The 57,671-nt window shown below is 60.1% G+C and carries 53 protein-coding genes and 1 riboswitch (2 of these 54 cut by a window edge); of the genes, 21 read left to right on the forward strand and 32 right to left on the reverse strand.

Going from position 1 to position 57,671, the window contains the following annotated elements:
• A protein-coding gene (locus FS804_RS10775) for a sugar ABC transporter ATP-binding protein (RefSeq protein WP_144576584.1) crosses the window boundary here: on the reverse strand, positions 1-1,259 show its 5' portion. Its footprint begins 283 nt before the window's first position; 1,259 of the gene's 1,542 nt are visible here — the first part of the coding sequence; it begins with the start codon at positions 1,257-1,259; its stop codon lies beyond the left edge, outside the window.
• 224 nt (positions 1,260-1,483) lie between these two features.
• The gene (locus FS804_RS10780; RefSeq protein WP_063949162.1) at positions 1,484-2,413 is read right to left on the reverse strand and encodes a sugar ABC transporter substrate-binding protein; all 930 of its coding nucleotides are present in this window, start codon (positions 2,411-2,413) and stop codon (positions 1,484-1,486) included.
• On the opposite strand from FS804_RS10780, the gene FS804_RS24940 reads away from it, so the two are divergent.
• Positions 2,397-2,756 (forward strand): hypothetical protein, encoded by a 360-nt coding sequence (locus tag FS804_RS24940; protein WP_186376765.1) that lies wholly within the window; start codon positions 2,397-2,399, stop codon positions 2,754-2,756. The two genes, FS804_RS10780 and FS804_RS24940, sit on opposite strands and share 17 nt — an antisense overlap.
• A gap of 4 nt (positions 2,757-2,760) precedes the next feature.
• On the opposite strand, the gene FS804_RS10790 is transcribed toward FS804_RS24940, so the two are convergent.
• The 10 genes from FS804_RS10790 to FS804_RS10835 are packed head-to-tail and all read right to left on the reverse strand — an operon-like array spanning position 2,761 to position 13,665.
• Complete coding sequence (locus FS804_RS10790) at positions 2,761-3,471, reverse strand: ribonuclease activity regulator RraA (RefSeq protein ID WP_063949161.1); 711 nt, start codon at positions 3,469-3,471, stop codon at positions 2,761-2,763.
• A gap of 33 nt (positions 3,472-3,504) precedes the next feature.
• Positions 3,505-4,302, reverse strand: a complete 798-nt coding sequence (locus tag FS804_RS10795; RefSeq protein WP_144576585.1) for an NAD(P)-dependent oxidoreductase — start codon at positions 4,300-4,302, stop codon at positions 3,505-3,507.
• Between the two features lie 11 nt (positions 4,303-4,313).
• Positions 4,314-6,038: an L-arabinonate dehydratase gene (araD, locus tag FS804_RS10800; protein ID WP_063949159.1), complete on the reverse strand. Its 1,725-nt coding sequence runs from the start codon at positions 6,036-6,038 to the stop codon at positions 4,314-4,316.
• Positions 6,039-6,075: 37 nt separating this feature from the next.
• The gene (locus FS804_RS10805; protein WP_144576586.1) at positions 6,076-7,155 is read right to left on the reverse strand and encodes an ABC transporter ATP-binding protein; all 1,080 of its coding nucleotides are present in this window, start codon (positions 7,153-7,155) and stop codon (positions 6,076-6,078) included.
• Between the two features lie 22 nt (positions 7,156-7,177).
• A complete protein-coding gene (locus FS804_RS10810; protein ID WP_063949157.1) occupies positions 7,178-8,221 on the reverse strand; it encodes a carbohydrate ABC transporter permease in 1,044 nt (347 codons plus the stop codon).
• A complete protein-coding gene (locus tag FS804_RS10815; RefSeq protein WP_144576587.1) occupies positions 8,214-9,182 on the reverse strand; it encodes a carbohydrate ABC transporter permease in 969 nt (322 codons plus the stop codon). The genes FS804_RS10810 and FS804_RS10815 overlap by 8 nt, the downstream gene beginning before the upstream one ends.
• A 57-nt stretch (positions 9,183-9,239) precedes the next feature.
• Complete coding sequence (locus FS804_RS10820; RefSeq protein WP_144576588.1) at positions 9,240-10,511, reverse strand: ABC transporter substrate-binding protein; 1,272 nt, start codon at positions 10,509-10,511, stop codon at positions 9,240-9,242.
• Between the two features lie 22 nt (positions 10,512-10,533).
• Entirely contained in the window at positions 10,534-11,607 is a 1,074-nt protein-coding gene (locus FS804_RS10825) for a Gfo/Idh/MocA family protein (protein ID WP_144576589.1), read from the reverse strand.
• A complete protein-coding gene (locus tag FS804_RS10830) occupies positions 11,604-12,620 on the reverse strand; it encodes a Gfo/Idh/MocA family protein (RefSeq protein ID WP_144576590.1) in 1,017 nt (338 codons plus the stop codon). Before FS804_RS10830 ends, FS804_RS10825 begins: the two co-directional genes overlap by 4 nt.
• On the reverse strand, positions 12,613-13,665 hold the full coding sequence (locus FS804_RS10835) for a Gfo/Idh/MocA family protein (RefSeq protein ID WP_144576591.1): 1,053 nt from the start codon (positions 13,663-13,665) through the stop codon (positions 12,613-12,615). The genes FS804_RS10830 and FS804_RS10835 overlap by 8 nt, the downstream gene beginning before the upstream one ends.
• A gap of 103 nt (positions 13,666-13,768) precedes the next feature.
• On the opposite strand from FS804_RS10835, the gene FS804_RS10840 reads away from it, so the two are divergent.
• Together FS804_RS10840 and FS804_RS10845 are read left to right on the forward strand one after the other, a co-directional pair.
• A complete protein-coding gene (locus FS804_RS10840) occupies positions 13,769-14,482 on the forward strand; it encodes a GntR family transcriptional regulator (protein ID WP_186376766.1) in 714 nt (237 codons plus the stop codon).
• A gap of 33 nt (positions 14,483-14,515) precedes the next feature.
• Entirely contained in the window at positions 14,516-15,436 is a 921-nt protein-coding gene (locus tag FS804_RS10845) for an SMP-30/gluconolactonase/LRE family protein (RefSeq protein ID WP_246665873.1), read from the forward strand.
• A 15-nt stretch (positions 15,437-15,451) separates the two neighbouring features.
• Here FS804_RS10845 and FS804_RS10850 read toward each other — a convergent pair whose 3' ends face one another.
• The 6 genes from FS804_RS10850 to FS804_RS10875 all read right to left on the reverse strand — a co-directional run bounded on the left by FS804_RS10850 (position 15,452) and on the right by FS804_RS10875 (position 22,172).
• Positions 15,452-16,765, reverse strand: coding sequence for an HlyD family type I secretion periplasmic adaptor subunit (locus FS804_RS10850; protein ID WP_144576592.1), 1,314 nt, complete (start codon positions 16,763-16,765; stop codon positions 15,452-15,454).
• Complete coding sequence (locus FS804_RS10855) at positions 16,752-18,581, reverse strand: type I secretion system permease/ATPase (protein ID WP_144576593.1); 1,830 nt, start codon at positions 18,579-18,581, stop codon at positions 16,752-16,754. Before FS804_RS10855 ends, FS804_RS10850 begins: the two co-directional genes overlap by 14 nt.
• A gap of 264 nt (positions 18,582-18,845) precedes the next feature.
• A complete protein-coding gene (locus FS804_RS10860) occupies positions 18,846-19,322 on the reverse strand; it encodes a pseudoazurin (RefSeq protein ID WP_144576594.1) in 477 nt (158 codons plus the stop codon).
• Positions 19,319-20,119 (reverse strand): ABC transporter ATP-binding protein, encoded by an 801-nt coding sequence (locus FS804_RS10865; protein ID WP_144576595.1) that lies wholly within the window; start codon positions 20,117-20,119, stop codon positions 19,319-19,321. The genes FS804_RS10860 and FS804_RS10865 overlap by 4 nt, the downstream gene beginning before the upstream one ends.
• Complete coding sequence (locus tag FS804_RS10870; RefSeq protein ID WP_144576596.1) at positions 20,116-21,144, reverse strand: iron ABC transporter permease; 1,029 nt, start codon at positions 21,142-21,144, stop codon at positions 20,116-20,118. The genes FS804_RS10865 and FS804_RS10870 overlap by 4 nt, the downstream gene beginning before the upstream one ends.
• Positions 21,141-22,172: an ABC transporter substrate-binding protein gene (locus FS804_RS10875; protein ID WP_144576597.1), complete on the reverse strand. Its 1,032-nt coding sequence runs from the start codon at positions 22,170-22,172 to the stop codon at positions 21,141-21,143. The genes FS804_RS10870 and FS804_RS10875 overlap by 4 nt, the downstream gene beginning before the upstream one ends.
• 156 nt (positions 22,173-22,328) lie before the next feature.
• Positions 22,329-22,563: riboswitch (cobalamin riboswitch) on the reverse strand.
• A gap of 368 nt (positions 22,564-22,931) precedes the next feature.
• Between FS804_RS10875 and argE the strand changes: the two genes are divergently transcribed.
• The 6 genes from argE to FS804_RS10905 all read left to right on the forward strand — a co-directional run bounded on the left by argE (position 22,932) and on the right by FS804_RS10905 (position 29,570).
• Positions 22,932-24,056 carry an acetylornithine deacetylase gene (gene argE / locus FS804_RS10880; protein WP_144576598.1) on the forward strand — a complete coding sequence of 375 codons (1,125 nt, stop codon included), beginning with the start codon at positions 22,932-22,934 and terminating at the stop codon, positions 24,054-24,056.
• 22 nt (positions 24,057-24,078) lie between these two features.
• Complete coding sequence (locus FS804_RS10885; RefSeq protein WP_144576599.1) at positions 24,079-25,002, forward strand: glyoxylate/hydroxypyruvate reductase A; 924 nt, start codon at positions 24,079-24,081, stop codon at positions 25,000-25,002.
• A gap of 27 nt (positions 25,003-25,029) precedes the next feature.
• The gene (locus FS804_RS10890) at positions 25,030-25,386 is read left to right on the forward strand and encodes a cupin domain-containing protein (protein ID WP_144576600.1); all 357 of its coding nucleotides are present in this window, start codon (positions 25,030-25,032) and stop codon (positions 25,384-25,386) included.
• 190 nt (positions 25,387-25,576) lie between these two features.
• Complete coding sequence (locus FS804_RS10895; protein ID WP_144576601.1) at positions 25,577-27,040, forward strand: aldehyde dehydrogenase; 1,464 nt, start codon at positions 25,577-25,579, stop codon at positions 27,038-27,040.
• Between the two features lie 13 nt (positions 27,041-27,053).
• Entirely contained in the window at positions 27,054-28,097 is a 1,044-nt protein-coding gene (locus tag FS804_RS10900) for a tartrate dehydrogenase (protein WP_144576602.1), read from the forward strand.
• 15 nt (positions 28,098-28,112) lie between these two features.
• Entirely contained in the window at positions 28,113-29,570 is a 1,458-nt protein-coding gene (locus FS804_RS10905; protein WP_063950494.1) for an NAD-dependent succinate-semialdehyde dehydrogenase, read from the forward strand.
• Between the two features lie 645 nt (positions 29,571-30,215).
• Here the strand turns inward: FS804_RS10905 and FS804_RS10910 are convergent.
• Positions 30,216-30,863, reverse strand: a complete 648-nt coding sequence (locus FS804_RS10910; protein WP_144576603.1) for an outer membrane protein — start codon at positions 30,861-30,863, stop codon at positions 30,216-30,218.
• Positions 30,864-31,293: 430 nt separating this feature from the next.
• Between FS804_RS10910 and FS804_RS10915 the strand changes: the two genes are divergently transcribed.
• Entirely contained in the window at positions 31,294-31,935 is a 642-nt protein-coding gene (locus FS804_RS10915; protein ID WP_186376767.1) for a DUF1007 family protein, read from the forward strand.
• On the forward strand, positions 31,929-32,978 hold the full coding sequence (locus FS804_RS10920) for a nickel/cobalt transporter (RefSeq protein ID WP_144576604.1): 1,050 nt from the start codon (positions 31,929-31,931) through the stop codon (positions 32,976-32,978). Before FS804_RS10915 ends, FS804_RS10920 begins: the two co-directional genes overlap by 7 nt.
• Here the strand turns inward: FS804_RS10920 and FS804_RS10925 are convergent.
• The 4 genes from FS804_RS10925 to FS804_RS10945 form a co-directional block, all read right to left on the reverse strand.
• Positions 32,969-33,199, reverse strand: a complete 231-nt coding sequence (locus FS804_RS10925) for an intracellular growth attenuator family protein (RefSeq protein WP_144576605.1) — start codon at positions 33,197-33,199, stop codon at positions 32,969-32,971. The genes FS804_RS10920 and FS804_RS10925 overlap by 10 nt on opposite strands.
• Positions 33,192-33,878 carry a GNAT family N-acetyltransferase gene (locus tag FS804_RS10930; protein ID WP_144576606.1) on the reverse strand — a complete coding sequence of 229 codons (687 nt, stop codon included), beginning with the start codon at positions 33,876-33,878 and terminating at the stop codon, positions 33,192-33,194. The genes FS804_RS10925 and FS804_RS10930 overlap by 8 nt, the downstream gene beginning before the upstream one ends.
• Positions 33,879-34,159: 281 nt before the next feature.
• Entirely contained in the window at positions 34,160-34,855 is a 696-nt protein-coding gene (locus tag FS804_RS10940; RefSeq protein WP_144576607.1) for a tellurite resistance TerB family protein, read from the reverse strand.
• Between the two features lie 108 nt (positions 34,856-34,963).
• A complete protein-coding gene (locus FS804_RS10945) occupies positions 34,964-35,602 on the reverse strand; it encodes a 2-dehydro-3-deoxy-phosphogluconate aldolase (protein WP_144576608.1) in 639 nt (212 codons plus the stop codon).
• Positions 35,603-35,771: 169 nt separating this feature from the next.
• Here FS804_RS10945 and FS804_RS10950 point away from each other — a divergent pair, with 169 nt between their 5' ends.
• From FS804_RS10950 to FS804_RS10960, 3 genes are all read left to right on the forward strand, one after another.
• Positions 35,772-36,257 carry a CYTH domain-containing protein gene (locus tag FS804_RS10950; RefSeq protein WP_144576609.1) on the forward strand — a complete coding sequence of 162 codons (486 nt, stop codon included), beginning with the start codon at positions 35,772-35,774 and terminating at the stop codon, positions 36,255-36,257.
• A complete protein-coding gene (locus FS804_RS10955; protein WP_144576610.1) occupies positions 36,241-37,149 on the forward strand; it encodes a CHAD domain-containing protein in 909 nt (302 codons plus the stop codon). Before FS804_RS10950 ends, FS804_RS10955 begins: the two co-directional genes overlap by 17 nt.
• Positions 37,150-37,422: 273 nt before the next feature.
• Positions 37,423-38,367 (forward strand): rhodanese-related sulfurtransferase, encoded by a 945-nt coding sequence (locus FS804_RS10960; protein ID WP_144576611.1) that lies wholly within the window; start codon positions 37,423-37,425, stop codon positions 38,365-38,367.
• A 226-nt stretch (positions 38,368-38,593) separates the two neighbouring features.
• Here FS804_RS10960 and FS804_RS10965 read toward each other — a convergent pair whose 3' ends face one another.
• The 6 genes from FS804_RS10965 to FS804_RS10990 form a co-directional block, all read right to left on the reverse strand.
• Entirely contained in the window at positions 38,594-40,837 is a 2,244-nt protein-coding gene (locus tag FS804_RS10965; RefSeq protein WP_186376768.1) for a bifunctional diguanylate cyclase/phosphodiesterase, read from the reverse strand.
• Between the two features lie 196 nt (positions 40,838-41,033).
• Positions 41,034-41,813 (reverse strand): MetQ/NlpA family ABC transporter substrate-binding protein, encoded by a 780-nt coding sequence (locus FS804_RS10970; RefSeq protein WP_063950482.1) that lies wholly within the window; start codon positions 41,811-41,813, stop codon positions 41,034-41,036.
• Positions 41,814-41,846: 33 nt separating this feature from the next.
• Positions 41,847-42,515 carry a methionine ABC transporter permease gene (locus FS804_RS10975; protein ID WP_144576613.1) on the reverse strand — a complete coding sequence of 223 codons (669 nt, stop codon included), beginning with the start codon at positions 42,513-42,515 and terminating at the stop codon, positions 41,847-41,849.
• Positions 42,505-43,545 carry a methionine ABC transporter ATP-binding protein gene (locus tag FS804_RS10980; RefSeq protein ID WP_144576614.1) on the reverse strand — a complete coding sequence of 347 codons (1,041 nt, stop codon included), beginning with the start codon at positions 43,543-43,545 and terminating at the stop codon, positions 42,505-42,507. The genes FS804_RS10975 and FS804_RS10980 overlap by 11 nt, the downstream gene beginning before the upstream one ends.
• 467 nt (positions 43,546-44,012) lie before the next feature.
• Positions 44,013-44,642: an NAD(P)H-dependent oxidoreductase gene (locus FS804_RS10985; RefSeq protein WP_144576615.1), complete on the reverse strand. Its 630-nt coding sequence runs from the start codon at positions 44,640-44,642 to the stop codon at positions 44,013-44,015.
• A gap of 211 nt (positions 44,643-44,853) precedes the next feature.
• Complete coding sequence (locus tag FS804_RS10990) at positions 44,854-45,726, reverse strand: bifunctional helix-turn-helix domain-containing protein/methylated-DNA--[protein]-cysteine S-methyltransferase (RefSeq protein WP_063950478.1); 873 nt, start codon at positions 45,724-45,726, stop codon at positions 44,854-44,856.
• A gap of 201 nt (positions 45,727-45,927) precedes the next feature.
• Between FS804_RS10990 and FS804_RS10995 the strand changes: the two genes are divergently transcribed.
• The 6 genes from FS804_RS10995 to FS804_RS11020 all read left to right on the forward strand — a co-directional run bounded on the left by FS804_RS10995 (position 45,928) and on the right by FS804_RS11020 (position 53,763).
• Positions 45,928-46,743: a MurR/RpiR family transcriptional regulator gene (locus FS804_RS10995; protein WP_144576616.1), complete on the forward strand. Its 816-nt coding sequence runs from the start codon at positions 45,928-45,930 to the stop codon at positions 46,741-46,743.
• Positions 46,744-46,945: 202 nt separating this feature from the next.
• The gene (iolC, locus tag FS804_RS11000) at positions 46,946-48,862 is read left to right on the forward strand and encodes a 5-dehydro-2-deoxygluconokinase (RefSeq protein WP_144576617.1); all 1,917 of its coding nucleotides are present in this window, start codon (positions 46,946-46,948) and stop codon (positions 48,860-48,862) included.
• Positions 48,859-50,685 carry a 3D-(3,5/4)-trihydroxycyclohexane-1,2-dione acylhydrolase (decyclizing) gene (gene iolD, locus FS804_RS11005; RefSeq protein WP_144576618.1) on the forward strand — a complete coding sequence of 609 codons (1,827 nt, stop codon included), beginning with the start codon at positions 48,859-48,861 and terminating at the stop codon, positions 50,683-50,685. Before iolC ends, iolD begins: the two co-directional genes overlap by 4 nt.
• A 1-nt stretch (position 50,686) precedes the next feature.
• Complete coding sequence (gene iolE, locus FS804_RS11010; RefSeq protein WP_144576619.1) at positions 50,687-51,595, forward strand: myo-inosose-2 dehydratase; 909 nt, start codon at positions 50,687-50,689, stop codon at positions 51,593-51,595.
• A 191-nt stretch (positions 51,596-51,786) separates the two neighbouring features.
• Positions 51,787-52,599 carry a 5-deoxy-glucuronate isomerase gene (gene iolB / locus FS804_RS11015; protein ID WP_144576620.1) on the forward strand — a complete coding sequence of 271 codons (813 nt, stop codon included), beginning with the start codon at positions 51,787-51,789 and terminating at the stop codon, positions 52,597-52,599.
• Positions 52,600-52,635: 36 nt separating this feature from the next.
• Complete coding sequence (locus FS804_RS11020; RefSeq protein WP_144576621.1) at positions 52,636-53,763, forward strand: Gfo/Idh/MocA family protein; 1,128 nt, start codon at positions 52,636-52,638, stop codon at positions 53,761-53,763.
• A 103-nt stretch (positions 53,764-53,866) separates the two neighbouring features.
• Here the strand turns inward: FS804_RS11020 and FS804_RS11025 are convergent, their stop codons facing one another.
• Entirely contained in the window at positions 53,867-54,343 is a 477-nt protein-coding gene (locus FS804_RS11025; protein WP_063950531.1) for an Lrp/AsnC family transcriptional regulator, read from the reverse strand.
• Positions 54,344-54,572: 229 nt separating this feature from the next.
• Here FS804_RS11025 and FS804_RS11030 point away from each other — a divergent pair, with 229 nt between their 5' ends.
• Positions 54,573-55,898: an FAD-binding oxidoreductase gene (locus FS804_RS11030; RefSeq protein WP_144576622.1), complete on the forward strand. Its 1,326-nt coding sequence runs from the start codon at positions 54,573-54,575 to the stop codon at positions 55,896-55,898.
• Between the two features lie 80 nt (positions 55,899-55,978).
• Here the strand turns inward: FS804_RS11030 and FS804_RS11035 are convergent, their stop codons facing one another.
• Positions 55,979-56,914, reverse strand: coding sequence for an ABC transporter substrate-binding protein (locus FS804_RS11035; protein ID WP_144576623.1), 936 nt, complete (start codon positions 56,912-56,914; stop codon positions 55,979-55,981).
• A gap of 158 nt (positions 56,915-57,072) precedes the next feature.
• Positions 57,073-57,671: the 3' portion of an ABC transporter substrate-binding protein gene (locus tag FS804_RS11040; RefSeq protein ID WP_144576624.1), read on the reverse strand. 340 nt of this gene lie beyond the right edge of the window; the window shows 599 of its 939 coding nt (coding positions 341-939); the start codon falls outside the window, past its right edge; the stop codon is at positions 57,073-57,075.

The raw sequence follows: 57,671 nt of genomic DNA on the forward strand, positions 1-57,671 counted from the left end.
TTGCCGCCCGAAAGGTTCTCGATGCGCTCATAAAGATGCGGCGTCTTGACCCGAAGCTTGCGGCACATCTCCTCGCAGGCTTCCGACAGGGCGCTTTCCTGCACGAAGCCATTGGCGACATATTTGTCCTGCAGGACCGCAATCTGCATGTTCTCGAGAATATTGAGGATCAGCAGGCACCCGGTGTCCTTGCGGTCCTCCGTCAGGAACGCCATGCGATGGCTGATGGCCGTCGTCGGGCTGTCGATCGACACGGTCTTGCCGTTGATTTCAATCGTGCCGGAGGACGCAGGCGTCACGCCGAAGACGGTTTCCGCCACGTTGGAACGGCCAGATCCGACGAGGCCGGCAACGCCGAGAATTTCACCGGCGCGGACATCGAAGGAGACGTCCTGGAAGACGCCATTGAGTGTCAGGCCCTTGACAGACAGCACTACATCTCCGATCGGGACCTCTTCCTTCGGAAACATCTGCGTGATTTCGCGGCCAACCATCATGCGGATGATGTCGTCTCGCGTCACATCGGTCGAGGCGTGGGTCCCGATATACTTGCCATCGCGAAAGACCGAAAACTCATCGGCGATCTCGAACAGCTCGTTCATCTTGTGGGTGATGTACACGATGCCGATGCCGCGTTCTCTTAGATCGCGAATGATGCGGAACAGATGCTCCACCTCACGCTCAGTCAGCGCAGATGTCGGCTCGTCCATGATGAGGACGTCGGAATCGTAGGAGACAGCCTTGGCAATCTCAACCATCTGACGGCTCGCGACCGAGAGTTCGCCGACGCGGGTCTCGGGATCGATGTCGATACCGAGCCTCTCAAGCAGCGCCTGGGTGCGCCGGTACATTTCACCATGGTCGATCAAGCCAAGCCGATTTTTCGGCTCGCGACGGATCCAGATATTTTCCGCAACGGTCATGTAGGACATCAGGTTCAGTTCCTGATGGATCATGGCGATGCCGTTTTCCAGCGCATCGAGAGGGGAATCGAGACGGATCGGCGCGCCCTTGAGGCGAATTTCGCCCTTGTCCGGCTGGTAAATCCCCGCGAGGATCTTCATCAGCGTTGACTTGCCGGCGCCGTTCTCGCCCATCAACGCGTGAACGCTGCCGCGCTTGAGGTGGAACTGCACATCGTCGAGTGCCACGACGCCAGGAAACTCCTTGCGTATACCATCCGCCGCGAGAAGAAATTCCGCATTCGGCACGGCTCCGCTGGCGCGCACGGCGGCCATTGTCGATGGACTGACGACCATCTCATCCTCCACAATAGACAAAATTCCGGCGTCAGGCATTCTCCTGCAGCGCCCTGCCTCCGAGGAGGCTTGCAGCACCATGTCGATCAGGACGCTAAACGGCGCTGCAACGGTTTCACGACGGAAGTCGGGCATCGATCGGCTGGGCCGGCACTGCCTCCGGCGCAGCCAGGAGCCGGCACCCTGACCCGACAACAATCGGACACGGATGCCGGAGGAAGGCCTTAGTTCTTGGCCACGTAGTCCTTGACGTTTTCAGGAGTTACGAGCTGGAAGGGAATGTAGACCTTCTTCTCGACCTTGTCGCCCTTCACGAGCTTCAGCGCTGCATCAAGAGCGCCCTTGCCCTGTCCTGCCGCGTCCTGGAACACCGTAACATCGAGATCGCCCGCCTGCATCGCGGCAAGTGCGTCCTGTGTCGCATCCACACCGGCAACGACATATTCCTTCATGTCCTTGCCGGCCGACTTCAGAGCCTGGATGGCGCCGATGGCCATTTCGTCGTTGTTGGCGATGACGGCGTTGAACTCGACGCCGCTCGACAGCCAGTTGGTGACGAGGTCGGCACCCTGGGTACGCTGCCAGTTCGCAGTCTGCTCCTCCACGATCGAGATGCCTTTGCACTCGTCGGTCTTGAGAACATCATGAACCGCCTGGGTACGCATGCGCGCGCCCTGGTTGGAAAGCTCGCCCATCATCACCACGGCCTTGCCCTTACCACCGAGAAGGCGGCAGACTTCTTTGGTTTCGAGCGTGCCGGCGACTGTTTCTTCGGAAGCCACAAAGGCCTGGCCATCCGGCAGGCTGTCAACGTTCACCGGCTGGCGGTTGACGTAGACGAGCGGAATCTTGGCATCGGCGGCAAGCTTCGACATGGCGGCCGTCGCGTCCGTATCGACGGGGTTGACGATGATCGCATCGACCTTGGAGGCGATGAAATTCTGGATCTGGCTCTGCTGCTTGGCGACGTCGTTCTGCGCGTCTTCGACCTGGAGGGTAACGCCCTTCAGCTCCTTGGAATAGTCCTGCATGCCATTGCGCAGCACCGTCAGGAAGTTGTCGTCGAACAGCGCCATCGAAACGCCGACAGTCTCTGCATGTGCCGCCGTGCCCATAAGCACAGATACGGCTGCACCGATGATGAATTTCCTCATTGTTTTTCTCCTCCATGGCGTCCGGTGCCGCCTCTCCCAACCGGAGGCGAACCCGCAGGTTCGCCGCAACCTCCTCACACCAAAAAACGGAATAATGAAACCGAATTTCTGTCTGTTCGATATATTTATTCCATTTTTGGCTCAGACGTCAATGCCTTCTTCGCAGCGACGCTGCAAAGCGGGACACAAGGCGGTGATGGGCTTGAATTTTCAGAAAAAACGATTTCGCAGCGAATGTTCGGAAAGCGCCGAGCGTCCTTCTCAATCATTGGATCCATTGAGAGGCTCAAACGGAAACGCCGCGCAACTGGCGTCGCGCGGCGCTGGTTTTCGAATGGCATGAGTGTTCAGCGATTGTTGATCTTGCGCCACTCCGCAAAAGCAGTCTGATGCTCTTCCTTTGTGCAAGGGTAAAGCCCGATGATCGTCTCTCCGGCTTTCACCTGCTCCACCACGAAATCTTCGTAGGCCGTCATTTCCACCGCTTCCGTCGCCACCTCATCAGCAATGCCGGCGGGGATGACGATGACGCAATCCGCATCGCCCACAATGATGTCCCCGGGAAAGACCGGTGCATCGCCGCAGCCGATGGGGCCGTTGATCTCGATAGCCTCGTGTTTGGTGAGGTTGGTCGGGCTGGAAGGCCGGGTGTGGTAGGCCGGAATATCCAGTTCGGCTATCGTGGCCGCATCGCGAAAACCGCCATCGGAAACGATGCCCGCACCGCCGCGCACCATCAGGCGCGTGACAAGAATATCGCCGGCCGAGGCGGCAGAGGCATCCTTGCGGCTGTCCATGACAAGCACATGGCCCGGCGGGCAGGTTTCGATGGCGACGCGCTGCGGGTGGGCCGGGTTGCGGAATTCGACGAGCTGGTTGCGATCCTCGCGGGCCGGCATGTAGCGCAGGGTAAAGGCAGGGCCAACCATGTTCTTGCCCTTGTAGCCCAGCGGGCGCACGCCCTGGATGACCTGGTTGCGCAGGCCGCGCTTGTAGAGCGCTGTCGCCAGCGTGGCGACGGAAATCGTCAGCAGTTTTTCGCGCGTTTCATTGTTCATATCTGTCTCCTCGCAATGGCCGGATAATGTGTTTCAGGTCCTGTGAATGGGCTCATCGATAAAAACCCCGCCCTGGTATTTCGCGATCGCGGCCTCGGAATCGGGGCGCGGGACGTCGCGCTCGATTTCGGCCCGGTAGCGCGCGGCATTGTCGCGCCGCTGCCAGCCGAGAAAATCGACATGAGAATTATCCCACCAGCTGTCGTCATTGGCCGAAACGCCCCAGATAACCGGGCAGCCGAGTTTTGGCACGCGGAAGGTCGCCTCTATCAGAGAGACGAAGTCGCCATAGCTGAGCCAGGTCGACAAGATGCGCCAGTTCGTGGGTTTCTCTTCACAGGAGCCGATGCGCACGACGGCCGTCTCCTGTCCGAATTTGGAATGGTAGAGGCTTGCCATCGCTTCACCGAAAATCTTGGAAACCCCATAGAGGCCATCAGGCAGAAAAGGCGTCTCAGGACCAAGCTGCTGCCCCTGGGCATAATAACCGATCGTGTGGTTGCTGGAGGCAAACAGGATGCGAGGATTGCCGTGTGCCCTCGCCGCCTCATAGAGATTGTAGACACCACGCAGATTGGCGGCCTCTATTGGATCGAAGGCCCTCTCGACAGAAATACCGCCGAGATGAACGATACCGTCACAGCCCTTGACAAGATCATGCACTGCCTGCTCGTCCTCCAGCGCGCAGCGGACGAGCTCTTCATGAGGCGCAGGCGAACCGAGATCAACCACATCAGAAAGACGGATGGTTTCAGCAACATGGCCAAGCCGTCCGCGCAACATGCTGCCCAGCTTGCCGCCGGCACCGGTGATGAGCAATCGCTTCAACATGATGGTGCCTCTTAGAAAATATCCGGCTCGCCGGCGGAACGGCCAAAATCCGTCTGCAGGAAGTCGAAGTCGCAACCCTGATCTGCCTGCGTGACGTGTTTCGAGAAGAGATAGCCATAGCCGCGTTCGTAACGCGGCGCAGGCGCCTGCCATGCCCGCCGGCGCTCTGCAATTTCCTCTTCGCTGACCAGCATATCGAGGCGGCGCTGCGGCAAATCGAGGCGCACAATATCGCCGGTTTTCAGCAGTGCCAGCGGACCGCCGACGAAACTCTCCGGTGCGACATGCAGGACGCACGCCCCGTAGGACGTGCCGGACATGCGTGCATCGGAAATACGCAGCATGTCGCGGTGGCCCTTTTTGATGAGCGCCTTCGGAATGGGCAACATGCCCCATTCCGGGAAGCCGGGTCCGCCGAGCGGACCGGCATTGCGCAGGACCAGCACATGGTCGGGCGTCACGTCGAGATTTTCATCGTCGATTGCGGCTTTCATTTCCGGGTAGCTGTCAAATACGAGCGCCGGCCCTTGATGGACATGCAGTTTGGGATCGCAGGCGGCAGGCTTTATGACGGCACCGTCAGGGCAGAGATTGCCGCGAAGCACCGCGAGCGAGCCTTCCGCATAAACGGGATTGTCAAGCGAGCGAATAACGTCATCATTATAGACCTTCGCGCCCTCAAGGTTTTCGCCCATGCTGCGGCCGGTCACGGTCAGCACGGAACAGTCAAGACGACTTTCCAGCTGCTTCATCAGCGCCCTAAGGCCACCGGCGTAAAAGAAGTCCTGCATCAGATAGTCCTTGCCCGAAGGGCGGACATTGGCGATGAGTGGCGTAACGCGGCCAAGTTCGTCCAGTTCGTCCAGCGTCATCGGCACACCGGCGCGGCGCGCCATGGCGATGAGGTGGACGACGGCATTGGTGGAGCAGCCGGTGGCCATCGCAACGATGGCGGCATTACGGAAAGCTGCCGCCGTCAGGATCTGGTCCGGTGTCAGGTCTTCCGACACCATCTCGACAATGCGGCGGCCGCAGGCGGCGGACATGCGCTGATGTTCGGAATCGACGGCCGGAATGGAGGAGGCACCCGGAAGGGTGATGCCGAGCGCGTCGGCAATGGCCGTCATGGTCGAGGCCGTGCCCATCGTCATGCACACACCGGCAGAACGGGCAATGCCGCCTTGCACGCCACGCCATTCCTCGTCCGTCACATTGCCGGCGCGGCGCTCATCCCAATATTTCCAGGCGTCCGAACCCGAGCCCAGAACCTTGCCGGCATAATTTCCGCTCAGCATCGGGCCGGCCGGCAGATAGATCATCGGCACACCAGCCGAGATCGCACCCATGACGAGGCCGGGTGTCGTCTTGTCGCAACCGCCCATCAGCACCACGCCGTCAAGCGGATGCGAACGGATCATTTCCTCCGTCTCCATGGCCAGCATATTGCGGTAAAGCATGGACGTCGGCTTGGTGAAGCTCTCATCCACCGAGAGGGAAGGCATTTCGACCGGGAAGCCACCCGCCTGCAACACGCCGCGTTTCACGTCCTGCACGCGCTCGGGAAAGTGCGAGTGACAGGTGTTGAGTTCCGACCAGGTGTTGAGGATACCGATGACGGGTTTGCCGACAAAATCCTCCTCCGCATAACCCAGCTGCATCATGCGCGAGCGGTGGCCGAAACTGCGCAGGTCGTCGGGTGCGAACCAGCGGTCGGAGCGGAGCTTTTTATCGGTCATGTCAATGGTCCTGCATTGCGGGTTGCGCTTAAGGCTGTCAGTCGTGCTGGAGCGTCAGCCCGCTCGTCGTATCGAAGAGATGGATGTGTTGAAGCGGCGCCGACAGGCGGATGACTTCGCCCGCCGATGTCGAGGTCTGGCCGGAAAGATGGAGCGTTACGGGAGTGCCATCACCGAGATTGCCGTAGAGATAGGACTCCCCGCCCAGCTGTTCTGCTGTGCGAACCGACATCGTCAGCGCGCCGCCTTCGCCCGGCTCCACATGGTTCGGGCGCACGCCGAGCGTCACCTTCTGGCCGGGCTTATAGGCAAAGCCGGTCTGTGGCAGCGGGATCAACTCGCCCGTCGCGATCTTCAGCGCGGGCGTTGCGTCCGAGGTCACTTCGCCTGCGAAAAAGTTCATTTTCGGGGAGCCGATAAAGCCTGCCACGAAGAGATTGGCCGGGCGGTTATAAAGATCGAGCGGCACGCCGAATTGCTCGAGCTTGCCGGCGCGCAGAACGGCAATCTTGTCGGCCATGGTCATGGCTTCCACCTGATCATGCGTGACGTAGATCATGGTGTTGCCGAGCCGCCGATGCAGACTTGAAATTTCGCCGCGCATATCAACGCGCAGCTCTGCGTCGAGGTTGGAAAGGGGTTCGTCAAAAAGGAAGACGCGGGGTTCACGCACCACGGCGCGACCGATGGCAACGCGCTGGCGCTGACCGCCCGACAGGTCCTTGGGGCGACGCTCCAGAAGCTGGTCGATCTGCAGCATCTTGGCAACCTGGGCGATCTTCTCGGCGATTTCCTTCTTAGGCGTGCCGATATTCTCAAGACCAAAAGAGAGATTTTCGCGGACCGTCATATGCGGATAAAGCGCGTATGACTGAAACACCATGGCAAGGCCACGATCGGCAGCGGGCACGGTGTTGACCACATCGCCACCGATGACGATATCGCCGCCGCTCAACTCTTCGAGGCCGGAGATCATGCGCAGCAGGGTGGACTTGCCACAGCCGGAAGGGCCGACGAACACGCAGAATTCGCCATGTTTGATATCGAGATCGACGCCTTTGATCACATCGAGTGCGCCATATGTCTTTTTGACCTGACGAAGCTGAATACTTGCCATTGTCGTATTTCCTCCCTGAGGATTATTTGCCGCCAGTCGATGCAATGCCGGTGGCGATGTATTTTTGCAGGAACATGAAAACCAGCGCGATCGGGGCGAGTGTCAGCACCGTCATGGCCAGAAGATTGCTCCATTCCGTCGTCATCTCGCCCTGGAAGGAGTTGAGCGCCAGCTGCAGGGTGAAGTTGTCGTTGCGGGTCAGCACGATGAGCGGCCAGAGGAAATCGTTCCAGCGCCACATGATCGCAAGGATCGCCAGAACCGCAAGCGCCGGGGCTGAAAGCGGCAGTATGATGCGCCAGTAGATCTTCCACTCGCTGGCCTTGTCCATGCGCGCCGCATCGAGAATTTCATCCGGGATCGTCAGCATATATTGCCGGAGCAGGAAGACGCCGGTCGGTGTAGCCGCACCGGGTATAATCACGCCCCAGAGACTGTTGATCATGCCCAGCTGGCTGGTGATGAGAAACAGCGGCACGAGCACGACGGTCTGCGGGATCATCAGCGTACCGACCACCAGCGCCAGCACGGCGCCCCTGCCCTTGAACTGATATTTCGAGAGCGCGAAGGCCGCCATGGAATTGACGATCAGCATGATGATGGTCGAGGTCACCGTGATGAAGGTCGAGTTCCAGAAATAGAGCGGGAAATTGAAGCGCTGGAAAAGCTCGGTATAGTTTTCCGTCGCGAGCGCCACCTTTTCAGCCGGCTTCAGCTCGTTGAACGGCATCTTCAGCACTTCCGCCGGCTTGGCGGGATCAACCACCTGCGCCACGAGGCCGATACGCCTGATCATGCCAAGCTTGCGACCATCCTTGTCGACATAGGCCGGCAGCGGATTTGGCTGCCCGTCCACGGCCACGGTTTCCTGGCTGTAGGGCAGAAGGCGCGGTGGGAAGCGCTGGAGGTCGGCTTCGGTCTTGAACGAGGAGAGCACCAGCCAGACGACGGGGCCGAACATCATCAGCACGGCAACGCCGAGATAGGCGTAGGACAGCCAGTCGGTCCAGTGCAGCTTGCCGTTGCGGCCGCGGGTACGGGTCAGAAATGCGCCAATCCTAGCCATCGACCTTGCTCCTGTTTGCCCGGAATTGCAGGGCGGTCAGCACCACGAGCACCACGGCGAGCAGCAGCGAAGCCGCAGCCGCTAGGCCGAAATTGCGGGGCGTCCCGGCAAAGCCGGTCTGATAGATGAACTGAATGATGAAAGTCGTCGCCGAACCCGGGCCACCGCCGGTAAAGGCAAAGACTTCATCGAATGTCTGCACGCCCTTGATGACAGACAGGACGAGAACGACCAGCATGGTGGGCGCAAGCAGCGGCAGGGTAATGCGCCGGAAGATGCGCCACGGGCTCGCCTTGTCCAGCTGCGCGGCCTCATAGACATCACGCGGGATCGCCTGCAGGCCGGCGAGAAGAATGAGCGTGTAAAAGCCCATATGCGCCCAGACCGACAGGAAGACCGACCAGCCGAAGGCAAGATTGGCCTCAAGCAGCCAGTCCACCGAACCGAGACCAAGTCCCTCCATGGCGGCATTAAGGACGCCGAAACGCTGGAGAATCCACTTCCAGATCAGCGCGACGACAACGGGCGACAACAGAACCGGGAAGAAGAAGACCGCGCGAAAAAAACCACGCGCACGGATATTACGATTAAGCACGATGGCCGTGATCAGTGAGAATCCGACCATGAAACCCACCTGCAGCACGACAAAGAACAGCGTGTTCCAGACGGAGCGCCAGAAGAGGTCACGCTCGCAGGAATTCGGATCAAGGTAGTTCTGACAGGAAAGAAGGACCGAAAAGTTTTCGCCGCCCACCGAAGGGCGCTCGGAAAGCAATATTTGTTCGCTGCCGGTCACGGAGTAGGCCATGTTCAGCACGATGGGCAGAAAGGCGAAGACCGCAAACAGGATCAGGTTGGGCGTCAGAAACACCCAGGCGATCCGACGGTGGCCGAGGACCTTCTGCAGGAAGGAAAAGGGCAGTTCGACAATGCCCATGATGGGCGCAAGAAATTTATACATGAGGGTCCTCCTTCGATCCGGCGCGGCGCGGCATGCGCCGCGCCGGAAGGCGATGGATCACTTCGCCTGTTTCAACGCTTCCTCAAGGTCAGCCTTCGCACGGGCCATCGCTTCATCGACGGTGCTCTCACCAACGATGGCCTGGGTGATGCGCTGGACCGAGATGTTGAACATGGCGCGGTTGTTCTTGTAGCCCTGATAGGCATAGGCAATCGGGCTGATGCCGGGCACCTGATCCAGCCAGGCATTCATGGCCTTCTGCGTTGCAGGCGTTGCGCCCGTGTAGGTCACGCCCTTGTCAGCCACGGCCTTGTTGGCTGGAACGTTGCGGGTGCGGACGGTGAAGTCGAGATAGTTCTCGTCCTGGGCGAGGAAGTTCAGGATGTCGGCAACGATCTTCGGGTTCTTGGTCTGCTTGAAGCCGACGATCCCGGTGCCGCCGGGCATGCCCGTGCAGGCTGTGCCACCACAGGGCTGCGGTACGACTTCCCAGTCAAAGGCATCGCCGACCTGGCTGTCGAAACGCGCGGTCTGCCAGCTGCCGGAATAATAATAGACGAGCTGGCCGTTGATGAATTCCTGCGCGGCGTCGCGGTAGGTATTACCGCCTTGTCCGGCCCAGACGTCACGCGCCATGGTTCCGTCCTTGTTCCACTCCACGAATTTCTTCACGAAAGTCGTAAAGCCCTCATCGACGAGGATCGGCTTGCCGTCAGCATCGAAAATCTTCGCGCCATAGGAGATGGCCGGGCCGGCGATGCGGTGGCCGGAACGGTCGATCGCCATCGGGTAAGGTGTGCCGGTCGCCTTGGCGACGGCGGTGGCGGCCTTCGCCCAGTCGTCCAGCGTCGCATCCTTGCCGGGAACGGCGACGTTCGCCTGATCGAACAGGGTGCGGTTAATGAAGGCGCCGGTGATGGTCAGCTGCGTGTGCATGCCGTAGATGCCCTTGTCATCAGGGCCGCTGCGGTACCATTTCAGCACATTCGAGAAGTTGTCTTCCCAATATTTCGCGTCCACATAGGGCGTCAGATCAAGATAATAGCGGTTGAGGCCGCCCAGATCGGTCACGGTTGCGAAATCAGGACCGCTGCCGCCGGCGAGCTGCACGGGCAGGCCTTCCAGCAGTGCCTTGTAGGGCACGACGTCGGTAACGATCTTCACATCAGGATGCTGCTTTTCGTACCGCGCGAGAATATCCTTCAGGATTTCGCAGCCGTTGCCGTCATAAGCGCACGTAAAGCGCACTTCCTGGGCCGCCTGGGCGGCACCGGCCAAGGACGCCGCGCCAATGGCGAGCGCCAGTGCCATGCTGTATTTTCTGGTCATCTGGTTTCCTCCCGTTAGATGATTATGCTTTGGCGGATGCGCTCGGAGCCCAACCCTTAATCCACTCGCCCTCTGCGGCATCGGACAGACGAACAGGTTTCCCTTCGCGCACCGACCGGTAGATGGCCGTCACGAGTTCGATGGACTGCAGGCCGTCATTGACAGTCACTTCCTTGCCGCCGCGTCCTTCCATCGCGTCGGCAATGGCTTCGACAAAACCGGCAAAGCCGTTTTGACCATCTGCGACCGTCGCCAGAACCGCGTCAATCTGATCCTGCGTGGTCGGCGCGCGGGCGATGAAGCGCCAGGTGTCTTCGGCCGGGCGATAGGGCAAGGTGCCGCTTTCAGCCGTAAAACCTTCGAAGCAGAAACGCAGGCGGGACGTGTCATTGGCCGCGCCAAGCGTGACCGAGCTGGTTGCCAGCGCACCGTTTTTCATGCGGAAGCTGAGCGCGGCGCTGTCTTCGGTTTCGATTGGATTGACCCGCGTATCTGCCATGGCAAAAACTTCCTCGACCGGGCCCAGGACGTAGCAGAGCAGATCATGGGCATGGATCGCGTGACCGAGGATCGCACCCCCACACTCACCCTTCCAGGTGCCGCGCCAGGGAATGTCGTAGTAGGTCGCGCCACGGTTCCAGTGAACTTCCGAGCTAGCGACGAAGGCCTTGCCGGCAAGACCGGCATCGATCAGCGCGCGTAGCTGCCGCATGGCCTGCCCGAACCGGTACTGGAAGACGGGAAAGACACCGCGACCCGTCTTCTTGACGGAATCGATCAGCGCATTAGCCTCTTCGAGGGAGCGGACAAGCGGCTTTTCGCAGACAACGTCCTTACCCGCTGCATGCGCCTTCAGCGTCACCGGAAAATGCAGATGGGGCGGCAGGCAGACGTCGATGAGCTGAATGCTCTCATCGGCCAGGACCTCATCGAGATCAGTGGTCACGCGAATGGAGGAATCATCGCCAGCGACCGAGCGGGCACGTTCCAGATCAAGATCGCAGATCGCCCGGACGGCGAAGCGATCGGGAAGTGCCCGGTATCCTTTCAGGTGCTCTGCGCCGATGCCGGCGCCAATAATGGCGACACCGATCATTTCGAAGCTCCCTCGGCCTTTGCCTGCGCCTGCAGCGAGAGGTCGCAGACCTTGAAGACATGCTCCTGCGTCATCGCCGTTTCCGTACGGTTGCGGATGTCATCGCAGATGCGGGCGAAATAGGGCAAGCCAGCGCCGGAAGCATCAATATACTCGCAGCGATCGCCATTGACGAGGACGAGACGGTCCGTGCCTTCGTTGTTACCCACATCCACATATTTGCGCAGTTCGATGTAGCCCTCGGTACCGAGAATGGTCAGACGGCCATCGCCCCAAGTCGGCAGCGCATCCGGCGTGTACCAGTCGACGCGAATATAACCGTGACCCTTGTCGCCGCGCAGAACGACTTCGCCGAAATCCTGCAGGCCCGGGTCGCCGGGGTTGGCGTAATTGGCAACGGTGGCGGACACGACCTCAACCTCGGTCGAGCCGGTGAAGAACATGAACTGGTCGATCTGGTGGCTGGCAATATCGGTGATGATGCCGCCGTAAGCTTCGCGCTCGAAGAACCACTTCGGGCGGATCTGGCGGTTCAGGCGGTGCGGGCCGAGGCCAACCGTCTGGATGACGCGACCGATGGCGCCCTGGGCGACGAGTTCAGCGGCCTTGGTGACGCTCGGCACTTCGAAGCGCTCAGAGAAATCGATCGTCCAGATGCGCTTGGTCTTCGCCACGGTCTGGCGCAGGCGATCTAGCTGTTCGAAGGTGGTGCAGCCGGGCTTGTCGGACATGACATCCTTGCCGGCTTCCATGGCGGCGATCGCGAGATCGGCACGCTTTGACGGGATATCGGCGATCACGACCAGATCGATGGAGCCGTCAGCAAGGAGGGCGTCTTTCGTTGCCGCGCGCGGCACATCTGGAAAGCGTTTGACGAAGCCTTCCACGACGTCGGGCTCGCCCTCTGTCCACCAGCCGGCAAATTCCGCGCCGGCGTCCATCAGATTCTGGGCCATGCCGAAAATGTGCCGATGCTCAATCCCGAGAGCGACGAACTTGATTGCTTTACTCATCCTGCAGTTCCACTTCCTTGCCGGTGTCGGCCGAGTTGATGATCGCGTCGATCAATCTGTGAGACGAAAGAGCCGCTTCACCGGTGACGACCGGCGGGCGTCCTGAAGAGATGGCGTCCGCGAAATCATCGAAGACGCCCTGATGCCATTCATGTGTGAAAGCCATCGGGTCGGCGCCGCCGCCCGTGCCAGCGGCTGCGCCGCCAAAAGTTTCCTGCCGCCCGTCGCGCCAGTCGACATGCAGCAGGCCGGAGGCGAGCCGCAGGCTGGCATTGTCGAAATGCAGCATGATCGATTCCGCCGCGCCGGGGAAACTTGCCGTGCTCGCCACCAGCGAACCGACAGCGCCATTCTTGAACCGCAGGCCGGCAGAGACATAATCTTCGGTTTCCATGCGGTGGAAACGCGTCGTCGCAGCCATGGCCTGAACACGGGCGACCGGGCCCGTCAGGCTCAAGGCAAGATCGATCGTATGGATTGCCTGGGAGATCAGAACCCCGCCGCCATCGCGCGCCAGCGTGCCTCGGCCCGGTTCGTCATAGTAGGACTGCGCGCGCCACCAAGGCACGGAGATTTCGCAGAGGCCCAATGTGCCGAGCGTGCCGCCGTTAACGAGATCGCGCGCCTTTTGCGAGGCAGCCCGCATGCGGTGCTGGAAGATGATGCCGAGCGTGACACCCGCTTCGCGACACAGGACGACGAGACCATCTGCTTCCTGCGTGTTGCGAGCGACGGGCTTCTCCATGAGAATGTGCTTGCCCGCCTTCGCGAGCTGCTCAACGATATCGAGACGGGCATTGGGCGGCGTTGCGACGATGGCGAAATCGATATCCGCGTCACGGGCCGCTTCCTCGACCGAGGAATAAACGATGACATCGTGTCCGGTATGTTTCGACGCTTCGGCGGCCAGGGCTATGGCGCGGCCGGAACCGCCATCGACGATGCCTTTCAGCCGAATTTTTTCAGGGCTTGCCGCACAGGCGAGCACATGCGTCTTCGCGACCATCCCGGCGCCAACGATGACACAGGTCTTGATATTTTGCATTTCGGGAGCCTCCTTCCCAATGCGCGATCATTTGCATACCGGTATGCCGGTTGTCAACAGACTTGTGTTCCGGTATACCGGTTTTGAAAACGCTGGAGGGTCAATGCCGAAAATTCCCGTGACAGGCGGCTCCGTGCCGACAATGGAGCGACTGGACCTCAACCGTCCGGTGGTGGACCAGATTTACTCCGCGCTGAAATCGGCAATCCTGTCGCGGGAGCTTTTTCCCGGCCAGGCCGTCTCGGAAAACGAGATCGGGCAATCCTTCAACTCCAGCCGCACGCCGGTGCGCGAGGCGCTGAGCCGCCTGCGCGACGACGGCCTGATCGTCACCCTTCCAAGCCGCGGCACCTATGTTTCGCGCCTATCGGAAAAAAACATCCGCAGCGCGCAATTCATCCGCGAAGCGCTTGAGGTCGCGGCCGTACGCAGGCTTTGCCAGATGGGCCTGACACCCGAGGCCGAGCAGGAGATAGAGCATGCGCTGAATGGCCAGCGGGCGGCGATGAAACACGGCGACAGAAAGGCGTTCCGCATCCATGACGACCAGTTTCATAGCGCTCTAGCCGCCGCAACCGGTCTGGAAAGACTGGAGTCGTTACTAATCCGCGAAAAGGCAGGGCTGGATCGCCTGCGCGCCCTCGCCATCACCGACGAGGCGCATATGGCTAGGCTGCTTTCCGAACATGAAGCGGTTTATGACGCCATCAGGGCGGGTGACGAGGCCCGCGCGACTGATAATTTGCAAAAGCACTTGAGGCGCGTCCTCGGCATTCTCTCGCAGGTCTTCGAAAACCATCAAGATTATTTCGAGTAAATCTGCAGCATCTCATTTAATGGTTCCAACGTCATGAATACCCAATTGGCCGGTCAAGCGATTGCCATGTCGCAGGCAAAACTTCTCTGCGACACGATGAGCACGCTCGCCGAATCCCCCGTCTGGGACGAACGGCGGCAGGTGCTTTTCTGGTGCGATATTCTCGGCAAGACAGTGCGGTCTGCCGCCCTTGAGCCTGGCCGCTACCGCGAATGGTCGTTTCCTCACACTGTATCGAGCCTTGGACTTTGTGAAAACGGGGATCTGGTCGTTGCCTGCGGCATGGATATTGTCATCCTCGATCCCGAAAACGGCGCGATGCGCCTCCTTCATTCGATCCCCGCACCGGAAGGCATCCCATGCCGGTTAAATGATGGACGGATTGGACCAGACGGCGCCTTCTGGGTGGGAACCATGCACAATGTGCCGCTTCCCGACATGAAACCGCATGGCGAGCTCTGGCGGATCACCGAAAAGAGCGCGGAGCGCATGCAGACGGGGCTGACATGCCCGAACGGCCTCGCTTTTTCCCCAGACGGATCAATCATGTGGCAGAGTGACTCCGTCCAGAAATGGATACGCCGTCGCAGGTTTGACAGGGGCAACGGCACGTTTGACGAAGGCGTGCTGGTGGCGGAGATGACCGAAGAAACCGGAAGGCCCGATGGCGGCTGCCTCGATAGCAGCGGCACCTATTACAGCGCTGGCGTATCCGCCGGCTTGCTCAACGTTTTCGGACCTGACGCCGGGCGTGGGGAGGCGCTCGCCGCTCCTGTTCCACACCCCACCATGCCGTGCTTCGGGGGGCCCGACTTCGACATCCTTTTCCTGACATCACACCGCCACAACATGTCAGAGGACCGGCTGAAAACAGCGCCGCTTTCGGGCGGTGTCTGGATGATCCCAACGGAAAAGAAAGGCTTCCCCGGCTTCCGCTTCGGCGACGCCGGATAATACGCACTCGGACCGCTACTCCTCCCGGAAAGCGCGACTGATCTGGTCCATCAGCGGTTTGGCGATATAGGAGAGCGCGGTTCTTTCGCTTGTCTGGATGAAGACTTCAGCCGGCATGCCCGGCAGCAGTGTCGCCTTGTTGAGCCTTTCCCTCTCGGATGCGGTAAGGGAAATGCGCGCCAGATAATAGGAGAGGCCGCTGCGCTGATCTATTGTTACATCCGCCGCGATGCGGCTCACGTGGCCTTCCAGTTCCGGTGTAACCCGCTGATTGAAGGCGGTTAGTCGCACCATCGCCCTTTGCCCCACCTGCAATTGGTCAATATCCTTGGGCGCAATCTGAACTTCGAGCGCAAGTTGATCATCATCTGGGACGATAAGCATGATAGGTTCCGCAGGCGTCACCACGCCACCCACGGTATGAACCGCCATTTCATGAACGAACCCGGACTGCGGCGCGACGATATCGATGCGCTTCAACTGGTCCTCGGCGGCGACCTTGCGCTCGACAAACTCACCCATCTGGGCCTGTATCTCGCGCAACTCCCGGCCGACCTCAGTGCGCAGCTCCTGATCGATCTGCAATATCTGGAGTTTCGTCTCGGTGATACGGCCGGCAGTCTGTGCCTGATAGGCGATTTTTTCCCCACGTTCGCCACCGAACGTCGCCGCCTGTGTCTGCAAAGTGTTCAGCCGCTGCACCGAAACGACGCCCTGTTCGCGCAGGGATTTCTGCGAGGCGATTTCAGCCTGCAGCAGGGCAAGGCCATTCTCATATGCGACTTCCTGCGCCTTCAGGCCTTCGATCTCATGTTCGAACTGAGTGATGCGTTCGTAAAGCTGCGCCTTGCGCCCTTCCCGATACGATTTGCGGAACTCGAACAGCTTGGTCTCGCTACGCATGGCTGAGGCGACATCCGGCTGATCTTTCCGCATCATCAGCGCCTTTGGAAAGATGAGCGCCGGTAAATCGTCGCGCTCCGCCTCCAGCCTCGCCATACGCGCCGTCAACTCATCCAGACGTTTGCTGACGATCAAAAGACTGGCGCGGCTCTGAGTGGCGTCGAGGCGAATAACGACGTCACCCGTTTTGACCCTGTCACCCTCGTTTACCAGAATTTCGCCGACGACACCGCCGATCGGGTGCTGCACCTTCTTGGCATAGCTATCCACGACAAGATGACCGGACGCGACCACAGCCCCGGCAAGATTTGTCGTCGCCGCCCATCCCCCGACGACGCCCAAAAGCGCAACGCCTGCCACGAGGCCGACGATAAGGTGTTTTCGGATGGAGCGGGATAAAGGAGAGTGCAGATTATGCTTCGTCATCCGCATCCCTTCCACTCCCTTCAAGCGCCGGCGTTTTAGGCTGCGCATTGGCAACGACGCGAAGCGGTGAGATTGTCTGAGCGGATGCCGTAAATCCTTTACCTGCCTGACCCCTTGGAAGGCGCAGCACCTTCGAAAGGACCTCGTCGCGTGGGCCAAGAGCTCTCATCTGCCCCTCTTCCAACATCAGGATGAAATCGACGGCGCCGATGGCGCTGGGCCGGTGGGCGACAACGATCGCGATGCCGCCCCGTGTCTTGACGGAAGAAATGGCACTGACCACGGCGGCCTCGCCTTCCGCATCAAGGTTCGCATTGGGTTCATCCAGCACAACGATAAAGGGATCGCCATAAAGAGCCCGGGCGAGGCCTATGCGCTGGCGCTGCCCGGCAGAAAGCGCTGAACCCGCCTCGCCGATGTCATTGTCATACCCCTTCTCAAACCGAAGGATCAGCTCATGCGCGCCAGCAGCCCTGGCAGCAGCAATGATTGCCTCGGGGTCGGGACTATCCTCGAAGCGGGAAATATTCTCACCGATCGTGCCGTCGAACAGCTCCACACCTTGCGGAAGGTAACCAATATGTCGACCAAGCGCCTCACGGTCCCACTGTTCGAAACTCGCACCGTCCAGCCGCACCTTCCCCGCCGCCGGTGTCCAGACGCCCGCGAGAACGCGGGCAAGTGTGGATTTTCCCGAGCCCGAAGGACCGATGACACCAAGCGCATGGCCAGCGGTCAGGTTGAAGCCGAGGCCGGTGACGGTGGGCTTTCTCTTCCCCGGCGGAACGATGGTGACGTTTTCGACCAGCAGTTCTTTTTCCGGCCGGGGCAAGGCCATGGTGGTGCCATCGGCGTTCACGCGGCTGAAAAGCTCTTTCAGCCGCGCCCAGCTCTGCCGCGCGGCCACCAGGGACTTCCAGTTCGAAATGGCGAGATCGACAGGGGCCAGCGCCCTGCCCATCATGATCGAACTCGCGATCATCACGCCAGCGGACGCCTCCTGCTTAATGACGAGCCACGCCCCGACAGCAAGAATTGCCGATTGCAGCACGACCCTCAGCGATTTCGCGATATTGCCGAGGCCGCTGACCACGTCGCCCGCGCTGCGGTTGGCAGCGAGATAGGCGTCGTTGGAGTGCTGCCAGCGTTGGCCGAGACGTCTGCCGAGTCCCATGGCCTGTACGACTTCAGCATTGCGCCGCGAGGTTTCCAGCTGCCGGTTGCGGGCCATGTTTTGCACCATGGTGTCACGGCTGGGCTTCTGAGAGAAGATATTGGTGAGGATCGTGAGGGAAATCAGCAGTATCGCACCGGCAAGCGCCGTCACGCCGATCCAGACGTGGAACAGAAAACACAGCCCGAGATAAAGCGGGATCCACGGCAGGTCGAAAAAAGCCGTCGGTCCCATGCCGGAGAGAAAGCCGCGCACATTGTCGAGATCGCGCAGCGGCTGCAGGCCGTCACCCGGCATAGGTCTGACGAGCGGCAGGCGGACGACCGCATCATGCACCCTTGCGGCATAACGCGTATCGAAATCTTCGCCGATGCGGATCAGAATGCGGGCGCGAATGACATCGAGCAGACACTGGAAACAATAAAGCCCAAGGGCGAGAATGCCGAGACCGACCAGCGTCGGAACGCTGCCGCTCGCAAGCACCCGATCATAAATCTGCAACATAAAGAGCGGCGCCGTGAGCGCCAGAATGTTGACGACACCGCTGATGAGCGCAACACCGAGAAACGTGCCCTTAAGCGGCGCGACAACCGCCACCGTCAGAGACTGCGGCGGTGTCTGCTGGTGGTTCTGAAAGCCCACAGGCTGGTTTTCCTCTACGCGGCAAACGCCGATGCACGACAATCATCAGACCTTCAGGCCGATCACCGCTCAACGACGCGGACCCGGCCGGACCTTTACCACAAGGATAACGGCATTCGTTGTAGCCTTGTACCACAACAAATTACCCACCAGACTGCGCATACATCTCCCCCACGCCGTCAGATGGGATTATCCACCGCACCGAAAACGCCATCTGGGGATTCTTTCTGCAACGAGGTTGGGGAAAGCTGCGACGCCTACACCTCATTTTTCCGCCTGGTCGAAAAGATCGTCCAATCGTGGCTTCGCACGACCGGGAACATTTACTGTCCTGTAGCTCTGCGGCAGGCCCGCATCGCCAACCTTGATGAGCATCACCATGCCCATGCCGTAATGCGGTGAGCATTTGATGCCGTAAAAGCCCGGCTTTTCGAAACCGGTCTCGAACTCATCGTTGATCCGGCTCTTGAAACCTTCGGCACCTTCCGGGACCATGCCGTCGATGGTCGCGGCGTTGTGGCTTTTGTGGGTGGGCACAAAGCGCACGCGGTCACCGGGCGCGATTTCGAGAAAATCGGGTTCGAATACCATCGGGCCCTTTTCGCCACGGTTCAGCATTTTCACCTCGAAGGTCTCGGCCGAGGCCTCAAGCGGAAAGGCTGTGAAAGCCGCCGCAATCACGGCAACGATCCAAAACGGTCGGATCTTTTTCGGAGCGTCTGCCAGCATCAAATTACTCATCGTGCCAGTTCTTTCCTTGGATCCTCGGCCAGTCCATGCGCCGGCAGAAAACGTATGTGCGGAAAGCCTCTCTCGTCCATGGTGACCACGCAGTCCACGCCGAACACCTCGGCGATCGTCCCGGAGGTGAGAACCTCTCGCGGCGGGCCGACGGAGATCATCTCGCCGCGATGCATGACGGCGATGCGGTCGCAGAACATGGCGGCGTGATTGAGATCGTGCAGCGCTGCGACGACCGTGAGACGCTGCCGCTTTACCAGATCGAGCAGGCTGATCTGGTGGCCGATGTCGAGGTGATTGGTGGGCTCGTCCAGCAGCAGGATTCGTGGTTCCTGCGCCAAGGCCCGGGCAATATGCAGGCGCTGCCGTTCACCCCCGGAAAGGTGGTGCCAGCCGCGCTCGGCCTTATCGGCCATATCGACATTAACAAGTGCCGCATCGACAATGGCGGTGTCATTCGGCGACCAGGCGGACAGCGGCCCGAGATAGGGTGTGCGCCCAAGCTCCACGGCCTGTCGCGCAGTGATGCGCTCGGTGGTTTCGGCCTGTTGCTCCACGAAGGCAAGCAGGCGCGCGATGTCGCGTCGCCCCAGTGAACCAAGCGGCTCGCCGCCAAGCGCAACGTGCCCCCGGCGCGGCTTTCGGATGCCGGCCAGCATGGAAAGCAGTGTGCTTTTGCCTGAGCCGTTCGGCCCGATGATGCCGAGGAACTCCCCGGCGCCGACCTCAAGTGAAACACCGCGCACAATATCAGCGTTACCGGCATGGAAATGCAGGTCACGGGCGGATAGCTTCATGACCGCCCCCTTCTCTGCCCCAGGATGAAGGCAAAGGCGGGCGCGCCGACGAGCGCGGTGATGACGCCGATCGGCAGAACCTGACCCGGTATGACGATGCGAGAGAGAATGTCGGCGACGATCATAAAAACGGCCCCGGTTAGCGCCGTCACCGGCAGCAGGATACCATGGCGAACACCGACGAAGATGCGTGCGGCGTGGGGAATGACAAGGCCCACAAAACCGATGGACCCGACCAGGGACACCATTGAAGCTGTCATGATGGCGGAAACCGAGATCAGCACCGTATAGACCCAGCGTACCGGGATCCCAAGCGATGCTGCCGCCTGGCCGCCGAAAGCGAAGGCGTCTAGCGCGCGGGCATACCAGAGGCAGATGAGAAGTCCCGCAAGGCTGACAGGTAGCGCCAGCCAGACATCCGGCCAGCGCACGCCGGAGAGATTGCCGAGCAGCCAGAACATGATGCCGCGTGCCTGCTCGGCATTGGCAGATTTGGTGACGATGAACGATGTTACGGCATTGAACAACTGCGACCCGGCCACCCCCGCCAGAATGATGGCGCTGTTACCGTGTCCGGCTCGCACGGCAAGAAGGCTGACCAGTGAAAACGCGATGAAAGCGCCGATCAGGGCCCCTGCCGGCATGGTCAGAAACCCCGCACCGAATCCCAAGAGGGCGACAGCGACGGCGCCTGTAGAGGCGCCGGCGGAAATACCGAGAATATAGGGATCGGCAAGCGGATTGCGCAGTAGCGATTGCAACACTGCTCCGGCAAGCGCCAGCGAAGCCCCACAGCAGGCGGCAACGACAGCGCGGCTCAGACGATAGCTCCAGACGATACCCTCATCCAGCGGCTCCAGCGGAAAGCCCGCATGAAAGACGCGATTGGCTATCGTTTTTGCGACGACGTCAAATGGAATGGCTGTCTCACCGATGGCCGCTCCGGCCATCAGCGCTATCAACAGCAGGGCGAGCGCGGCAAAAACCAGGCCCGCCCTGCCGAGATGGAGGGAGAGGCCGTTCACTTGGCGAGGCCGGCAGCCGAAATCGCCTCGGCCAGCGTTTCGATGCCTTCAATGGTGCGAATGGTCGGGTTCATCGCCTGCGCATCCATTTCGAACACATGGCCTTGCCTGACAGCAGGCATGATGCTTGCCACCGGGTCAGTTGCCAGAAACTTCAGCTTGACGGCAATGTCATCTGCAGGGAAGCGGCGGCGGTCCATCTTGCCGGCGACAACGATAGACGGGTTGGATTTGGCGATGGTTTCCCAGCCGACCGTCGGCCACTCCTCGTCGCTTTCGATGACATTCTTCAATCCGAGAGCAGACATGATGTAACCCGGAGCGCCGTTACGGCCGGCGACGTACGGGTCGATATCCAGTTCGGCGCTCGAGAACCAGAAGACGGCCGAGAGCTTGCCATTGGCAGAAGCGATCTTGGCTCTGGCGGCGTCCTCGCGCCTCTTCAGGTCGGCGACGACTTCCTCACCGCGATCCTGCACGTTGAAGATTTTGGCGAGGTCACGGATTTCCTGGTAGATCAGTTCCATGGTGAAAACGGTGTTGCGCACGCCATCGCCACCGCCGGAATTGTCTTTGCCCATGCAATCGGCCGGCGAGGTGTAAACGGGAATGCCGAGCTCGGCAAATTGCGCCGGCGTTCCGACAACACCCTCTGGGCCGATCTGCCATTGGAACTGTGTCGTCACGAGATCCGGCTTCTTGCCGACAACCGCCTCAAAGCTGGGGTCGTTGTCGGCCAATCGCTCGATCTTGGCGTTGGCCTCTTCGTAGCCCTTCAGAACCGGACCGATCCACAGCGCCGTGCCGACAACCTTGTCGGCGAGACCAAGCAGGTAAAGGACCTCGGTTGTGCTCTGGCCGACAGATACGGTGCGGGCCGGCGCCTGCTTGAAGGTGATCTCCTGACCGCAGCTGTTGATTGTCAGGGGGTAGGTGGTTTCGGCGCCCTGCGCGCCAACGGCGGGCAAGGATGCAAAGGCAACCGCCACGATGCCGGCGAGAGCCGGCAGGCGTCTTAAATGAAACATGTGTTCTCCAGTCGAAAGTAAACTTATTCGAGAGCAGCAGGCGTTAGAACGCGCACCAACAGCGGGACGTCTTGTACGGAGAACGATGATCGGATGCAAACAAAATGTAACGTAATAACATTACAGTCTCCTCCTCCGGGCTTCCCCGCCCGTAACGATGGTTCATATTTTGACGGCAGGTCTCCTGGCTCACGAATTTGCGTCACTCATCTGCCTTCCCGCATTCCAGAGAATACAGTGGCATGACGCCATGAGGCGCCACGGGGATGAACGACAATCCGCTTACAGTTGCGGGGGCAGCCACGGCATTGGGCGAAAATATCGCCCGCACCATGTTCCCTATTAATCCCTTCGCCTTTCGGCTGCAGGAACCGTCATATACTCACATAAGGGGCAAGAGGCGGGGCGTCAATTGCGATCGTGTCGCAGCTTGGAACAAAGACGGCCAGCTAGCCCGCCGCAATGAAAAGTCAAGAAGTTGCCGGCTTAAAAACCGGCCACAAGCCCCAAGCGTGCAGGCGATACAGTTTCTCGGCATCTTCGACAAAATCCAACCGCTAAAAAGCCGCTTTACGTTGACGTCTCCGTTCAACAACACGGCGGCATCGGAAAAAGGGCTGTCAGTTTTCCCATCGACCCGGCAGGATTTCGCCGAAACCGCTGTAAGGACACAACAATCTACCGAAATCTTCTTCACTTCAGCATACAAACGCAGCCGGTGACTTTTAGGCTCTGCGACGGTGAAGCGCGGAGAGAGCCATGAACGCCATCGAAATTCTGGAGCGTCTTGTCGGCTTTCCCTCGTTCGTCGGAACCGCCAATGGCGATATTGCCGGATGGATTGCCGATTATCTGCGAAGCCACGGCGCGAAGGTCTCGCTGCTTGCCGGGCCGGAAGGGGACCGCGCCAATCTCTTTGCGAGCTTCGGCCCGACGGATGCCAGCGGATACATCCTGTCCGGCCACATGGATGTGGTGCCCGCCGGGGAGCCGGAATGGTCCTCCGACCCCTTTGCGCTCAGAGCCGAGGGCGAGCGTCTTTACGGCCGTGGCACCACCGACATGAAAGGTTTCCTTGCCACGGTTCTCGCCGCGGCGCCGGCATTTGCGCAGATGTCACTGAAGCGGCCGGTTCACATTGCTTTTTCCTATGATGAGGAGGCGGGCTGCCGGGGTGTGCCCCATCTGATCGCCGCTTTGCCGGATCTTTGCGCAAAACCAGCGGGCGCGATCATCGGTGAGCCGAGCAATCTGCGCGCTGTGCGTGCTCACAAGGGCAAGGCAGCCGCACGCATCACCATCCGCGGCCGCTCCGGCCATTCCTCACGGCCCGATCAGGGCGTCAACGCGATCCATCTCATGACAGGCATCATGGCAAAGGCGGTGGAAACTGCCCAAGCCCTCACGCAGGGCCCCTTCGAAGGCACGTTCGAGCCGCCTTACTCCTCCCTGCAGATCGGCACCGTAAATGGCGGGCAGGCGATCAATATCGTCCCGGACCTGTGCACCATCGAAGTGGAAGCACGGGCCATTTCCGGTGTATCGCCGCTCGCCCTGCTCGAGCCATTGCGTGAGAGCGTCGAGAGGCTTGCAGCCAACGGGACAGACGTTCAATGGGCACCGATGAGCGACTACCCTGCGCTTTCGCTTGCCGCTGACGCGCCGCTCGTCAACCTCATGGAGCAGCTGACAGACGCGCCGTGCATTGACGCCGTCAGCTACGGTACGGAAGCCGGACTTTTTCAGGCTGCCGGTATCGACGCCATCATTTGCGGTCCGGGCGACATCGGCCGCGCCCACAAACCGGATGAATATATCACCACCACAGAACTGTCCGCCTGCCAGTCGCTGCTGGAAAGGCTTGCCCATCGATGTGCGGCCTGAACCTTCGGAAACCGGATTTCACATGACGTTCTTGTTTAACTCAGATGCCAGGCGCGGCGAGATTTTCAGGCACGCTCTTGCCCGTAATCTGCCCGACCTTCCCTTTTCGATGGAGCCACAGACCGTCGATCCGGATGCGGTCCGCTATCTCCTCACCTGGACCGTGCCCGATGATATCGGCCGTTACCGCAATCTCGAAATCCTGTTTTCCATCGGCGCAGGTGTCGATCAGTTCCAGATCAATGCGGTTCCTGCCCATGTGAAGGTCGTGCGCATGGTGGATGAAGGCATCATCCGCATGATGCAGGAATATGTGAGCTTTGGCGTGCTTGCGCTGCATCGCAACATGCCCGCCTATCTGGATCAGCAACGCCAGAAACTGTGGAAGGCCCTGCCCCAGGCACAGGCCGAAGAGCGTCGAGTCGGCATTCTCGGCCTCGGCATGCTGGGCGTTGCGGCGCTTGAGCGGCTGAAACCGTTCGGTTTTCCGCTTTCCGGCTGGAGCCGCTCGCCACGTGTGATCGACGGCGTCACCTGCCACCATGGCGAAGCGGGATTGAATGATATCCTCGCGACAAGTGATATTCTCGTTTGCCTGCTGCCACTCACGGACCAAACCGTGGGCCTGCTGAACCGGCATCGACTGGCCATGATGCCTGAAAGCGCGGGACTGGTTCACGCCGGGCGCGGCAAACAGCTGGATCATGATGCGCTTATCGATGCGCTGGACAGCGGCATGCTTTCGGGCGCGGTCATTGACGTCACCGAACCCGAACCGTTGCCACAGGACCACCGCTTCTGGACTCATCCGAAGATTTTGCTGACGCCGCATATCGCCAGCGTCACACAACCCCACTCCGCAGCCCGCACCGTCATCGAAAACATTAAGCGGTATGAGGCCGGCGAACCGCCGCTTGGCCTCGTCGACCGCGCCCGCGGCTATTGATCATCTGTTCCAAGAAAGGACCTCCTTATGTCACTCCTCAAGACGCTCGATACCAGACCCACCTTCGAACCAAAGGCTTCGAAAGCCCTGCCAGAGCGCCTGATCTCCGGCGATCCTTCCTTCAAGACCTGGCCACTGGACGAGGCCCGCGACGGCACCGTGCACACCGGCATATGGGAAGCGACTCCAGGCGAGAGCCGCTCGATCAAGGGTGAAACCTTCGAGTTCTGCCACATTCTTGAAGGTGTCATCGAGATCACTCCGGATGGCGGCGAACCGCTGCGCTATACGGCAGGGGACAGTTTCGTCATGAAGCCCGGTTTCGTTGGCGTGTGGAAGACGATCGAGACCGTGCGAAAGATCTACGTCACCGTGACCGGATGAGTTGACGTTTTGAATTCCCGGTGTGGGCCGAACTGGTTTGCATCCGGGAACTTCACCACGGATGGACGCACCGAAGATTGCACTGTCCGTCAGTGGCAAAACAGGATTTTCATTCACCGCCCCCGCAGCAGTCGGCCGATGCTGCTTGCCACCAGGGTTTAGCTTGAGGCGTATCCACAGAGGGTTTCAGATGTCGCTGAGCTTCGATCCAGAGAGAGTTTCCTTGCCGATCGGCCATTTCATCGGCGGCAGGCTGATCCCGGCCGAAACCGGTATCGACATGCACCGCCCCTCGGATGGCGTGGGCTATGCCGGCTGCCCCAAGGCGGATGCATCGGTTGTCGATGAGGCCGTGCAGACGGCAAAGACAGCGCTCAAAAACAGCAACTGGGGTGGTGTTCGGCCGCGCGAGCGAACCAAGGTCCTGCAACGCTGGGCCGATCTGATCGAGCAGGAAGCCGAGACGCTGGCTAAAATCGAGGCGCTGTCCTCGACAAGGCCCGTGGGTCAGCTGATTTCAGGCGACATTGCCGTCACCGCCGAACAAATTCGCTTCTTCGCAGAATTCGCCGACAAGGAAGGCGGCGATCTCGTGCCGACCGACGATACGAGCCTCGGCATGATCATGACTGAACCCTACGGGGTCGTCGGCGCCATCACGCCGTGGAATTTCCCGGTCTCCATGGCTGGCTGGAAGCTCGGTCCCGCGCTTGCCGCCGGCAACGCCGTGGTGCTGAAACCGTCCGAAATGACCCCCTTTTCCAGCATATTCATGGCTCAGTTGGCGATCAAGGCCGGGCTCCCCGCCGGCCTCATCAATATCGTTCTGGGTGACGGGCCGGTCACTGGCAATGCCATTACCGGACATCCCGACATCGCCAAGGTAAGCTTCACCGGCTCCACAGCCGCTGGCGCCGCCATCATGGCCAATGTCGCCCGCACCGGTATCAAGCCCATGACGCTGGAGCTTGGCGGAAAGAGCCCGCAAATCGTCTTTGCCGATGCGGATATCGAAAAGGCGGCGGCGGCCATTGCCGGCAATATTCTTTCCAATGCCGGGCAGGCCTGCGTTGCCGGCTCTCGCATCATTGTCGAAGAAAGCGCGGCGGATACCCTTTCCGCCGCGATCATCGCCCGCATGAAGGCGGTGAAGCCCGGCCCAACCTGGGACGAGGCCACCCAATATTCGCCTGTTATCTCCGAAGTGCAGCGCAAGCGTATCGACAGCATCGTGCAGGCGGCGATCGCCCATGGCGGCAAATGCCTGATCGGCGGCGCAATCATGGACGGCCTCGGCTATTTCTACCAGCCGACGCTGATCGCCAATGTCGACCAGAGTTCCCCTGCGGTGACCGAGGAAATCTTTGGCCCGGTGCTGACGCTGCAGACGTTCCATACGGAAGAGGAGGCTCTGGCGCTTTCCGATCATCCGACCTACGGTCTGGCCGCTGGTCTTTTCAGCCGCGACGTCTCGCGTGTGATGCGCTTCTCACGCGCCATTCAGGCGGGCACGATCTGGGTCAACCGGTATGGCCGGTCGCGCGACCATATTTTGCCGACGGGCGGGTACAAGCGTTCCGGCATCGGCAAGGATCTTGGGCGCGAGGCCTATCTCGCCAACCGTAAGAGCAAAAGCGTCCTCATCGGACTGTAACAGGGGAATTCTCTTGAAAACGCATCGCATCGCACTCATTCCCGGGGACGGCATCGGCAAAAGCGTCACTGATGCCGCATGGCAGGTACTGAACGCCGCAGCCAAGTCGTCCGGTTTTGCGCTCGAGGGCACGGAATTTCCCTGGTCCTGCGCCTTCTACAAGGAAACCGGGGCGATGATGCCGAAGGACGGCATCGAAACGCTGCGCGGCTTCGACGCCATCATGCTCGGCGCAGTGGGCTGGCCGGCGGAAGTGCCTGACTCTGTGTCGCTGCACGGTCTGCTGCTGCCGATCCGCAAGGCTTTCGTGCAATATGCCAATATCCGTCCGCACCGGCTACTATCAGGCGTGCAAGGGCCCTTGAAAGCCGATGGCTTCGATATTCTCTGCATTCGCGAAAACACGGAAGGTGAATATTCCGGCGCCGGTGGCCGCGTGCATCAGGGCACGGAGGACGAGGTGGCTGTCGAAACATCGATATTCACCCGCAAGGGTGTGGAACGCATCCTGCGCTTCGGTTTCGAACAGGCGCAAAAGCGCCGCGGCAAGCTCGCCTCCATCACCAAGTCGAACGCCCAGAAATATTCGATGGTGTTCTGGGACGAGGTGACCCACAAGCTCGCAGTCGAATATCCTAGTGTCGAGGTGACCAGCTACCACATCGACGCCATGGCGGCGCGCATGGTCATGGCGCCGGAAAGCCTCGATGTCGTCGTCGCTTCCAACCTCTTCGGCGACATTCTGACCGATCTCGGCGCGGCCATTCAGGGCGGCCTCGGTTTTGCCGCTTCCGCCAATATCAATCCCGACCGCAGCGCGCCCTCGATGTTCGAGCCGGTACATGGCTCCGCGCCTGACATCGCCCATCTCGGCATCGCCAACCCCATCGCCGCCATCTGGTCCGGAGCGATGATGCTGGAGCATCTTGGCGAAAAGGATGCGGCAGCAAAGATCATGACGGCGCTGGAAACGGCGACTGGTCGCGGCATCGGCACGGTGCCGGGCAAGGACAAGACGGACACCATCACCGCCGCGGTTGTCGCGGCACTCGACTGATTTCGGAGACTTATGATGCAGGGCTTGAAGGACAAGGAACTCTTTCGCCAGACTGGCTTCATCGGCGGCGCATGGAAAGCGGCGGCGTCGGACAAGGCGGTGGACGTCATCGATCCGGCGACGCAGGCGGTGATCGGCACCGTGCCTGCCATGGACGGCACGGAAACGCGCGCGGCCATCGAGGCCGCCAATGCCGCCTTTGCGCCCTGGAAAAAGAAAACCCACGCGGAGCGTGCGGCGCTGCTTGAAAGATGGTTTGCGCTGATGATCGAGAATATCGACGATCTCGCACTGATCCTGACCACCGAACAGGGCAAACCCCTTGACGAAGCCAAGGGCGAAATCCGCTACGGCGCATCCTTCGTCAAATGGTTTGCGGAAGAGGCGCGGCGCATCGGCGGCGGCACCATTCCCTCACCTACGCCCGACAGGCGCATCGTTATCCTGAAAGAACCTGTCGGTGTCTGCGGCATCATCACGCCGTGGAATTTCCCGAATGCCATGATCACTCGCAAGGTCGCGCCCGCACTTGCAGCCGGCTGCACCGTGGTTATCAAGCCCTCGGAATTCACCCCCTATTCGGCGCTGGCGCTTGGCGTTCTCGCAGAGCGGGCCGGCATCCCGGCAGGGGTCATCAACATTGTCACCGGCATGCCGACAGATATCGGCAATGAAATCATGGCCAACGAGACGGTTCGGAAAATTTCCTTCACCGGTTCCACCCGCGTTGGCTCGCTTTTGATGCGCGGTGCCGCCGACAGCATCAAGCGCCTGTCGCTGGAACTCGGCGGCAATGCGCCCTTCATCGTGTTTGACGACGCCGATCTCGATCTTGCGGTTGAGGGCGCGCTCCTCTCGAAGTTCCGCAATGGCGGCCAGACCTGTGTTTGTGCCAACCGCCTTCTTATCCAATCCGGCGTGTATGACACCTTTGCGAAAAAGCTAGCCGATCGCGTCGATGCGATGCGGGTCGGCCCTGGAACCGAGGCAGGCGTCTCCATCGGGCCGATGATCAACGAACCGGCCATCGCTAAAATCCGTGCGCATGTTGACGACGCCGTATCAAAGGGCGCGACAATCATCACCAAGCCGCGCGAACTGCCGGAAGGCCCGCAATATACCGCACCCGTGGTCCTGACGGGCGCTACCACGGCAATGCAACTGGCCAGCGAAGAGACATTCGGGCCCGTCGCACCGCTTTTCCGCTTCGAGACGGAAGAGGAAGCGCTCGCCATCGCCAACGGTACGCCGTTCGGCCTCGCCGCCTATTTCTACACTGAAAGCCTCAAGCGCGCCTGGCGCGTGGGTGAAGCCCTGGAATTCGGCATGGTTGGCCTAAATACCGGCCTCATCTCCACCGAAGTCGCCCCGTTCGGCGGCGTCAAACAATCCGGGCTTGGCCGCGAAGGCGCACAGGTTGGCATTGAGGAATATCTGGAAACAAAGGCTTTCCACATCGGCGGACTCGCCTGATCCCCCTTTTCTCCCCGCCTAAAGGGCCGCGCTGCGGCCCTTCTTTTTTCGAGAAACGCACACCGTCTATCAGTCTCAAAAGACACGCGCAGGAAAATGGTGTCCACGAGAGGATTCGAACCTCCGACCCCAGGATTCATACCACTTCGGCTTTCGCCGCCGCTTACGCGTTCGTGGTCTGGACTGTCCCTTCACCATAGGCACTGATGCCGTTAGGTGCTGCCCGTCCAGTCTCTACACACTTCCCCGAATTTCTCCGGGGCTTGGCTCGGGATTGGCATGCTGGAAGCCCAGCGAAGCGTTCCCCGACTTTGAGCAGTTTGATTGTATAGGTTTCCCAGTACAACCCCCAATTAAGGAATCCTGTGCTCTATCCTGCTGAGCTACGTGGACACACACGATTTTCAATAGCTCACACGAGCTAACCGGGCAACCGCTCATTTCGAAAAACGGCGATCAGTCAACAGCCGGGATTGGATATGCCGAAATGACGGAACTCATGGCCGCGACCGCGGCTGGAGCCATCGCGACAGGCTGACATTATTGCGGTCGGTTCTCATCGCGATCCTGCGAATAGGTGCCGTAGAACTGACCGACGACGTAGGCGTCGCAGCGTTGCGACGCCCTCTTTCCAGGGATAGACCTTCAGAACTTGACGCCAAGGCCAACCTTGACGACGTGTTCAGAGACGTCACCGGTCGAAGTGATTGGGCCGGTATGGTAGGTTTCCTTGCCGAAGTCGTTGTAACGATATTCCACACGTCCAAACAGGTTGTTGGTGAACGCGTAGTCCACACCTGCACCAACCGTCCAGCCGTGCAATACCTTGCTGTCTGCGCCAAACGGCGCTTTGACTTCACTGTCAGTTGCCGCGTATCCAGCGGCGGTATAGATCAGCGCCCGGTCGATCGCGTATCCGGCGCGCAGACGCGCAGAACCGTTCAGACCTGACGAGACCTCGCTGGTGACGATGGTTTTGTCGCCCCAGGCGTAGCCGAGATCACCCTCGACGCCGAGAATCACGGAAGGAGCAACTTCAGAATTGTAGCCCACGAAGCCAGAAAAACGACCGCCGTCAAAGTCGTGCTTCGTGGTGACACCAAAAGTTGTCGACTTGACCCGGTTCTGGCCGTAGCCCGCAGACGCGCCGAGATAAACACCATCCCAGGAAAAGGCGGGCGCAACGTCGTTGACAACAGGTGCGGACGGAATGTCGCTGACCGCGTCTGCGGCTGCAGCCAGACCGTAGGAAACGCCTAACATGGCGAACGCGAAAAATGATTGTTTCAACATGCGATAGCTCCTTGAAAATAACCCCCGCTCACCTGCGGATCGCGATTTTCGCGACCGGGAACGCAGAACTGTGACGGGGTTTTACGCACCCACAGATTGAAGCACATCATGGTTAAATCCCGTAAAGCGCTACTGTAGAGACGCTCCACTGGCCGTATTCCTGTTAATGCCAGCCGTATCCCAAAATATAAGTTAGAATTTATGCGATCGCCTGGAGGTGGTTGCGGCGCTTCACCCAAAACTGGTATTCAGCCGCCTGCCACATGGCGGGCGCGATAACCCACCCTGGTTGCGAAAGCTCCGGTATCACATCGCGGTTAACCCGCACTCTGACGTTCCCCAGCACGCCCGCGTGGCATCAGGTCGAAATTCGGTCCCAATTTCTGCTAGAGTCGGGCCTCCGAGATTCGACGTCAGGACAGACCGTATAATGAAAAGACGACTATTGCTTCTTGCGGCTGGGCTGACCTCCATTCCCGTTGCGGCTTCGGCGCATCCGCACATCTTTGCGGAAGCCCGCATGGAAATCGTCGAGGGGCCGAATGGCACCGTTCAGGAAGTACGCAATATCTGGCGTTTTGACGAGATGTTCTCCGCAAGCGTGGTGATGGATTACGACAAGAACAGCGACCTGAAGCTGGACAAGGACGAGCTGGCCGAGATCGGCAATACGGTCAAGGAATCACTTGCCGAATATTCCTATTACACCTTCATCACCGACAACGGGAAACCGGTTGAGTTTTCCAAGCCCGATACCATTCATGTCGACTACAAGGACCAGCAGATCCTGATGTTCTTCTCGGTGAAGCCAGTGAAACCGCTTGCCGTCAAGGGCAAGCTCAGTTTCGGCGCCTGGGATCCGACCATGTATACGGCGATCGATTTCGCCAAGGACAGCGATATCGCCACACAGGGCAAGGATCTGAATGCCTGCAAGCACCATATCGTTCGCCCTGACCCCGACGAAGTGATCTCGCAGAACCAGAGTTCGCTGACCGACGCCTTCTTCAACGATCCGACGGGCACCGACATGACCAAGCTCTTCGCAACCCGGCTGGAGATATCATGCTGAGCCGCAGGGCAAGCCTCGCCGCCGTTGCCATCGGCCTCGTTGCCGTGGCGAGCGCTGCCCACGCGCAGTCGCCGCTCGGCATCGGCTCGGCCGAGCCTTCCTTCTCCGTCGGCGGGCCATTTGCGCCGCTGATGCAATGGATCAATGTACACCAGCAGATGTTTTACCGGGCGCTGACCGGTGCGCTGAAGGCAATGCGCGAGGATGGCTGGGCGCTCGGCTCGCTGATCGGCCTTTCCTTTGCTTATGGCGTTTTCCATGCCGCCGGCCCCGGCCACGGCAAGGCGGTCATTTCGTCCTATATGATCGCCAATGAAACGCAGCTGAAACGCGGCATCCTCATTTCTTTCGTCTCGGCGCTTATTCAGGGCTTGATGGCCATCGGCCTTGTTGGTGCTGCCTGGCTGGTGCTGCGCGGCACCTCCATCACCATGACCAAGGCGACGCAGGCGATGGAGATCGCCAGCTTTGCCATGGTGGCGCTGTTCGGCGCCTGGCTCCTGGTGCGAAAACTCTGGTCGTTGCGCATCCGACGCGAACCGGTGCCAGTCTTTGCTACGGCGGGCGAGTCACCTGCCGCCAGAAGCACCGGCATGGGCACGGGACTGCGGTTTCAGGGCAAGCCCGTATTTGCAGATCACGACCATAACGGCACGGGTGATCTCTGCAGCGCCTGCGGGAAATCTCATGCGCCTGATCCCATGCTGTTGAAGAGCAAGAATTTCAGCCTGCACGAGGCATGGTCGGCCATCATCGCCGTGGGGCTCAGGCCCTGCTCGGGTGCGATCATCGTCATGAGCTTTGCGCTTCTGAACGGGCTTTATCTCGGCGGCGTGCTTTCCGTGCTCGCCATGTCGCTCGGCACCGCCATCACGGTATCGGCTCTCGCCATCATGGCTGTCTCGGCCAAGGGCCTCGCCGTGCGCTTCGCCGGCCCCGGCAGCCGCAAGGCGGCCGGCATCAGCCACGCGATTGAAATCGCCGGGGCGCTCTTCGTGCTGATCATGGGACTATTGCTGCTCGGCGCGTCGCTTCAGCTCTGATGATCGCGGCGGCGCTGATAGCGCGCCCGCAGCCAGAACAACAGGAAGAAACACAGCACGGCAACCGCGCCGAAGGCAGCGGCGAGCCAGGGCGAATAGTCGCCCAGCCAGAGCATGATCTTCGGCATGACGAAGAACACGATCCCGAAACCGACGATGATGAGGGCGGCGGCAATGGCCGGCGACCTGTCCTTTTTCTCAGATGTCGGCGTATCAGGCATTGGCAAGCTCCGCGCGAATATCCTCAAGCTTGCGTTTCTGTTTGCCATCGGCCCCAAAATTGTCAGGCGAAAGCCAGGCTTCGAAGGCCCTGGCGATCAGCGGCCATTCGCCGTCGATCATCGAAAACCATGCGGTATCGCGGTTCTGGCCCTTCGCAACCATGTGCTGGCGGAAAACGCCCTCGAAGGTGAAGCCATACCGTTTCGCGGTTGTCTTCGAGGGCTCGTTTTCGTTGTGGCATTTCCACTCGTAACGGCGATACGCGAGATCCTCGAACACATGTTTCGCCATCAGGTAATGCGCCTCGGTGGCAAGTGGCGAGCGCTTCATCTTCGCGCCATGGGCGACGGAGCCGACCTCGACCACGCCGTTGGCGGGATCGGGCCGCATGTAGCTCGCCATGCCGACAACTTCGCCGGTGGTGTTTTCAACGAAGATCAGCGTGACCCAGTTAAGTTTTTCGCCCGAGCCGACAAGCCAGTCACCAAAGGCATCGGCATCGGGAAAGGCGCTTTGCGGGAAATATCTGAGCAGCGCATTCACGCCCTCGCCGCCAAGGGCGTCCCAGAGCCTTGTGAGGTGTTTTTCGCGATCGAACGGCTCAGCCGTGACGTAACGACCCGTCAGCACCACCGGCTGCGGTGCCGGACATCCCTTAAAATCACTCAGATCGCGCATTCTCTTCCCCATTTTTCTGGGAGAAGGATTAGGGCAAGCAGGGCGGGATGACAACAGGGATGTGGGTGCGGACTTGTCCGCTTGGTGGGTGTGGATCACCCCCCCTTTGCCCTGCCAGGCATCTCCCCCTCAAGGGGGAGATCAGCAGGAGGCGCTACCACCACTTCATCCATAAACGCTGAGAGAGCGTAAGACATAGCCGCTTGTCGATCTCCCCCCCCCTTGAAGGGGAGATGCCCGGCGGGGCAGAGCGGATTGAACCGCGCCCGCCGAGGCCTACCTCAAACCTTCGCAGCCACCACAGTCGCCTCGATGTGATCCACCAGCGCATCCGGCAATCCAAGCCGCCCGGCAAGAAGATCGAGATAGCCCCGCTCCGCCCGCGTATCCGCCTCGATGGCCAGCCGCGAGGCGGTGTAAAGCTCCACCTTCTGCTCTTCCGTGCGGGCAGCGGCCACCAGCGCGTCGATGTCGAGCGGATCGGCCAGTTCCTTTTCGAGGAAACGCTCGGCTTCCGTATCGAGACCTGAAACCTGCACCTTGTCCATGATATTGGCGCGCTCCTTCTCATCGATATGACCGTCCGCCTTGGCGGCGGCGATCATCGCCTGGATGAGCTTCAGAGCAAAGTCATTGGAAAGAGCCGGCGATTGCGGGTGGAAGGCGGAATCGGCCGGCGGGGCGAGAAGCTCCGGCTCGGGTTTCGGCGCAACTTCAGGCGCCTGGCCGGACTTGTAATTTTTGTAAGCGAGATAACCGAGGCCGGCGATGGCGGCAACGCCGCCGATGGTGGCGACATTGCCGGCCAACTTGCGGCCGGTCTTGGTGCCGAGAATGGCGGCGGCGAGCGCGCCGGCCTTCATCGGATTATTTTTTGCGATTTCGGCGGCCTGCCCGGCTCTGTCACGGACGCTTCCCGAAAGGCCCGGCACCTGGGAGCCGAGGAATTGTTCAAGAAGCTTCTTGGCGTCGAACATCAAAATCTCCTGTAGAGGTCAAATCTACTGGGGAGATAGGAAGCCGTGGGCCGAATACAAATGTCAAACCCGCTCACGCCTTCGTGAACGGGTTTGACAGGAGACAAATCAGCCGCGCAGCGCAGCCGCTTCGGCGGCAAGCTTGGTGATGCCCGCCCAGTCGCCGGTTGCCACCAGTTCGCGCGGGGCAACCCAGGAACCGCCGACGCAGACGACGTTGGGAAGCGCCAGATAATCATTGGCATTCTTCAGCGACACGCTGCCGGTCGGGCAGAAGACGGTACCGGCGAGCGGCGAAGACAGCGCCTTGAGGTAAGGTGCGCCGCCAGCCTGTTCGGCCGGGAAAAACTTCAGCACCTTGTAGCCTTCGTCGCGCAGCGCCATGACTTCGCTGGCGGTGGCAGCCCCCGGAAGCAGCGGCACCTTGGAGCCGCGCGCGGCATCCAGCACGCTTTTATTGATGCCGGGGCTGACAATGAAGGTGGAGCCTGCTTCGGCGGCCGCTTCAAAATCTTTCGCATTGAGAATGGTGCCAGCACCGACATTAGCGCCTTCGACTTCCGCAGCAACGGCGCGGATGGCATCGAGTGCCGCAGGCGTGCGCATGGTGATTTCAATTGCCTTCAGTCCGCCTGCGACCAAAGCGCGCGCCAAAGGCACGGCGGAAGCGGCATCATCCACGATCAGCACCGGAACAACCGGCTGGAGCTTGAGAATGGAGAGAAGTTTTTCGGAATCCTGGGCCAAGACAAGCCTCCTTGAGGGATTGAAACGATTGAAATTCTGTTTATCGATTAGCCTGCCACGGCTGTCATGTCGAGGCGCGACCATCGCATTTTTGCCCGCGACCTCAACCAATTCGCTTCATGGCAGTCCGAAATTACGATAACCTGACGCACCAGTTTGCGGAGAGAGCATGGCCAAGGAAATCGAACGGAAGTTTCTTGTCGCGGGTGGCGAATGGCGCAAGCAGGTCACGCGTAGCATGGCTTTCCGGCAGGCATATGTCGCCTCGATGGAAGACCGCTCGGTCCGGGTCAGGATCGTCGACCGGCGCGACGCCACACTAACCGTCAAGATTGGTGCCAGCGCTCTCGTGCGCGACGAATATGAGTATGCCATTCCCCTCGAAGACGCCGAAGAACTCATGCACAGCGCCCCCGGTGTGGTGATAGAAAAGACGCGCCACACGGTGGAGCATTGCGGCTTCACCTGGGAAATCGACGTGTTTGAAGGCCAGTATGAGGGATTGGTCGTCGCTGAGGTGGAGATGCACGATGAGAATGCGGATCCTGATTTACCGGCATGGTTAGGCAGGGAAGTCACCGGAGACCGTCGCTTTTCCAACCAGTCGCTCGCCATGGATCCGCAGGGAGACCTGACGGATGTCATTCAGAATTGATCCTAAAAAACCGTTCAGCGAAGAAGTCCGCCGTTTGGGGCTGGCGTTGATCGGTGATGCGATCGCAATACTTGGAGACAATGCGGCTGGATCACATGCGGCGGTACACGAGGCTCGCAAACGTTTCAAGCGATTGCGGGCGCTCTACCGCCTCCTCCGCAGCGCCGCGCCGGGCTTCGTGCGCGAGGAAAACGCCCGTATTCGTGATATCGCTCGCTCTTTCGCCGTCGCGCGGGACGCAACCGCACTTGTCGAGACGGCGGAATATCTCGAGACTTTCGCGCGCTCTGATGCACAGGGTGACGCGCTGCGCTCGATCACTGCCATGCTGCGTATCCGCCGCGATGACATTTTAAAACAGGAGTGCCGTCTCGGCGACGCAATGTCCGCCGCCGTTGACGCCTGCAAAGAGGCGCGCAAAAAACTGGGTGCTGTGTCGCTGCCCGATGAGTTGAAAGCGACCACACGACTGGTGAGAACCGAATGGTCCAAACAGGGCAAAAAAGCAAGAAAAGCCCTCGCCCATTGCCACGAACAGGCCGGCGTTGAGCATTTCCATGATCTGCGCAAGGCTTCTCAAGCCTATGGGATGCATCTGGGCTTGATGCGATCACTCTGGCCATCCGCCATGCGTGCCAAACGGGCCGATGCCAAGCGGCTTGTCTCAATTCTCGGCCACGAGCACGACCTCTCGGTTCTCGCCGCTGTTGCAGACCGCGAACCGGATCGCTTCGGCAATGGTGAACGGCTGGCGCTGCTTCTCGACGCGATCATCGAAAGGCAGCAGGCACTGCGAGCCGAAGCCCTTGAACTGGCCGACGAGGTGTTTTCTGGACTCGCCCGCAAGGAGGGTCGCATCGTCGGGCTGTTGTGGCGGCAGGCGGCCAAGTAGGCCGAAGACGGTGATGTTGGGGAAAGAGCGTAGACCACATTCGGCGTCATCCTCGGGCTTGTCCCGAGGATCTGCAACGTGTCGGTTTATGCGATGTGATTAGATCCTTGGGACAAGCCCAAGGATGACGGACGAGAGGTTTTGCCATCTCGGGCTTGAGGCATGGGCCGCCTGCCAATCGCCCGTCTATCTCGGATATTTGACGATTTTCAAAATACCGCTCCCCGCTGATAAATATTGCTTTGCAGCCGCCGCCGCTGTATTTCAGCGCCCATGACCGACACGACCATTCTCCCCCGCCCGGAAGCCTCTGGCGATTTCCTTGTGGCCGCGCTTTATCATTTCGCCCGCCTGCCGCGGTTCGAGAGCCTGCGCGATCCCTTGCTTTCACTTTGCCAGGTGAACGGCGTCAAGGGGACGCTACTCTTGGCCGCGGAGGGCATCAACGGCACGATTGCCGGGCCTGACGCCGGCGTTCACGCCGTGCTCTCCTACCTGCGCGCTCAACCGGAATTCACGGCTTTGGAGCACAAGGAAAGCCGCGCTTCGCACATGCCTTTCGTGCGCCTGAAGGTGAAGCTCAAGAAAGAGATCGTGACGATGGGCGTGCCTGACATCGATCCGAACCGCATCGTCGGCACCTATGTCGACCCCCGCGACTGGAATGAGCTGATCTCCGACCCAGATACCATCGTCATCGACACCCGCAATGATTATGAGACCGCCATCGGCGTCTTCAAGGGGGCAGTCGATCCGAAGACGAAAACATTCCGCGAGTTTCCCGATTGGGTGAAAAACAATCCCGGCCTGCACAACAAGCCGAAAATCGCCATGTATTGCACCGGCGGCATCCGATGCGAAAAGGCCACCGCCTTCATGAAGGAACAGGGTTTCGATGAGGTCTATCACCTCAAGGGCGGCATCCTGAAATATCTGGAAGAAGTGCCGGAAGAAGAAAGTCTCTGGGAAGGCGCCTGCTTCGTCTTCGATGAGCGCGTCTCCGTCGTCCACGGCCTTGCCGAAGGCGATCACCAGCTCTGCCACGCCTGCCGCAACCCGATCACGCCGGAAGTGCGCCTGTCACCGAAATTCGAGGAAGGCGTGTCCTGCCCGAGCTGTTACGACGAGCGAAGCGAAGACGACCGCCAGCGGTTCCGCGACCGGCAGCAGCAGATCGATCTGGCGAAGAAGCGCGGCGAGCGACATCTGGGGCGCTAAGCCCGGGCGGCTATCGGACTGCATAACAGTTGGGGTTTGTTTGAGCGGGTGCCGTGTGTTTCTTCTCCCCGCCGGGGAGAGGTCCGCGGCAGCGGGATGAGGGGGCAAGCTCTCCGAAATCCGGCAACGTGCCCCCTCATCCGACCCTTCGGGCAACCTTCTCCCCGACGGGGAGAAGAAATGGGCCGCACCTTCAGGTGATCAAGAATGGGTGGAAGTAACAGCCTCACGCGCCTGCCCGCAACGCAAAAAGCGGCGTATCCTGCCCGTCCAGGAGGGCCGCGATCTCTTCCGCCGCAACCGGTTTCGAGAACAGGTAACCCTGCAATTCATCGCAGCCGCACAGATGCAGGATCGCCGCCTGTTCTTCGGTTTCCACGCCTTCGGCAGTGACCGGAATATCGAGCGACTTTGCGAGCGCCACGGTGGCCTGGAGCATTTCCAGTGATTTGCCCCCCTGCTCGAGCGCCATGACGAGCGACCGGTCGATCTTCATGCGGTCGAAACCGAAGCGGCGGAGATATCCGACGCTCGCAAAGCCCGCACCAAAATCGTCGAGCGCAATGTGCAGGCCGAGCTGCTTCAGCTTTTCGATGGCTGCGCTCGCACGTTCCGGATGCTGAATGAAGTAGCCTTCCGTCATTTCGAGCCGCAGCCTTTCGGGTGGTGTTTGGGTCTCCTCGAGAATATCCGCCACATGCCTTGAAAAAGCAGGATTGCGGAACTGGACGGGAGAAATATTCACCGACAATTTGATGGACGGCCATTGCCTTGCCGTCTCGCAGGCCTTGTGCAGGACGAGAAGGCCCAGCCGGTCTATCAGACCGCTGCTTTCGGCGGCAGCGATGAAGATATCGGGCGGCACAAAGCCGTGACCAGGTCGCTGCCAGCGGGCAAGCGCCTCTACCCCGGTTATGTGGCGTGTGGCAGCATTCACGACAGGCTGATAGACGACCTTGATCTCGTCGTTGAGGATTGCGGCGCGAAGATCGGCCTCGAGCTGCAGTTTCTCCTCACGCAGCGCATCCATCTTCAACTCATAGGAAACATAACGGCCCCGCCCGCTCTCCTTGGCCTGATACATGGCCATGTCCGCGCGCCGCAGCAACTCTTCGCCGTTGATATCTCCGGCGCGGGAGATCGACGTTCCAATGCTGCAGCCGATGCTTGCCACACGGTCCCCGATGCTGAAGGGTTCCGTGAACAGTTCGAGAAGCGCCAGACACAGTTTGCGGCCCTCGGTCCAGACATCGGTGCCCTGGATGGCGATTGCGAATTCGTCACCGCCGAGCCGCGCGAGAACGGCCCCTTCCGGCACCAGCACCTTCAGCGCCGCCGCCACGCCCTTGATCAGCCGATCGCCGGCGGCATGACCGTAGGCGTCGTTGATTTCCTTGAAACCATCGAGATCGAGATAAAGCAGCTTGATATCGGTCCTGTCCTGGCGGGCCTTACCCACCATGCGGTTCACCCGCGCAAAGAGGCCCGCACGGTTTTCGAGCCCGCTCAACCGATCGCGCAGCGCCTCTTCCCGCGCCGCTGCTTCATCGGCCTTCAGCCGATCGAGCGTGGCCGAACCGATGAGAAGAAGCACGAGAAAGAATGTGCCCGCGATGCCAAGCGCCGTAAACACGACTGGCCGCGCCTCATGAAAACTGACGTCTCCCGGGAGATGTGAGCGCCAGACGAGATTCGCCAGTACCTGCCCCATGGGATTGACGATATCGACGTGATTGGCGGTAGGTTCCTCTCCGTACCTGAGTTCCAGCCCCTCGATCACGTAGTTTCGAGCAAGCTTGTCCACCGTAGCCTGTTTGAGATGACGGGCGAAAATCAGATAACGACGCTCCGACACCACCGATGGCAATGTCCCCGACTTCAACCGTATGAGAGCGACCCCGGCTGCGGCGATACCGTCCTGGGTTTTGACGAAGCCCGTCATCTGTGCGTTCATGCCGGCAGGCATGATCCGGGCAGCCGCTATCATCTCCGTCAGCCCACCGGAGAAATATGTATCATAGGTCCACGCCACCGGCTTACCGTTCTGGTAGGCCATGCGAGCCCTGCCACCCTCGTCGATGACGATGGCTGTATCGAAAAGATCGTTATTGACGGTCGCGTCACCATAATTGCTCGACACCCAGTCGTAGCGATCGGCCGCATAAATATTGTCGGCGGCATCGTCCCAGGCGGCGTAGTCGTTCAGGGTTGCGCCAAGTTGCTCACGAAATGTCACGAGAGCGCCCGCCGTCGTCTCACGGGAACGGGCATTATCGAGCAGATTTGTCTTCTCCCGGACCTGACTGAGGGCGGAGAGAACGAGCGCAGTGACGATGAGAAGCACGAGCGCGAAAGTGGACAGCACAACGCCGACCGCAGTTCTGCGGCCGACAGGCAGATAATCCCCAATATTGCGCGGCGCAATGCGCATAAAGCCCCCTTCGAAAGCATCATTTTGCGAAGGAAACATTCAAAAGCCGTTAAACCACGCCGCCGCGCGAACCCAAAAAACAAAGGGTACGAACCCGTACTACGGCGGGAAACGTGAAAAACCATTCCGCCAAATGCATCGGTTTTTTTCATGGAAACCTGTTTTCCGCTGGCATTAAACAAAAAACCTCCCCCGCGAACGGGAGAGGCTAACAAACGGTCAGAATCGAAGTTTCTTACCAGGACGGGATGACCGTGCCGTTATATTTTTCCAGGATGAAAGCCTTCACTTCCGGGCTCTGGTAGGATTCGACCAACGTTTTTACCCAAGGCTTGTCCTTATCCTGTGCACGAACAGCGATGACATTCGCATAAGGAGACTTTTCGCTTTCGATGGCGATGGAATCTTTTTTCGGGTTTAGGCCGGCAGCCGTGGCGTAGTTGGTGTTGATGACCGAAGCGTCAGTATCGTCAAGCGAGCGCGGCAGCTGGGCAGCGTCGAGCTCAACGATCTGAATGTTCTTCGGGTTTTCGGTGATGTCGGCAGGGGTGACCTTCAGGCCGGCTTCTTCCTTGACCTTGATAACACCCTTGGAAGCAAGAACCAAAAGGGCGCGGCCGCCATTGGTCGGATCGTTCGGAATACCGACCGTCGCGCCATCCTTCAGCTCGTCAAGGCTCTTCACCTTCTTCGAATAAACGCCCATCGGAGTGGTGATGGTGGTGCCGACGCTGACGAGATCGAATTTGCGGTCAGCGATCTGGTTGTCGAGGTAAGGCTGGTGCTGGAAGGAGTTCGCCTGCAGCTCGCCGTCGTTCAGCGCCTGGTTCGGCACGACATAATCGGAGAATTCGACGATATCGATGTCGAGGCCCTTGGCGGCGGCAATCTTCTTCACCTGCTCCATGATCTGCGCGTGTTCAGCGGGGGTGACGCCGATCTTGATCGTCTCCGCCAGCGCCTGACCAGCGGTGAAGAGAGCGGCGAGCGAGGCCGCGAGGATGAGTTTCTTCATGGGTGTCTCCTTGGGTTGTTATTATAAAGGCTGTTAATTCTTGCGTGTGCGCTTGTCGAAGCTGCGGGCCAACCGGTCGCCGGCGCTCTGCACCAGCTGCACCAGCACGATCAGCACCAGAACCACGGCCAACATCACGTCTGGCATGAAGCGCTGGTAACCGTAGCGGATGCCGAGATCGCCCAGCCCGCCGCCGCCGACCGCGCCAACCATGGCCGAATAACCGATGAGGCTGACCAGCGTCAGCGTGAGCGCGAGCGTGATGCCGGGCTTGGCCTCAGCCAGCAGCACCTTGGTGACGATCTGCAACGGGGTCGCGCCCATGGCGCGGGCGGCCTCGATCAGCCCCTTGTCCACCTCGCGGATCGCCGCTTCGACCAGCCTCGCGATGAAGGGCACGGTCGCAACCGTCAGCGGCACGATGGCGGCACTGGTGCCGATCGACGTGCCGGCCACCAGCCGGGTGAAGGGAATGATCGCCACGACAAGAATGATGAAGGGCGTGGAGCGCGCCGCGTTGACGATGAGGCCGAGGATGCGGTTGGTCATGGGCGCTGGAAACAGTTCGCCCTTGCCGCTGGTGGCGAGGAAAACGCCCATTGGCACGCCAATGAGGGAGCCAACAATGCCGGCGACAGCGACCATATGCAGGGTTTGCAGCAGGCCCTTCAGCAAAAGGTTGAAGATCATATCAGGCGACATAACCGAGCACCTCCGTGTGAAGACCGGTTTCAGCATAAAAACGATCGGCGCGCGCTGTAACCTCAGCCGAGGCCGGATAGGAGACGACGAGCGAACCGAAGGGCTCGCCGGAGATTTCCTCGATGGTGCCGGCGAGGATGTTCACATCAGGGCCGATTTCGGCAACGAGGCGGGCGGTCAACGGCTGGAAGGCTGTCTCGCCGAAGAATACCAGACGAACCAGAACCCGATCTCCTTCCGTGGCTTCAGGCTTCAGCCCTGAGGTGACCCAGTGCGGCAGCTTCACGCCGACAGACGACGATAGCAGGCTGCGGGTCGTCTCGTGTTTCGGGGCGGTGAAGATATCGAAGGTGGTGCCTTCCTCGACGATCAGGCCCCTGTCGATGACGGCCACCTGCGACGCGATGGTCTTCACCACCTCCATCTCGTGCGTGATGAGCAGCACGGTCAGACCGAGTTCGGCATTGATGCGCTTCAGCAACTCGAGAATGGACTGCGTCGTTTCCGGGTCGAGCGCGGAGGTCGCCTCGTCGGAAAGGAGCAGCTTCGGCTGGGTGGCGAGCGCACGAGCAATGCCGACACGCTGCTTCTGGCCGCCGGAGAGTTCCGCCGGATACCGTTTCGCCTTGTCCGAAAGCCCGACAAGATCAAGCAGCGGCGCGACACGGGTTTCAATCTCCTTCTTACCCAGGCCGGCGATTTCGAGCGGCAGGGCCACATTATCGAAAGCGGTTCGCGAGGAGAGAAGGTTGAAATGCTGGAAGATCATGCCGACGGAACGGCGCAGCGTGCGCAGGCTCTTTTCGTCGAGCGCCGCGACATCCACGCCGTCGACGACCACGCGGCCGGTCGAAGGCTTCTCAAGACCGTTGGCGAGGCGAATGAGCGTGGATTTGCCCGCGCCCGAGCGGCCGATGATGCCGGTGATGGAGCCTTTGGGCACGGCGTAATCGATACCGGCAAGGGCCGCGAAGCCGGGCTTGCCGTCGGCGCCGCCAAAGGTCTTGGTCACGCCTTCAAACGTAACCATCGGCTCCTTTGCCGCCCCTTCCGGGACCGCTTGCTTTTGGCGCACGGTAGATGCCGTGCTGGGTGGGAAAGTCATTGTGAACTCTGGGAATGCGTGACGGATCGGGTCTCAAAAAATCCTGTTGCGGTGCTGAACCGCTCTCTTCATGCAGCCTTGCGGCACATTCGATGACAGCTGATTTTCCGGGTCATTTCGTCAGGCTTTCACTCAGAAATGCCGGGGATCGGCAATTCGATGACGCATACTTGCCCGCACACGCCACCTTTTAACAGGGATGTTTTTTCAATTATCTGAAAAGAGAGGAAAAATCTACCGCAAAGCCGAGTAGGCGGCCCTGCGGCAGTCTGGAGCGCTTTTTGCGTTCTTCGAAGCGCAAAAACGCTCCAGCTCTTTGTGTGCCACATTTCCGGACGGAAAACCGGATTCCACTTTCCTGGAAATGCTTTAGCTTTCGCGATTGGGAGAAATCAGACGCGGCTGACGAATTCTTCGACTGGACGGCGCACCTTCTTCAGGTTCACCAGCCAGTCGCCTTCCGGCTGGCGGTAGCCGAGCGGCAGGATGGTGACGGAGCGCAGGCCCTTTTCACGGAGGCCGAGGATTTCATCGAGCTTCGCCGGGTCGAAGCCTTCCATCGGGGTGGAGTCCACGCCCTCAAAGGCGGCCTGCGCCACGGCCATGCCAAAGCCGATATAGGCCTGACGGGCGGCATGTTCGAAATTCACCTGCTCGTCGCGCTGCGGATAGGTGTTAAGCAGCATCTGGCGATAGGCTTCCCAGCCTTCATTCTTGATGCCGCGTTCCTCGTTGACCAGATCGAACATGTGGTTGATCCGCTCTTCGGTGTAATTATCCCACGCCGCAAACACCAGCAGATGCGAACCGTCGGTCACCTGCGCCTGGTTCCAGGCGATCTCGCGGATCTTGGCGCGCACGTCCGCATCGGTGACGACGATGACTTCAAATGGCTGAAGACCGCTGGAGGTGGGCGCCAGCCGCGCCGCCTCGACAATACGCTCGACCTTGTCTTCAGACACAGCCTTGGAAGGATCCATTTTCTTGGTGGCGTAACGCCAGTTGAGTTTTTCGATAAGCATCTTCGTTTTCCCTGGGAGGACCAGCCCACATCGCCCCTTGACGGCGAGATGAGCGCTACGCATCGCAGCCCGTCTCACATAGGGGGCGAGACGGCGGGCGCAAGCGGGCACTCAGGCGTTATCGAAAAAAAGTTTGGAAAGCTGACAATAAGAGGTCAGAACTTTTTTTAATCGAGCCTCTTCTCATCGGCTAACGAAGACGAGCACCGCCTCACACCTTGCCTGTTTCCCAGCCCAGCATTGCCCGTTTGCGTGTCAGGCCCCAGTGGTATCCCGTCAGCGCCCCGCTTTTACCGACAGCGCGATGACAGGGAACGACGAAAGACACCGGGTTGGCGCCAACCGCCGCGCCGACGGCCCGGGAGGCGGTTGGTTGGCCGATATCGCAAGCGATATGGGAATAGGTGACGGCGCGACCCATCGGTATTTTCAGCAGGCTTTCCCACACGCGCACCTGAAAATCCGTGCCGAGCAGCACCACGCGCAACGGCCGATCCGCCGACCAGAGCGATGGCTCGAAAATACGGGCTGCATAGGGGGCGGTCGCTTCACGATCCTCGACATAACGCGCATTCGGCCAGCGGCCCGCCATATCTTCAAAACAGGCGCGCTCTTCCCCCGGATCGGCAAATGCACAGCCGGCAAGCCCGCGGTCGGTCACCATAACAAGGGCAAGACCGAACGGCGACGTATGAAACCCATAGCGGATCGTCAGACCGCCGCCTTTTGCCTTCCATTCGCCCGGCGACATCGCTTCATGCGTGACAAACAGATCGTGGAGGCGTCCGGGGCCGGACATTCCGACCTCGATGGACGTTTCCAGCAGCGGCAGATCTTCCTCACGCAGCAGTCTCTTGGCGTGATCGAGCGTGACCGCCTGCAAGAACGCCTTGGGCGAAAGGCCGGCCCAACGGGTAAAGGTCTTCTGCAACTGCGTCGGTGACTGACCGAGCCGTGCGGCAATGGCATCGAGGGAAGGTTGCTCGCGATAATCCAGCGTCAAAAGCTCAATGACCCCGCGCACCGTTTCATAATCGGAGCCAATGGGGGTAATGTCTTCGTTCAGCGAAATGTTGGCGTTCATCGCATGTCTCCTAACGCTTTATAGAAAACCATCAAAGCGTATCGGCCTCCACCCGTTTCTTGCGCCATCCTGCAATTACCGTCGTACCTCCGCATTGTCGACCGCCTGTGCATCCTGATCGACCCGTTTAAAAACCCGATGGAATAAAAATTCCATCGAAGGTAAAGTGCCCGCAATTTTACGTGTCGCAAAGGGAAAACAATGACGGCAAGCGAGGCGCCAGATTCGGTGAAGGCTTTCGAGGAGCGATTGCTCCAGGTTGCGGAGGGCCTTCCGAAACGATTGCGGCAATGTGCCGACTATGTCGCCTCCAATCAGGACCGCATCGCTGTCTCCACCGTTGCCGAAATGGCCGAGGGGGCCGGCGTGCAGCCGTCAGCCTTCATGCGCTTCTGCCAGATCCTCGGTTTTTCCGGCTTTTCAGAAATGCAGCGGCTCTTCCGTGATTCCTATGTTGGTGGCTGGCCGGATTATGCCACCCGGCTCGATCACCTGCGCGAAAAGGGCGACGAGAGTGCTTCCGGTCTGCTGGCGGAATTCGTGGAGGCTGGCCGTTCTTCGCTCGAAATGCTGCTGAAATCGGTGGATACGCGGCAACTGGATGAGGCGGTTTCAGCGCTTGCCAAGGCACGCACCGTTCACATTATCGGTTTGCGGCGCTCGTTTCCCATCGCCAGCTATCTGGCATACGCCTTCGAGAAGATGAAGGTGCCGGCGGTGCTGCACAGCGCGGTCGGCGGGCTAGGCAACGTCAGCGCCATCTCACAGGACGACGCGCTGATAGCGATCACCTTCTCTCCCTATTCCACCGAAACGCTGGAATTGGCTGAAAACGCCCGCTCCAATGGCATTCCGGTTGTCGCGCTTTCCGATTCCGCCGTTAACCCACTCCGAAAATCCGGTGCGACCCTGCTAACCGTCACCGAGATCGATTTCGGGGCGTTCCGCTCGCTTTCGGCCACTCTCTGTCTGGCCATCACGCTGGCGGTCGCTGTAGGCGCACGCAAAACCGCCTGAATATTTTTATTGAAAACGGTAAAAATAGAATTTATGATCCAAATTTATGAAACGGGCATTCCACGACCGTCCTTTCCGTAACGGCATCCGCGAGCAGAGGAGGCTCGCCGACGCGGAAGGGCGACAGCTGGCGGCACTCTGACCAGAACTGCCCGCACCATGAGGTACACTGCGTCAAAGCGCGGTGCTAAGGAGGAACCTTTTGAAAAAACTTGATCTTATCACGATCGGGCGCTCGTCTGTTGACCTTTACGGTTCGCAGGTCGGTGGCCGTCTGGAGGACATGGCCTCCTTTGCCAAATATATTGGCGGCTCTCCCACCAACATCGCAGCCGGTGCTGCGCGGCTTGGCCTTAACAGCGCCGTCATTACCCGTGTCGGCGACGAGCACATGGGTCGCTTCATCCGCGAACAGCTGGTGCGCGAAGGCGTGGACGTGCGTGGCGTGAAAACCGACCCGGAGCGCCTGACGGCGCTGGTGCTGCTCGGCATTCGTGACCAGAACCAGTTTCCGCTGATTTTCTATCGTGAGAACTGTGCCGACATGGCGCTGAGCGAAGACGATATCGATCCCGCCTTTATTGCCGAGGCGGCCTGCGTCTGCGCCACCGGCACACATCTGTCGCATCCGAAGACGGAAGCTGCGGTGCTGAAGGCGCTGAAACTCGCCCGCGAAAATGGTGCAAAGACCGCGCTTGATATCGATTACCGCCCCAATCTCTGGGGTGTGGCCGGCCATGGCGATGGCGAAAGCCGTTTCGTGGAATCGCAGAAGGTCACCGCCAAGCTGCAATCCACCCTGCATCTCTTCGATCTGATCGTCGGCACGGAAGAGGAGTTCCACATTGCCGGCGGCTCGACAGATACGCTGACCGCACTGAATGCCGTCCGCAAGGTTTCGAATGCCACGCTGGTGTGCAAGCGCGGCCCGATGGGTGCTTCGGTCTTCACCGGCGACATTCCCGCAAGCCTCGATGATGGCGAGACGGGCGAAGGTTTCCCGATCGAGGTATTCAATGTTCTGGGTGCTGGTGACGGCTTCATGGCCGGACTGTTCCGCGGCTGGCTGCGCGGCGAAGACTGGCCGACAACACTGAAATACGCCAATGCCTGCGGCGCCTTCGCCGTCTCCCGGCATGGCTGCACGCCTGCCTATCCAAGCTGGGAAGAGCTGCAATATTTCTTTAAGGCCGGCATTCGCAACAAGGCGCTGCGCAAGGACGAAGCGCTCGAGCAGGTGCACTGGTCTACCAACCGCAAGGGCGACTGGGAGACCATGCGCGTCTTCGCCTTCGACCATCGCATGCAGCTGGAAGCGATCGCCGACGAGCTTGGCGTCAAGCACGAGCAGATCGGCGCTTTCAAGAAGCTTTGCCTCCAGGCTGCGCAAAAAGTTTCCGGTGGCGAGCCGGGTTACGGCATTCTCTGCGACGGACGCCTTGGACGTGACGCGTTGTTTGCGGCCAGCGGCTCCGGTCTCTGGATCGGCCGTCCGGTAGAATGGCCGGGCTCGCGCCCGCTGACGCTGGAACCCGATCTCGGCAAGGATTTTGGCGGGCTCTCCGAATGGCCGCTTGAAAATGTCGTTAAGGTTCTGTGTTTCTATCACCCTGACGACACCGAGGAGATGCGCGCCGCGCAGGAAGAAACCGTTATACGGCTGTTCGAAGCGGCGCGTCGAAACCGGCTGGAAATGCTGCTGGAGGTCATTCCCTCCAAGGTCGGCCCGACCGACGATCTCACCGCCGCCCGCATCATCGAGCGCTTTTACGAGATCGGCGTTTACCCCGACTGGTGGAAGCTGGAGCCGATGAAAACCACGGCGGCGTGGAAGAATGCCTGCGACGCCGTGCATCGCAATGACCCTTATGTGCGGGGCATCGTCGTGCTTGGTCTCGACGCACCGCAGAGTGAACTGGAAGAAAGCTTCCGCCTTGCGGCTGGCTTCGATCTGGTCAAAGGTTTCGCGGTTGGCCGGACGATTTTTGCCGACGCCGCCCGCGGCTGGCTTTCCGGCAAGATGACCGACGAGGAAGCGGTCAAGGATATGGCGCAGCGCTATACCAGCCTGTGCCGTATCTGGGATGAGGCGCGCGCCAAAAAGGGAGAGGCAGCGTGAAGACAATCAGATTGACGGCTGCGCAAGCCATGGTTCGTTACCTGGCAGCACAGATCAATGAACACGGCGAAACCTATATTGCCGGCATGTGGGCTATTTTCGGCCATGGCAATGTCGCCGGGATCGGCGAAGCGCTCTATGGCATCAGGGACGAGCTGCCGACCTATCGCGGCCAGAACGAGCAATCCATGGCCCATGCGGCCATTGCCTACTCCAAGCAGCTGCGCCGCCGCCGCGCCATGGCGGTCACCTCCTCCATCGGCCCCGGTGCGGCAAACATGGTAACGGCGGCCGCGCTTGCGCATGTCAACCGCCTGCCCGTTCTTCTCATCCCCGGTGATGTCTTCGCCAATCGTGGGCCGGACCCCGTGCTGCAACAGCTGGAAGATTTCGGCGACGGCACGATGACGGTGAATGATTGCTTCCGCCCGGTTAGCCGCTATTTCGACCGCATCATGCGGCCGGAGCAGTTGCTGACCGCCCTTCCCCGCGCCATGCGCACCATGACGGACCCTGCCGATTGCGGCCCGGTAACGCTCGCCTTCTGCCAGGATGTACAGGCGGAAGCCTATGACTATCCCGAAAGCTTCTTCGAAAAGCGGGTCTGGCGCCAGCGCCGCCCCGAACCCGACGTGGTGGAATTCGAAGAGGCCGTCGCAGCGCTGAAGGCCGCGAAGAACCCCATCATCGTTGCTGGTGGCGGCGTTCATTTCGCCGGCGCATCGGATACGCTGAAGCGCTTTGCGGAAACACATTCCATCCCCGTCGTTGAAACACAGGCCGGCAAGTCGGCGCTCGCCTGGGATCACGATCTGAATTTCGGCCCGGTCGGAGTGACCGGTGCGGAAAGCGCCAATATCATCAGCGAAAAGGCCGATCTGGTCTTTGGTGTCGGCACCCGTTTTCAGGATTTTACCACCGGCTCCTGGGCGCTGTTCAAGAACCCGAACCGCAAAATCCTGGCGCTCAATGTACAGCCCTATGACAGCGCCAAGCACGATGCAATCAGCCTGACGGCGGATGCCAAAATCGGGCTTGAAAAGCTCTCCGCAGCCCTCGGCAGCCACCGTTTTGCGGCGCCGGACGCGAGCCTCAAGGCAGCATGGTTCGAAAAGGCCGATGCCGATACGGCGGCGCCGAGCGAGGAGCACGCAAACAGCCTGCCCACCGACATGCAGGTCATCGGCGCGGTGCAGCGCCAGTCGCGCGACAATACCGTCGTCATGTGTGCGGCAGGCACCATGCCGGGCGAGTTGCACCAGCTGTGGAAATCCAAGCTGCCGCTTTCCTATCACATGGAATACGGCTTCTCCTGCATGGGTTACGAGGTGGCCGGCGGCCTCGGCATCAAGATGGCGGAACCAGACCGCGACGTGATCGTCATGGTCGGCGACGGCTCCTATATGATGATGAATTCCGAGCTTGCGACATCGGTCGCCATGGGCGTGAAGATCACGCTCGTCATGACCGACAACAGGGGTTACGGCTGTATCAACCGCCTGCAGATGGCCACCGGCGGCGCGCAGTTCAACAACCTCTACGCCCACAGCAACGTCAATCCTATCGCTATCGATTTTGCCGCGCACGCGGCATCGATGGGCGCGGATGCGCGCAAAGTATCGACGATATCAGAGCTGGAGGATGCGCTGGCAGCGGCCCGCGCTTCGACCCGCACCACCGTCATCGTTATCGATACCGACCCCTACCCGACACCGCAGGCCGGTGGCCACTGGTGGGACGTCGCCGTTCCCGAGACATCGGAGCGCCCGGAAGTGACCGATGCGCGCGCCCGTTATGAAAACGCCCTGAAAGAAAGAAGTTAAGATGATCCGTTACGGCACCAACCCCATCGCCTGGTCCAATGACGACGACCGCACGCTGGGCGCCCATATCAGCCTGGAGCAATGCCTTGATGAAACCGCCAAGATCGGTTTCGACGGCATCGAAAAGGGGCACAAATTCCCGACCGACCCGGAAGGCCTGAAGGGCGTGCTTTCGCCGCGCGGCCTCTCCTTCGTCTCGGGCTGGCACTCGCTGAACCTTCTGACCGACGATATCGAATCTGAAAAGAAAGCAATGCAGCCGGCGCTTGACCTGCTGAAGGCCATGGGCTCGAAGGTCATCATTGTCTGTGAAACCTCCAACGCCATTCACGGCGATGACGGCAAGGCGCTGGTCGACCGTCCGCGCCTTGCGGCCGAAGACTGGGCAAAGTTTGGCGCCGGTGTCGAGGCACTGGCCGCCTTTGCCGCAGAACAGGGCATCACCCTCGTTTATCACCACCACATGGGAACGGTGGTCGAGAGCGAAGAGGAAATCGATCTCCTGATGAAGCATACCGGTCCGAAGACGCATCTGCTGCTCGATACCGGCCATTGCCTCTTCGGCGGCGGCGATCCTGTTCGCGTCGCGCAGAAATACATGGGCCGTGTCGGCCATATCCATGCCAAGAACGTGCGCCCGATCATTGCCGATCAGGTTCGCAACGAGCGGCTCTCCTTCCTCGAAGGCGTTCGCCGCGGCGTGTTCACCGTTCCCGGCGACAGCGAAGGCGGCGTGAATTTCCCACCGGTGCTGAAGGTGGCGGCCGAGCATGGTTATAGCGGCTGGCTGGTGATCGAGGCCGAGCAGGACCCTGACGTGCGCAACCCATTCGAATATCAGAGCCTCGGGCTGACATCGCTGAAGGCGTTCGCGCGGGAAGTGGGGCTGGATAAGGCTGAGGCTGCTTGAGCTGAACCGATAACGGGCGGCATACCCCGCCCGTCATGCCGGCCTTGAGCCGGTATCCAGCCAGCCCAAGTCCTTGGGCTGAAAAGAGTTGTCCCCGCCGCGCGGACGCGCGTCGGCCTTCCCCCCGGCTCAAGGCCGGGGTGACGAGACGGCAAGAACCGACGAACGACTGACCAAAAAGGAACGCCACCATGACCTCACTTCTGCGCAAGCCGGTCGCGACCAGCGGCAAGGTGCACGATATCACGCCCCAAAGCGCGGATTGGGGTTATGTCGGTTTCGGCCTCTACCGACTGAAGCCGGGCGAGACGGCAGCGGAAAGCACCGGCGACACGGAAGTCATCCTCGTATTGGTCGAAGGCAAGGCGACGATTTCCGCAGGCGGTAAGGATTTCGGTGAACTCGGCGACCGCATGAATGTGTTCGAGCGCAAGCCCCCGCATTGCATTTATGTTCCCGCCGGTTCCGAATGGTCGCTGACCGCCACGACCGATTGCACCGTCGGCGTCTGCACCGCACCCGGCGAAAAGGGCAGCCGCGAGGCGCAGCAGATCGGGCCTGACGGTGTGCAGCTGACGGAGCGCGGCAAGGGCGCCAATACGCGCTACATCTTCCCAATCGCCATGGAAGAGCGCGATGTGGCCGACAGCCTGCTGGTCACGGAAGTCTTCACGCCCTCGGGTAACTGGTCTTCCTATCCGCCGCACCGTCATGACGAGGATAACTACCCCAACATGACCTATCTGGAAGAGACTTATTACCACCGCCTCAACCCGGCGCAGGGTTTCGGTTTCCAGCGCGTCTTCACCGAAGACGGCTCGCTGGACGAGACCATGGCAGTATCGGATGGCGATGTCGTACTGGTGCCCAAGGGCCATCACCCCTGCGGCGCGCCCTATGGCTACGAGATGTATTATCTGAACGTGATGGCGGGGCCGATGCGCAAATGGCGCTTCAAGAACCACCCGGATCATGACTGGATTTTCAAGCGCGATAATCCCTGAAGCATTCAATCATCACATCTCTGGGAGGAGAATACCATGGCCGCTCTTGGCGTGGGCCTTATTGGCACCGGTTACATGGGCAAGTGCCACGCGCTGGCGTGGAATAACGTCACGAGCGTCTTCGGCGATGTGGAACGCCCCCGCCTGGTGACGCTTGCGGAGGTCAATCCGGAGCTCGCGGCGAAGAAGGCCGCCGAATTTGGTTTCGTCCGCTCGACAGGCAACTGGCGCGACCTGCTGGCCGATCCCGAAATCGACGTGATCTCGGTCACCACGCCCAACGCCTTCCATCCGGAGATGGCGATTGCCGCGCTTGAGGCCGGCAAGCATGTCTGGTGCGAAAAACCGATGGCGCCTGCCTTTGCCGATGCGGTGAAGATGCGCGATGCGGCCCGCCGATCCGGCAAGGCAGCGGCGATGGGTTACAACTATATCCAGAACCCCGTCATCCGCCACATCCGCCGCCTGATCGACGAAGGCGCTATCGGCAACGTCTATCACGTCCGCGCCGAAATGGACGAGGACTTCATGGCCGATGCGACCCAGCCCTTCTACTGGAAGAGCGAGGCGTCCTCCGGTTATGGCGCGCTGGACGATTTTGCCGTCCACCCGCTGTCGCTGCTTTACGCCCTGTTCGGCCACGCGCAAAGCGCCATCACCGATATGGTAAAGCCCTATGAGACCCGCCCGCTTGCCGGCGGCGGCGAGCGCGCCGTTGAGACACATGATCTTGCCAGCGTTCTCCTGAAACTTGAAGGCGGCATTTCCGCCGTGCTCATTGCCAACCGTTCCGCCTGGGGCCGCAAGGGCCGCATCGCCATCCAGATTTATGGCTCTACCGGCTCGATCCTGTTCGATCAGGAACGGATGAACGAATTTCAGCTTTACACTACCGACGGACGCCCGGAAGAACAGGGGTTCCGAACCATCCTCACTGCCCCTCACCACAAGCCCTACGACCGTTTCATTCCCGCCCCCGGCCACGGCCTCGGCTTCAACGACCTGAAGGTGATCGAATGCCGGGAGCTGATCGCGGCGATCGAGGGCGAGAAGGCCCATATCATCGATTTCGAGGAAGGGCTGAAGATCGAGCGCAGCATTCACGCCATGGCACGATCCTTCGCCGAAGGGCGCTGGGTGGGCGCCGCCGAGATCGCGGAATAGTTTCGGGCGCTCGCCGTCGCGACCGCCATGCTGGGAACAGCTCCTATCTAGCAGGACGTGCCGGTCAGAGACACCGGTGCGCGGCCGCCGCGCACCGCCCAGCTCAAAGCGGAAACAGGCTGGTGAGCGGCATGTGGGTTTTGACAATGGGGGATTTCAGCACCACGAAGCTGAAATATTTGTCGATACCGACATCCATATCGGTCAGCCGCTCCATGATCGACTGGTACTCGACAATGCCTGACGTCACGAATTTCAGCAGATAGTCGTAGCCGCCGGAAACCAGGTGGCATTCGATGACCTGGTCGATCTTTTCCACGACGCCGAGGAAGCGGGCGAAATCGATCTGCCGATGATTCTTCAACGTGATTTCCGTAAACACCGTCAGCGTCTGGCCGAGCTTGTTCACGTTGATCTGTGCGGAATACCCACCGATATAGCCCTCCGCCTGCAGCTTTTTGACCCGCATCAGGCAGGGGCTTGGAGAGAGGTTGACGAGCTCCGCCAGCTCCACATTGGTGATACGACCGTTCTTCTGCAACTCGTAGAGAATCTTGATGTCGATTCGGTCAAGCTTCATCATCTGCGGAACCCCTTAATGTCTTTTATCGATGCAGCATAAAATTCTGGCACCTTTGAAGAAATCTTACCACATGGCCAACATCTGTCGACGTGGAGTTATTTTTTTGGTGCAGCATAAAGAGTTGCAGAAACGCTTCCGAACGGCAGGAGATTCCGATGAGAGGCGCAGTCTGGCAGCGTTTACACGTCAGGTGCGGTAAATTGGGACCAACAGAAGGAGTTCGACCATGCCCGCGCCGCTGCAACAGATAACGACCTCGCCGGAACTGCCCAACTCCGCGGATGCCGTCATTATCGGTGGCGGCATCGTCGGTGTCTTTGCAGCCTATTATCTCGCACGGCGGGGACTGAAGGTCGCTCTGGTGGAAAAAGGCCTCATCGGCGGGGAGCAATCCAGCCGCAACTGGGGTTGGTGCCGCCAACAGAACCGCGATGCGCGTGAATTGCCGATCTCGACCAGAAGCCTCGCGCTGTGGGAGGAATTTGGCAAAGAAAGCGGCGAGAATACGGGCTTCCGTCGCTGCGGGCTGTTTTACCTGAGCGACAATGAGGCAGAGCTTGCCGGTTGGGCACGCTGGCGCGACTTTGCAATCACAGCCGGGGTCACCACCCATATGTTGAGCGCCGATGAGGCGAGCGAACGCGGCCGTACCACCGGCAAGCGATGGAAGGGCGGCGTGTTTTCACCAACCGACGGCACGGCCGATCCGTCCATGGCGGCACCATCTGTGGCACGCGCCATCATCAAACTGGGCGGGACGGTGCACCAGAACTGCGCAGCACGTGGGCTGGAAACCGAAGGCGGCCGCGTCAGCGCCGTCGTCACAGAACGAGGTACGATCCGCACCAGGACGGCCATCATGTCCGGCGGTGCCTGGGCCTCATCCTTCTGCCGTCAACTCGGCATCCGCTTTCCGCAAGCGTCAGTACGTTCGTCCATTCTCGCCGTCACGCCTGGAGCGGAAGGCCTGCCGGATGCTCTTCACACCGCGGCCGTCTCCGTTACAAAAAGAAGCAATGGCGGCTACACGCTCGCCATAAGCGGGCTTGGTCGCATCGACCCCACAGCCCAGCAGATGAGATTTTCCCGCGAGTTCGTTCCGATGTTCGTCAAACGTTGGAAAAGCCTGCGCCCTGGCGGCCTGGAAGGCGTTCGTGGCGGCCACGAAACCTTGCGACGCTGGCGTCTGGATGCACCAACCCCAATGGAGCGTGTGCGCATCCTCGATCCCAAACCCAATGCAGCCGCTATCAAGGAGACACATGAAAGGGCTCTCAAGCTTCTGCCAGCCCTCAAAAATACCCGGATTGCCGCCGCATGGGCGGGTTTCATCGACAGCACACCGGACGGTGTGCCGGCGATTGGCGAAACGACGGAGTTGCCGGGCTTGATCCTCGCCGCAGGCTTCAGCGGCCACGGCTTCGGCATCGGCCCGGGCGCGGGCCATCTCATCGCCGATATCGTGACGGGATCGAACCCGATCGTCGATCCAACGCCCTATCAACCCAGCCGCTTCCTCAACTCATCCTGGGGCAAGGTTGCGGACTTCTAGAGCGAAAAGGCCGGAAGCAGCACTACCCGCAGGTCCTTGCGCCTGTGGGTGGCATTGTCCACCGCATCTATATCCATCAATCAACTTTTCGGCAGGCCGGGCGGATTGGTCCGCGATTCCGGAAGAGCCTCTTCCGAAAGCTGCCAGCGATCCAGAATCTTTTTGTAGGCGCCGCTCTTGATCAGATCGTTTGTGGCGAGCGTCAGCGCATCGGCCAATCCGGAACCCTTGCGGGTGGTGATAGCAACATCGGACCGTTCCGGCCAGCCGGCAGAGAGCGTTCCGACGCGCTTGATGGTCTTGTCGCGGGCGGCAATGAAAACCAGCTGTGCGTGCGGCTGGACGATAACGTCTGCGCGCCCTGCGGAAAGCGCCACGAGCCGCGTGGCCTCGTCGTCATAATATTGCAGCTCTATCGGCTTCAATCCGGCGGCGACATTCTCATCGCTCCATTTCAGCAGGATGCGCTCCTGATTGGTGCCCGCGCCGACGATGATCCTCAAGCCTGCGGCATCCTTGGGCTCATTAATGGCCCCTATGCCGCTGTCGGACTTGACGAAGAAGCCATGCAGGCCCTGCCGGTAAGTGGAGAAATCGAACTTCTCCTTACGCTGCTCCGTCACACCTACATTCGAGATAACGGCGTCATATTTGCCGGAAGCCAACCCCAGTGGCCAATCCGCCCAGGCGACGGGCACCAGCTCCAGTTCAAGGCCGAGGCTATCTGCCACGGCGAGGGCGTAATCGGGGTCTGCTCCGACCACGGTCTTCGCATCCGTCGCGTAGGTGGCGAGCGGCGGTCCGCCCGGTGACACCGCGACGGTAATTTTTCCTGGCGTGACGAACTTATAGTCCTTCGGCAGCGCGGCGATGGCGCCGGCATCCTTTTCAACCCTGATACGGCCCGGCTGATCGGGAGAGAGATCGAAAACATCGGTTGCCGACGCAGGTCCGAAGCCACCGGTGGAATAAATGGCGGCAAGCATTGCCGCGACAAGGCGAGAGGTGAACGTCATTGTGGTTCCCGATTAAACGCTTGCGGGACGGAGATAGCGCGGGCGGGAGGATGCCCGCGCTACCGGCTGAGTGATGTCCCACTTTCAGCTCAGCATTTGGCAACTCAGCTTTCGGCCACCCAGCGTTTGGCAACCCAGCTTTTCGGCAAACTTGCGCTTCAGCTCTTTGGCAGGCCGGGCGGGTTGGTGCGGGATTCCCTGATGGCTTCCGAGCCGAGATTCCAGCGGGCAAGGACCTTGCCGTAGTTGCCGTTCTTGATCTGGGCGTTCAGTGCCGCGGTGATAGCTTCGGCAATGCCAGCGTCCTTTTTGGAGGCGACTGCGATTTCTGCAGCTTCCGGCCATCCGCCGGAGAAGGTGCCGACGAGTTTGGTTTTCTTCTGGCTTGCTGCCTGGAAGGCGGAAGTCGCATTGGGTCCGAGATAGGCGTCCGCGCGGCCCGACTGCAGGGCGACATCGAGTACCGCCTGATCGTCGTAATATTGCACCTCCGTGTCGGCGAGTCCCTTGGCCTTGTTGTCCTTGATCCATTTTAGCAGGATCTGCTCCTGATTGGTGGCGGCGCCGACGATGACCTTCAAGCCCGCCACATCCTCCGGCTTGCCGATCGATGTCACCTTGCTGCCGTTGCCGACGTAAAAGCCAAGCAAGTCATTGCGGTAGCTGGAGAAATCGAACTTTTCCTTGCGCGCTTCAGTCACCGTGATGTTCGAGGCCACGGCGTCGTATTTCCCGGATGCCAGCCCGAGCGGCCAAT

This window comes from Agrobacterium sp. DE0009 (assembly GCF_007680755.1).
In the GTDB taxonomy this organism is placed as follows: domain Bacteria; phylum Pseudomonadota; class Alphaproteobacteria; order Rhizobiales; family Rhizobiaceae; genus Agrobacterium; species Agrobacterium tumefaciens_B.

Coding starts and splice junctions, on each gene's coding strand:
- FS804_RS24940 (WP_186376765.1), top strand. CDS start 2,397: ATGATGAATTTCCTCATTGTTTTTCTCCTCCATGGCGTCCGGTGCCGC.
- FS804_RS10780 (WP_063949162.1), bottom strand. CDS start 2,413: ATGAGGAAATTCATCATCGGTGCAGCCGTATCTGTGCTTATGGGCACG.
- FS804_RS10790 (WP_063949161.1), bottom strand. CDS start 3,471: ATGAACAATGAAACGCGCGAAAAACTGCTGACGATTTCCGTCGCCACG.
- FS804_RS10795 (WP_144576585.1), bottom strand. CDS start 4,302: ATGTTGAAGCGATTGCTCATCACCGGTGCCGGCGGCAAGCTGGGCAGC.
- araD (WP_063949159.1), bottom strand. CDS start 6,038: ATGACCGATAAAAAGCTCCGCTCCGACCGCTGGTTCGCACCCGACGAC.
- FS804_RS10805 (WP_144576586.1), bottom strand. CDS start 7,155: ATGGCAAGTATTCAGCTTCGTCAGGTCAAAAAGACATATGGCGCACTC.
- FS804_RS10810 (WP_063949157.1), bottom strand. CDS start 8,221: ATGGCTAGGATTGGCGCATTTCTGACCCGTACCCGCGGCCGCAACGGC.
- FS804_RS10815 (WP_144576587.1), bottom strand. CDS start 9,182: ATGTATAAATTTCTTGCGCCCATCATGGGCATTGTCGAACTGCCCTTT.
- FS804_RS10820 (WP_144576588.1), bottom strand. CDS start 10,511: ATGACCAGAAAATACAGCATGGCACTGGCGCTCGCCATTGGCGCGGCG.
- FS804_RS10825 (WP_144576589.1), bottom strand. CDS start 11,607: ATGATCGGTGTCGCCATTATTGGCGCCGGCATCGGCGCAGAGCACCTG.
- FS804_RS10830 (WP_144576590.1), bottom strand. CDS start 12,620: ATGAGTAAAGCAATCAAGTTCGTCGCTCTCGGGATTGAGCATCGGCAC.
- FS804_RS10835 (WP_144576591.1), bottom strand. CDS start 13,665: ATGCAAAATATCAAGACCTGTGTCATCGTTGGCGCCGGGATGGTCGCG.
- FS804_RS10840 (WP_186376766.1), top strand. CDS start 13,769: ATGCCGAAAATTCCCGTGACAGGCGGCTCCGTGCCGACAATGGAGCGA.
- FS804_RS10845 (WP_246665873.1), top strand. CDS start 14,516: ATGAATACCCAATTGGCCGGTCAAGCGATTGCCATGTCGCAGGCAAAA.
- FS804_RS10850 (WP_144576592.1), bottom strand. CDS start 16,765: ATGACGAAGCATAATCTGCACTCTCCTTTATCCCGCTCCATCCGAAAA.
- FS804_RS10860 (WP_144576594.1), bottom strand. CDS start 19,322: ATGAGTAATTTGATGCTGGCAGACGCTCCGAAAAAGATCCGACCGTTT.
- FS804_RS10865 (WP_144576595.1), bottom strand. CDS start 20,119: ATGAAGCTATCCGCCCGTGACCTGCATTTCCATGCCGGTAACGCTGAT.
- FS804_RS10875 (WP_144576597.1), bottom strand. CDS start 22,172: ATGTTTCATTTAAGACGCCTGCCGGCTCTCGCCGGCATCGTGGCGGTT.
- argE (WP_144576598.1), top strand. CDS start 22,932: ATGAACGCCATCGAAATTCTGGAGCGTCTTGTCGGCTTTCCCTCGTTC.
- FS804_RS10885 (WP_144576599.1), top strand. CDS start 24,079: ATGACGTTCTTGTTTAACTCAGATGCCAGGCGCGGCGAGATTTTCAGG.
- FS804_RS10890 (WP_144576600.1), top strand. CDS start 25,030: ATGTCACTCCTCAAGACGCTCGATACCAGACCCACCTTCGAACCAAAG.
- FS804_RS10895 (WP_144576601.1), top strand. CDS start 25,577: ATGTCGCTGAGCTTCGATCCAGAGAGAGTTTCCTTGCCGATCGGCCAT.
- FS804_RS10905 (WP_063950494.1), top strand. CDS start 28,113: ATGCAGGGCTTGAAGGACAAGGAACTCTTTCGCCAGACTGGCTTCATC.
- FS804_RS10910 (WP_144576603.1), bottom strand. CDS start 30,863: ATGTTGAAACAATCATTTTTCGCGTTCGCCATGTTAGGCGTTTCCTAC.
- FS804_RS10915 (WP_186376767.1), top strand. CDS start 31,294: ATGAAAAGACGACTATTGCTTCTTGCGGCTGGGCTGACCTCCATTCCC.
- FS804_RS10920 (WP_144576604.1), top strand. CDS start 31,929: ATGCTGAGCCGCAGGGCAAGCCTCGCCGCCGTTGCCATCGGCCTCGTT.
- FS804_RS10925 (WP_144576605.1), bottom strand. CDS start 33,199: ATGCCTGATACGCCGACATCTGAGAAAAAGGACAGGTCGCCGGCCATT.
- FS804_RS10930 (WP_144576606.1), bottom strand. CDS start 33,878: ATGCGCGATCTGAGTGATTTTAAGGGATGTCCGGCACCGCAGCCGGTG.
- FS804_RS10940 (WP_144576607.1), bottom strand. CDS start 34,855: ATGTTCGACGCCAAGAAGCTTCTTGAACAATTCCTCGGCTCCCAGGTG.
- FS804_RS10950 (WP_144576609.1), top strand. CDS start 35,772: ATGGCCAAGGAAATCGAACGGAAGTTTCTTGTCGCGGGTGGCGAATGG.
- FS804_RS10955 (WP_144576610.1), top strand. CDS start 36,241: ATGTCATTCAGAATTGATCCTAAAAAACCGTTCAGCGAAGAAGTCCGC.
- FS804_RS10960 (WP_144576611.1), top strand. CDS start 37,423: ATGACCGACACGACCATTCTCCCCCGCCCGGAAGCCTCTGGCGATTTC.
- FS804_RS10965 (WP_186376768.1), bottom strand. CDS start 40,837: ATGTTTCCTTCGCAAAATGATGCTTTCGAAGGGGGCTTTATGCGCATT.
- FS804_RS10970 (WP_063950482.1), bottom strand. CDS start 41,813: ATGAAGAAACTCATCCTCGCGGCCTCGCTCGCCGCTCTCTTCACCGCT.
- FS804_RS10975 (WP_144576613.1), bottom strand. CDS start 42,515: ATGTCGCCTGATATGATCTTCAACCTTTTGCTGAAGGGCCTGCTGCAA.
- FS804_RS10980 (WP_144576614.1), bottom strand. CDS start 43,545: ATGGTTACGTTTGAAGGCGTGACCAAGACCTTTGGCGGCGCCGACGGC.
- FS804_RS10985 (WP_144576615.1), bottom strand. CDS start 44,642: ATGCTTATCGAAAAACTCAACTGGCGTTACGCCACCAAGAAAATGGAT.
- FS804_RS10990 (WP_063950478.1), bottom strand. CDS start 45,726: ATGAACGCCAACATTTCGCTGAACGAAGACATTACCCCCATTGGCTCC.
- FS804_RS10995 (WP_144576616.1), top strand. CDS start 45,928: ATGACGGCAAGCGAGGCGCCAGATTCGGTGAAGGCTTTCGAGGAGCGA.
- iolE (WP_144576619.1), top strand. CDS start 50,687: ATGATCCGTTACGGCACCAACCCCATCGCCTGGTCCAATGACGACGAC.
- iolB (WP_144576620.1), top strand. CDS start 51,787: ATGACCTCACTTCTGCGCAAGCCGGTCGCGACCAGCGGCAAGGTGCAC.
- FS804_RS11020 (WP_144576621.1), top strand. CDS start 52,636: ATGGCCGCTCTTGGCGTGGGCCTTATTGGCACCGGTTACATGGGCAAG.
- FS804_RS11025 (WP_063950531.1), bottom strand. CDS start 54,343: ATGAAGCTTGACCGAATCGACATCAAGATTCTCTACGAGTTGCAGAAG.
- FS804_RS11030 (WP_144576622.1), top strand. CDS start 54,573: ATGCCCGCGCCGCTGCAACAGATAACGACCTCGCCGGAACTGCCCAAC.
- FS804_RS11035 (WP_144576623.1), bottom strand. CDS start 56,914: ATGACGTTCACCTCTCGCCTTGTCGCGGCAATGCTTGCCGCCATTTAT.